Here is a 42,642-nt window from a genome sequence, read left to right on the forward strand (position 1 = left end):
CGGTTTGTCAGTCAACTTGATGGTGACTGACACACCGCTATCGCGAGCAGGCTCACTCCTACAGGGGGATGTGTACGACTAATTCCCTTCTGTGTTCATCCGTTCATCTATACAGACAACTTTTCGAGGTGCGCCCGGTGACCCAGCTGACATTGCTCTGCCTGCCCTATTCGGGCGCGAGTGCCATGGTCTACAGCCGCTGGCGGCGCAAACTGCCGGAGTGGCTCACGCTGCAACCCGTGGAACTCCCAGGACGTGGCGCCCGGTTTGGCGAACCCTTGCACACCGACATGCGACGCCTGGCGCTGCAACTCGCGCAGGAACAAAAAGCCACGCTCAAGACGCCCTACGCGCTGTTCGGGCATAGTCTTGGCGCGTTGCTCGCCTGTGAGATGGCCCATGCGTTTCGCTCGCTGGGCTGCCCGGAACCGGTGGCGCTGTTTGCGTCCGGTACGGCTGCACCGACGATGCGGGCCGATTACGACCGGGGTTTCGCCGAGCCCAAAACCGATGCCGAATTGATCGAGCAACTGCGCACCCTCAACGGCACCAGCGAAGAGGTACTGGCCAACGAAGAGCTGATGAGCCTGACGCTGCCAGTGCTGCGCGCGGACTTTCTTTTGTGCGGACGTTTCGAACCGCAACCGCGCCCGGCGCTCAAGTGCCCGATCCATGTACTCGGCGGCAAGGCTGATCGCGCCACCACCGAACAGTTGATCGGCTGGAGCGAGGAAACCCGCGGCAGTTTCTCGGTGGACATGCTGGCGGGCGGACACTTCTTTATCCATGAGCACCAGGCCAAGGTGTTGCGGTTGATCAAGGATCAGCTGGAAGTTCACCATCGGCGGCACGCCATGGCCGCCAGCGCCTGACAGAGCGAGTCTGTTCGCTCCTACAGGAACCGCGTTTAAATAACTGGAGTATCCAAAAAAATGCCCGTATCTCGCGATACGGGCATTTTTCATTTCAGCTCAGCGACTCAGAAATCATACTTCGCGGTGATCTGCATGTTACGCGGCTCGCCGTAGAACTTGGTGCCGAAGTTGCCCAGGCCCGTCAGGTACTTCTTGTCGAAGATGTTATAGGCATTGACGGTGAAGCTCAGGTGATCGTCGTACTGGTAACGGGTCATCAGGTCCACGAGGGTGTAGCCACCTTGCTTGAGCATGGTGCTGCCGCCCTCGCCACCGCCCACGTTCGGGCTGTAGCTCTGGCCGTAAAACGCGCTCTGCCAGCTGACCCCGCCACCGACGGTGAACTGGTCCAGCGCGCCGGGCAGACGGTAAGTGGTGAATGTACGAATCACGTGTTCCGGTTTACTGGTGGCCAGCGGGAAACCGAAGATGCGCTGTTCGTCCTTGTCACGGGTGCGGGCGTAGGTGTAGCCGGCAGACACGTTCCAGTCCTGCGCCAGTTCGCCGGCCAGTTCCAGTTCTACACCATTGGTGGTGGCACCGTCGGTGGCTTTGAAAATGCCATCGCCGGTATTCAAATCAGTGCCGACCGATTGAGCGACGTTGTCCTGCTCAATGCGGAAGAATGCCAGGCTGGCGTTCAGTTTGCCTTCGAAGTAGGCCGCTTTCAGGCCGGTTTCGTAGCTGTCGCCTTCGACCGGTGCCAGGGTCGAACCGTTGATGTCCTTGTTGATCTGAGGTTGGTAGATCTTGGTGTAGCTGCCGTAGACCGAGTAGGTATCGTTCAGGTCATAGACCACACCGGCGTAAGGCGTGACAACCCCGTGTTCCTTGTAGCTGGCGTGAGTGTCGGTGAGGGTGCCGCCCGGAAAGTAGGAGTAATCCTCGTTGTACTTGAAGGTGCTCAGACGGCTGCCGAGGATGAACGACAGGTCGTCGGTCGGACGCAGGCGTGTGGCCAGGTAAAGGCCGTTCTGGCTCTGGGTACGTTCGTACTTGCCGTTTTTCGGGAAGTCCTGTTTCGGCAGGCTGCCGTTCCAGTCATAGATGCTGCCCGGCACCAGTTCGAAGGCGCTGGTGTCGTACGTCGAGCCGGTCTGGCGCGAGTGCGATGCCATGAAGCCGGCTACCAGTTCATGTTCGCGACCGCCCAGGGAGAACGGACCGGAGACGCTTACGTCTGCGCTGTTCTGCACGCGATGACCTTCCCAGCGACCCCAGTAAAGGAAATTGCCTTCGCCCGTGGCGCGGTCCGCGTAACCACCGCTGGCCGAGGCCAGTTGGGTATCGTGATCGGTGGTTTTCTGGTCGAAGCTGGCCTTGAATTTCCAGTCATTGGCCAGCGCTTGCTCCAGCGACGAGAAGTAGGTGACGCTGTCGAAATCACGACGGCTCCAATCGGCACCCGGGTTGAAACTGCGAGAGAAGTCGGTACGGCCGCCGTCGGTGAAGTACGGCGAGTTACCGGTCCAGGAGCTGCCGCGCGGGGTGGCACTGGACTTGTCGACGCCCAGGGTCAGCAGGGTATCGTCGGTCAGGTCGGCTTCGAGCACACCATAAAACAGGTCTTTCTTCTGGCTGTAGTGGTCGATGTACGAATCTTTGTCCTGAAGGGCACCGACGAAGCGACCGCGCACGCTGCCGGAATCGTTCAGTGAACCAGAGATGTCGCCTTCGGTGCGGTAGTTGTCCCAGTAACCGGCGGTGGCGCTGACCGAAGCCTTGAACTCCTTGGTCGGCTTCTTGCGGATCAGGTTGACCGTGGCGGACGGGTCGCCAGCGCCAGTCATCAGGCCGGTGGCGCCTTTGATGACTTCGATGTGGTCGAGGCTGGCTGCGTCGTCGCTGTTGTTGGGGTTTTCACCGTACACGCCGTCGTAGGGGATGTTGACGCCATCGTACTGGAAGTTGGTGATGGCAAAGCCACGGGCGGAAAACTCGGTACGGTCACTGTCGTACTTCTGCGACGTGACGCCGGGGGTATTGCGCAACGCATCGCCAACGCTTTGTACGCCGCGATCATCCATCTGCTGACGGGTGATTACGGTGACTGATTGCGGGGTTTCGCGAATGGTCAGCGGCAACTTGGTCGCGGTGGTGGTGGCGCCGGTGGTGTAGGAACCGGTGTCTTCAGTGGTCAGGCCCAGGGCCTGGCCGGAAATGGTGGTCGCACCCAGTTGCAGGCTCGCGCCGCCGGTTACCAGCGTGACGGTATTGCCGCTGATCTGGAACGAAATGCCAGTGCCTTTGAGCAGGGCGGCGAGGGCGTCGGAGGGTTCAAGTGAACCGGACACTGCGCGAGACTTGATCCCTGCAACCTGGTCCGGGCTGTAGAGGATTTGCAGAGGGGTCTGCATGCCCAGTTCGGTCAGCGCGCTGGAAAGCGATTGACCTGCAATGTTCACTTTTACAGGTGCAGCATTGGCCATCGAGCTCCCCAGCAAGGTGGCGGCCAGCATTACGCTTGTGAGCAGGGTGCGATGCAATGTCGGGCGCTGTACGGCCAACGCGAGTGGTGTGCGGCGTATTTGAGGTCGCATTACTTACCTGAGCTCCTGAAAAGTGTTGTGCAGAGTTTTGTTAATAAGAATGATTATTAGACGCGGCACGACCACAAAACCGGAAAGAAACCCGTTAAATAAATGTCGAAATGATGGAATGACCGGGTGTATACGACCCTGTGGCTAGGGAGCGGTGCAGGGGCAGCTCCTACAGGTGAAGCAACGTGCAGCCGCTCGTTCTTGACTATTTTTCAGGCAATGCGAAGCAATACTTTAAATCTATATGAGAATTACTATAAATTACGCACCTCAAGCTGCCACTATCGTGCCACTGCCTATCTCGGCGGTCGCCGATCTGGCTCAAGGATAGAAACCGCACCCCTGCGGCCGGGAGTCATGTTGGAAAACTACTATCGCGAGCTGGTGTGTTTTTTGAACGCCAAGCTGGGCAACCGTCAGGTCGCCGAAGATGTGGTGCATGACGCTTATCTGCGAGTTCTGGAGCGGTCCAGCGCCACGTTGATTGAGCAGCCTCGGGCGTTTCTGTACCGCACCGCGCTCAACCTGGTGATCGACGACCATCGGCGTAATGCCCTGCGTCAGGTCGAACCCCTGGAAGTGCTCGACAACGAAGAGCGCCACTTCACCCCATCCCCTCATCACAGCCTCGATCACGACCAACGCCTGGAGATGGTCCAGCGTGCATTGGCGGAATTGCCACGGTTGTGCCGCGAGAGTTTCCTGCTGCGCAAGATCGAAGGCCTTTCGCATCCGGAGATCGCCGAACACCTGGGCATTTCCCGGGCCCTGGTGGAGAAACACATCGTCAATGCGATGAAGCATTGTCGGGTGCGGATGCTGCAATGGGATGCCCATTGATCCGGCCCCATGTTCGCCGGTTTGGCTGACAGTAATGCTCCTACAGAAAATCGTAAGTTTTGGCTTTTCGGAAAAGTCCTACAGAAACATCGACAAGTCTTCCGTAGCCTTGCGGCCTCACGAATTCGATACCCTCCTGGGGGCCCGCATTGTCGAACAAAGCCTTACGTATCCTGATCGCCGACGAGTTGCATTTTCATCGCATGAAGGTCGAGCGACTGTTCAATCAACTCGACTACTACCGGATAGCACCGGTGCACAGTCTTGAAGAGCTGTTGACCCTGGTCGAATACAGTGGCGAGCCATTTGATCTGGTGGTCATCAATGCCTCGCTGGCGAGCGGGGCATTGAACCTGTTCGATTTCTTTCTTGATAACCAACAGGTTCATCACGCCTTGATCTATGACGGTCAGCAGGCGCAACTGCCGGCCATTCCCGCTTGCGCTCATCAGAAGGTGGCGGTGAGCCACACACTACTGCCTGACCTAGCGTCCATTTCGCGGTTGATGGCAATCATCGATCCTCGGCTACCGTTCGTCGGTACTGTCATTTCTGTCAGGTAGTTGCGCCTGGTTTTCCATGCAAAAGTCTTTGCGTCGCCGGTGCGTTCAACCGGGTCGGGCGTATGGGCATTGATTATTCAATTGTCGTTTTTGTTGCTCAGGAGTTGCCATGAAGTCAGCGCTGATTGTGGACGATCATCCGGTGGTTCGCGCCGCAGTCAAAATCGTACTGATGCAGGAGGGTTTCAAGCGGATATACGAAGCGGCGTGTGGTAATGAAGTCTTGCCGAAGATCCGCGAACTCAAGCCCGATCTGGTGATCCTGGATCTGGTGATGCCCTCGCTCGACGGGCTGGATGTACTGACGCGGATCAAGGCCAGCGGGGTGCCCAGTCGAGTACTGGTCTTCACGTCCCAGGAACCCATTTTTTTTCAGGATCGTTGCATGCACGCCGGCGCCGTGGCTTATGTCGCCAAGACCAACGATTTGCAGCATTTGCACAAGGCCGTGCATGCCGTGATGGCTGGTTACACCTATTTCGCCCAGTTGCCCTTGGCGTCGGTGGCGCTGAACTCGATACAACTGAGTGAAAAACAGATGATCGATACGCTTTCCGACCGGGAACTGACGATTCTTCAGTATCTGTGCCGGGGCTTCAGCAACAAGGCGATCGCTGAATGTACGCACTTGAGCCACAAGACCGTCAGCACCTACAAGACCCGTCTGGTTGGAAAACTCAATGTGGAATCGGCGGTGCACCTGAGGGATTTTGCCAAGCGTAATCATCTGATCTGAGCGAGTCCGATCATGCGCGATTGTTTGTGGGCTCTGTTGCTGTTCTGTGGACTGGGTGCATCGGTGACGGCAGCCGATGAGCCAAAGCTTTTGCACGTGCTGGGACATTCCGCGGTAGAGGATTATCAGGTCCGGCTGGATGAAAAAGACTGGCAGTGGTTGCGCGGCAAACGAGTCTTGCGCCTTGGAGTATCGGGGCCGGACTACCCGCCGTTCGAGATCACGCGAAACGTTGATGAGCTGGAAGGCATCACCGCAGACTATGCCGCCCTGTTGGGGCAGTTGCTGCACGTCAAGATCGACGTGCTTCGTTATCGCACGCGCGAGGCAGCCATGGAGGCGCTCAAGCGCGATGACCTGGACCTGCTCGGCACGTCCAACAACTTTGAGGCGGCTGACCCCGAGCTGACCCGATCCGATGCCTATGCCGAAGATCAGCCGATGCTGGTGACCCGCCTGGACGACGGAATGCCCGTCGACCTTGCGGGCAAGCGCATTGCCATGGTCGATGACTATCTGCAAGCACAGACTGTCGAAGCCTTTTATCCCGAAGCGAGCTTGCAACGCTACCCCTCGGCACTCGACGCGATCGGGGCGGTGGCGTTCGGGCAGGACGATGTGTACCTCGGCGACTTCATCAGTGCCAATTACCTGATCAATAACAACTACCTCAGCAACGTACGCCTGGTGGGGCCCTCCGGCCTGGACGCCAATCCGTTCGGCTTCGCCTTCAGCCGCGGTAATCCACGTCTGAAGAGTATTGTCGACAAAGCTCTGGCGGCGATTCCCATGGATCAGCGCATGGCCATCGAGCAGCGCTGGAGCGCCGGCAGAGCCAACATGGCGGGTCAAGAGCGAGTCCGTTTGAGCGCCAGCGAGCAACGTTGGCTGGATCGACATCCGACCGTGCAAGTGGGGGTTATCGAGGACTTCGCACCGCTGACTTTTTACGATGCACAGGGACAACTCAGCGGGTTGACTGCGCAATTGCTGTCGCTGATCAGCCAGCGCAGCGGCTTGACCTTCGAGGTGCAGCGGGGTAACTCCCTCGATCAGCAGATCCAGCAACTCAAGGATGGCAAGATCGACGTGTTACCGGTGGTCACGCCCGGTATCGAACGCGAAGCCGAACTGCGTTTCACTCGGTCCTACCTGAACAATCCGTTTGTACTGGTCAGTGCGACCAACCCGGGAAGCCCCAGGACCCTGGACGATATGGCCGGTAAACGCCTGGCGATTTATCGCGGTCATCCGTTGCTCGAGTTCATCCGCGCTCGGGCGCCCACTGCACGTCTGGTCGAAGTGGCGAGTCCGGCGCAGGGGATGGAGTGGGTAATCAAGGGCCAGGCCGACGGGGTCGTCAGCTCATTGATCGTGGCTCGGTATCTGGTCACCCGGCAATACCGCGAGCGTCTGCGGATCAGCAGCACCTTGGGTGATGAACCGGCGCGTATCGCTCTGGCCACCAGCCGTGGTGCGCTGGAGTTGCACTCGATTCTGAACAAGGCACTGCTGAGCATTTCGCCCCGGGAGATGGATGAGTTGTTAGCCCGCTGGAGCAATGACGTGGTGGTCGATGACAGCTACTGGCTGCGCCATCGCCAACGCATTCTCCAGGCGTTTGCCGCGGCAGGCGCTTTGCTGTTGCTCGCCTTGGCCTGGATTGCCTGGCAGCGTCGGCAGATCACTCAACGCCAACAACTGCTCGGGCAATTGCAGGAGGCCAAGAACGCCGCCGACGACGCCAACCGCGCCAAAACCACTTTTCTGGCGACCATGAGTCATGAAATCCGCACACCGATGAATGCCCTGATCGGCATGCTCGAACTGGCGCTCAAGCGAGCGGAAGAGGGCTTCACCGATCGCTCCGCCATCGAAGTGGCGTCCACTGCCGCGCAGCAATTGCTGGCGCTGATCGGCGACATCCTGGACATCGCCCGCATCGAGTCCGGGCATTTGTCGCTGACCCCTGAGCGGGCCAATCTGCGCACGCTGGTGGCGTCGGTGTGCCGGGTGTTCGAAGGCCTGGCACGGCAGAAGAACTTGCAGTGGCGGGTCGAATTGGCCGAGCACAGCGATCGCGACGTGTTGGTCGACCCCACGCGCTTCAAGCAGGTGCTGTCCAATCTGCTGAGCAACGCGATCAAGTTCACCCGTGAAGGTGGGGTGAGTCTGACACTGCGAGTGGAGCCCGGGATCTCGGGGCATCTGGCCGTCAGTGTGCGTATCGAGGACAGCGGCATCGGGGTCAGTGCAGTCGATCAGCAACGACTGTTCAGCCCGTTCGTGCAGGCCGGCAACAGCCAGCAATCAGGCCACAACGGCTCCGGTCTGGGACTGGTGATCAGCCGCACGCTGTGCGAAATGATGGGCGGCCGATTGCAGCTCGACAGCGTCCTCGGAGTAGGGACGCGGGTCGACATCAGTGTTGATCTGATTGCGTTGCAACCGTTGGCCGGCGGCGCGTGTGCCGATAGTGGATTGCAGGTGGCCACTCGGCTGCTGACGATTCTGGTGGTCGACGATTACCCGGCCAATCGATTGCTGCTGTCGCGGCAGTTGAGCTACCTGGGGCATCAGGTGCTGGAGGCTGATGATGGCGAGCAGGGTCTTGTGAAGTGGCGCGAGCATGAGCTCGATTTGGTCATCACCGATTGCAACATGCCGGTGGTCAATGGCTATGAATTGGCCGGTGCGATACGCGATGAAGAGCGCGCTAATGGCTTGCCCCCCACGCTGATACTGGGGTTTAGCGCCAATGCGCAGCCGGAGGAAAAGATCCGTTGCCTTGAAGCGGGCATGGACGATTGTCTGTTCAAACCGATCCGGCTGGCAGACTTGAGTGCCTGGCTGGCGTCCCGATTTGTCAGTGAACCGCTGGCGCCGGTTGAAGAGCAAGCAACATTCCCAATCGACTTGAGCGGCCTGGAGCTCTACGTCGGCGAAGACCGCACGCTGATCGATCAACTTTTGCGCGAACTGGCCGAGACCAATCGCTACGATCGCGATGATCTGCTTGCCGCGCACGTCATTGGCAATCGACACCGGCTGCAAGACCTGGCGCACCGCATCAAAGGGGGCGCGCGGATGGTTCGTGCAAAACGTCTGATCGAGTGCTGCGAACAGCTGGAACGTGCCTGCGCCGAAGGGCGCGCGGCGTTGATCGACGAGGCCGTCGATCAATTGCAACACGCCATGGCACGCCTGGATCAGAGCCTCACGCAAGACTGACGCTTAATCCCACTGGGGCGCGAGGCCTTTGGGGCTGGTCAGCCGATGGCCACGATCCAGGCCCGCGATCAGCGCCATGTCGGCGTCGCTCAAGGTCAGTGTGCGGGCGTGCAGGTTACTTTGCAGGTTGGCGCGTTTGGTCGACGAGGGAATCACTGCGTAACCCAGTTGCATGGCCCAGGCCAGCGTGACGTGTGCCGGCGTCGCTTTCAGGCGATCGGCGATTTGCTGGATCACCGGGTCTTTCAGCACTTCGCCGTAAGCGAGGGTCATGTACGAGGTGATCGGGATGCCCTGGCTCTGCGCAAATTCGACGACTTTGCGGTTTTGCAGGTAGGGGTGCAGTTCGATCTGGTTGGTCGCGATGTGTTCGGCACCGACCGCGGCGATCGCCTGTTTCATCAAGTCCACGGTGAAGTTGGACACGCCGATCTGCCGGGTCAAGCCCAGTTGTTTGGCTTCGAGCAGGGCGCCCATGAACTCATCGACTGGCACCTGGTTTTCCGGGGACGGCCAATGGATGAGGGTCAGGTCCAGGTAGTCGGTTTGCAGCTTTTGCAGGCTTTCCTTGAGGCTGTCGATCAGGCGATCCCCGGCGAAGTTAGCCACCCAGATCTTGCTGGTGATGAACAACTCGTCACGGGCGATGCCGCTGGCGGCAATGGCTTCGCCGACCTCGGCTTCGTTCTCGTAGATTTGTGCGGTATCGATGACCCGATAGCCCAGCTCCAGGCCAGTGCTCACCGAATCGATGACCACCTGGCCTTGCAAGCGAAACGTACCAAGGCCGAATGCGGGAATAGACATCAATGACTCCAGGGGTTGCAGTGGGAATGGGCAGGAGTATCCGCGCCCGCAGCCAGGGGAAAAACCGCTGGATTGGCAAAGCAATCTTTACCGCAAGTCATGAATCGGGGGGCAGACTGGGGGATTGGTAGTGTTTGGTCGGGCGCTATCGCGAGCAGGCTCACTCCCACAGGGGATTTGTGGTGTACGCAAATCCCAATGTGGGAGTGAGCCTGCTCGCGATAGCCGCGACTCGGTTTAAGGCCTTACCCCCGTTTACGGGCTCCTAGGCAATATCACTGTGGCTGAATTCCTCACCCAGAAAGTCGATCAATGCGCGCACCGACGGCAGCAGCCCGCGGCGTGACGGGAAAATCGCGTGGACGATCCCGCACTTGGGGGCCCAGCCCGGCACCAGTTCCACCAATCGGCCCGCGGCAATGTCATCGCGCACCACCACGCTGGGCAGGTGAGCGATGCCGATCCCGGCCACCACCGCGTGACGCAGCGCCAACAGGTCATCGGTGACCATTCGTGGCGCATGCCGGATCACCGCGCTGGCGCCGTCCGCTGCAAACAATTCCCACTGATATTCACGCTGCGCCGCGCCCCAGTGCAGGCTCGGCAACCCGCTGAGGTCAGCCGGGGAGGCCGGTGACGACAGGCGCGGCACGAAGGCCGGACTGCCCACCAGGCATTGGGTGCTGTTGCCCAGTACCTTCATCACCATGTCGGTATTTTCCAGCGGCGGAAAGCGCACCCGCAGGGCGATGTCGAAACCCTCGTGGATCAGGTCGACCCGGCGGTTGGTGCTCTCGATGAACAATTCCACCAGCGGGTACTTGAGCATGTAGCGGGTCAGCATCGGCCCGACCCAGGAATTGAGCAGCGCCGTCGGACAACTGAGGCGCACCAGGCCTTGGGGTTCGGAGCGGTTGCGTTCGATCAGTTCGGCAGCGCTTTCCGCTTCGACGCGCATCGCCAGGCAACGCTGGTAATAGGCCTGGCCGATTTCCGTCAGTGAACAATGCCGGCTGGTGCGGTGCAGCAGGCGCACACCGAGGCGCTCTTCGAGCTCGGCTATGCGCCGGCTCAGCTTCGACTTGGGAATGTCCAGCGCCCGGCCGGCGGGAGCGAAACCGTGGTGCTCCACCACCTGGGTGAAGTAGTAGAGGGTGTTGAGGTCTTCCACCATCGTTCTCCATATAGAACGCTAAGGCTGATTTTTGCAGTCTAGTGCATCAAAGGCGTCGGTTTTAAGCTTTGTCCATCGCGTCACTCACCAGATTCGGAGGCGGAATGAAAAACATCATCGGTATCTACACCAGCCCACGGACCCATTGGGTCGGCGACGGTTTTCCGGTTCGTACGCTGTTTTCCTACGACTACCTGGGCAAACACATCAGCCCGTTTTTGCTGCTCGACCACGCCGGTCCCGCTGAATTCACCCCGACCACCGAGCGTCGTGGCGTTGGTCAGCATCCACACCGCGGTTTCGAAACCGTGACTATCGTTTACAAGGGCGAACTGGAACACCGCGACTCCACCGGCAGTGGCGGCAAGATCGGCCCAGGCGACGTGCAATGGATGACCGCGGCCTCCGGGATTCTCCACGAAGAATTCCATTCCGAAGGTTTCGCCAAGAGCGGCGGCACCCTGGAAATGGTGCAGCTGTGGGTCAACCTGCCGGCCAAGGACAAAATGGCCGACGCCGGTTACCAGACGATTCTCGATGGCGACATCCCGAGCATCGCGCTCAAGGATCAGGCCGGCAGCCTGCGCTTGATCGCCGGTGAGTTTGACGGCCACACCGGTCCGGCGCGCACGTTTACCCCGATTGACGTCTGGGACCTGCGCCTCAACGGCGGCAAATTGCTGACCCTGGACCTGCACGAAGGTCGTAACACAGCCCTTGTGGTGTTGCGGGGCACGGTTCAGGTCAACGGTGTGGAACTGGTGCGCGAAGGGCAGTTGGCGTTGTTCGAACGCAATGGCCAGCAGCTCAGCCTCGAAGCCAATAACGATGCCGTCGTGTTGCTGCTCAGTGGCGAGCCGATTGACGAACCCATCGTCGGTCACGGTCCGTTCGTGATGAACACCGAGCAAGAAATTCACCAGGCCTTCGCCGACTTCCAGTCCGGTCGGTTCGGTCGGATGAGCGGTTGAACTCAACGTTGTAATGCTGTGGCGTGCCGGACAAGGGCGACTACCCTTGCTTGGCCGCGTTTTAACGAACTATCAGGTTTCTCTCACGCCGGCCCGTTCGGCATCGATAAAAAGCGAGGATTACTCCCATGACTACTTCTTACAAACGTCTCGACAAGGATAACGCCGCCGTTCTGTTGGTTGATCACCAGGCGGGTCTGCTTTCTCTGGTGCGCGACATCGAGCCGGACCGTTTCAAGAACAACGTGTTGGCCCTGGCAGACCTGGCCAAGTACTTCAAGTTGCCGACCATTCTCACCACCAGTTTCGAAACCGGTCCCAACGGTCCGCTGGTGCCTGAGCTCAAAGCGCTGTTCCCGGACGCGCCGTACATTGCCCGTCCTGGCCAGATCAATGCCTGGGACAACGAAGACTTCGTCAAGGCGATCAAGGCCACCGGCAAGAAACAACTGATCATCGCTGGCGTAGTGACCGAAGTGTGCGTGGCATTCCCGGCGCTCTCGGCACTGGCTGAAGGCTTCGAGGTGTTCGTGGTGACTGATGCTTCCGGCACGTTCAACGAACTGACCCGTCAATCGGCCTGGGACCGCATGTCGGCCTCCGGCGCTCAGTTGATGACCTGGTTCGGCCTGGCCTGTGAGCTGCATCGCGACTGGCGCAACGACGTGGAAGGCCTGGCCACCTTGTTCTCCAACCACATCCCGGACTATCGCAACCTGATGACCAGCTACAACACCCTGACCAACAGCAAATAACCCTGACAACATAGAGCCCCTGTGGGAGCGAGCCTGCTCGCGATGAGGCCATGCCAGTCACCATTGAGGGTGACTGGCAGACCGCTATCGCGAGCAGGCTCGCTCCCACATTGGTTTTGCATCAAACACTCCTACAATGTGCCCAATCTGTGAGATCTTCGCGCCACTGGTCCTTGCTGGAGTTGCTTGATGCTGTCACTGCTTACCGATCACCCATTGATCTGCGCGATGACTTTGGTCCTTATCGATCTGGGGCTGTGGCGCCTGCTCAGTGCCAATGGCAGCAACTGGAAACTGTTGGTGCGGCTGGTGATTTTTTCGTTGTTCAGTGTCCTGCTGTTCAACGAAGGCCTGAACCCCATGGAGCCGGCGCCCTGGGCCGACAATGTCCCGCTGCACCTGGCGGCGACCGGATTGCAGATCGGCTGGTGGTTGTTCGGTGCGCGCACCCTGACGGTGCTGATCGGCGCGGGGATGATGCAACGGGTCGGGCATACGGGGCGCTTGCTCCAGGATTTGCTCGGCGCGGTGATTTTCCTGATCGCGATCATCGCGGCTCTGGCGTATGTCCTCGACCTGCCGGTCAAGGGCGTGCTGGCAACCTCCGGCGCGTTGGCGATCATCGTCGGCCTGGCCTTGCAAAGTACCCTCAGCGACGTGTTCTCCGGGATCGTCCTGAACACCACCAAACCCTATCAACTGGATGACTGGATCTCGATCGACGGCACCGAAGGTCGGGTCACCGATATCGACTGGCGCGCGACGCGCCTGCAAACCTCCCAAGGCAGCATGGCGGTGATCCCCAACTCCCTGGCGGCCAAGGCCAAGATCATCAATTTCAGCCGGCCCAGTGACATTTTTGGTGTCTCTATCAGCCTGCAACTGAGCCCGCACGCACGTCCGCAAACCGTCATCGAAGCACTGGAGCGGGCGATGGAGGGTTGTCGTTATCTGTTGAACAAACCGGCGCCGTGTGTCGCGTTGAAAGGCTCCAGCGCCACCGGCGTGGAATACGAAATCAGTGGTTTCGTGGTCTCCATGGACCAGAAGCGCATGGTCCGAAACCTGCTGTTCGATTTGGCATTCCGGCACTTGCAGGCCAGCGGGGTCAGCCTGTTGTCGAGCGTCGAACCCAACGCACCTGCCAACCTGTCGCGGCCACGGGCATTGCTGGACGCGTCGAACATTTTCTCGACCCTGCGTCAGGAAGAGAAAGAAACCTTCAGCCAGAACATGACACTGCAAACCTTCCGCGCCGGCGAAATGATCCTGCCGGCGGGGGAGGTCAGCGATCATTTGTTCATCATCGAATCCGGTGTGGTGTCGGTGGAGCTGAGCCGTGGCGGGGTCAAGTTCGAGTCCGGGCGCATGGGCCCGGGTGAGGTGATCGGCGAAGGCGGGATCTTGTCCGATACGGCGCTACCGGCGGACTTCAGCGCCAAGACGTTCTGCAGCTTGTACCGGATCGAAAAGGAATACCTCACACCGTGTCTGGATGCACGACACGACATCAGCGAAGCGATGAAGGCGTTACTGGATTTCCGCTTGAACAAGGCGCAGACGTTGACCCAGGAAGCACCTAGGGTTGTGCAGAAGAAGGGGTTTTTGCAGTGGCTGCGCAATCGAGCGTAAGGGCTCGGAGATCACGGGAGCGGGTGCAATCGAGTGCACCGTCAGCCGGCGTCCCATTGGCATCCTCAACTTCCCAATAATTGGCTATTTTCTGCCATTCAGTGCGCGATTAACGTAGCTCCACATCCCTTGTGACTGGAGCTCACCATGCAACCGCGTATCGATTTCTACACCGCGTCCCCCGATGCACTCAAAGCCATGATCGCGCTGGAAACCGCTGTTTCGAAGTTGCCGCTTGAAAAGACCTTGATCGAACTGGTCAAGCTGCGTACCTCGCAAATCAACGGCTGCGCCTTCTGCCTTGATATGCACAGCGCCGATGCCCGCAAGGGCGGTGAAGACGAGCGCCGCCTGTACACACTGTCGGCCTGGCGTGAAACGCCGTTTTTTTCCCCACGTGAACGTGCTGCGCTGGCCTGGACCGAGTCCTTGACGCTGCTGAGCCAGACCCACGCCCCGGATGAGGACTACGAGCTGGCGGCGTCCGAGTTCAGCCCGAAGGAACTGGTCGACTTGACTGTGGCCATTACCACGATCAACGCCTGGAACCGTCTGGCGGTTGGTTTCCGCAAAATGCCTCAAGCCTGATCAATGAGCGTCTGCTGACGGTGCGGCCGGTGGTTGCACCTTGCGCATCAAGGGCACCATCGCCGTGGCGATGATGAAGCAGACCATGATCATCAGGAACGCATCGCCGTAGGTTTGTGTCTGCGCTTCGCGATAAGTCAGCAGCCACAGCTGATGCAGGCTGGCGGTGACGCCCGCGTCACCGCTTTGGCCGAGGGTGGCGAAGTTGTTGCCGACCTGGGACAGCCACTGGTTCAGTGCTTCGTTGGTGCTGTTGAGATTTTCCGCCAACCGGGTGAAGTGCAGGTTGGTGCGGTCATTGAGAATGGTCGCGCACGCGGCGATGCCGATGGCACCTCCCAGGTTTCGCATCAGGTTGAATAACCCCGAAGCATGTTTGAGCCGCGCCGGTGCCAGACCACCCAAGGTCAACGTCACCGCTGGCGGCACCGCCAATTGTTGGGCAATCCCGCGCAGCGCTTGCGGCAGCATCAATTCCTTGGCCCCCCAGTCATGGGTGATCGGGCTGAAATCCCACATCGACAACGCGAACAACCCCAGGCCGATCATCATGACCCAGCGCAGATCGATGCGATTGGCCAGAAAGGCGTACAGCGGAATCGCCATGATCTGGAACACCCCGGTGGAGAAAACCGCCAGACCAATGTCCAGTGCGCCATAGCCACGTACCCGGCCGAGAAACAGCGGCGTCAGGTAAATGGTGGCGAACAGGCCGATGCCGGTCACGAACGAAAAGAAGCAGCCAAGGGCGAAGTTGCGGTCTTTCAGGGCGCGCAAATCGACGATCGGGTTGGCGACGTGCAAGGTTCGACCAATGAACGCCAGGCCGGCCAATGCGCTGACCCATGCCGTGGTCAGAATCGTGCTATCGCTGAACCAGTTCCAGCGCGGGCCTTCTTCGAGGGTGTATTCCAGGCAGCCGAGAAACAGCGCCATGAACACCATGCTCAAGTAGTCAGCCCCTTTAAGCAGCGACAATTCCGGCTGATCGATCTTCACCAGCATCGGCACCGCCACCGCGACGAAAATTCCCGGCACCAGGTTGATGTAGAACAGCCAGTGCCAGGAAGAAACATCGGTAATCCAGCCACCGATGACCGGCCCCAGGGTCGGTGCCAACGACGCCACCGCGCCAATGGTCGCAGCCGCGATCACCCGTTGCTTGCCGGTGAAGAAAAAGAACGCGGTGGTGAACACCAGCGGGATCATCGAACCGCCGAGAAACCCTTGCAGGGCGCGGAAGGCGATCATGCTCTGAATGTTCCAGGCCGCGCCGCAGAGCAGGCTGGCCACGGTGAAACCCACCGCAGAAGCGCAGAACAGCCAGCGTGTCGAGAACACTCGGGACAGCCAGCCGGACAGCGGGATCACGATGATTTCAGCAATCAGGTAACTGGTTTGCACCCACGCCGTTTCGTCGGTTCCCGCCGAGAGCCCGCCGCCGATGTCGCGCAGCGAGGCCGAGACGATCTGGATGTCCAGCAGCGCAATGAACATGCCGATGCACATCGTGGCGAAGGCGAAAACCTTGGTCGCCGTTGCCATGTCGGCGGCATTGAACGGTTGTGCGGGGGCGGCGAGAGTGCGGCTCATGGCGCACTGGCCACGGCTGGCGTTTCGGCTTCCTTGCGAGTGTCCACTTCAGCGGTGACCGACAGGCCCGGACGCAGATGGCCGAGCACGCCATCGGCCGGATCAAGCGCGATGCGCACCGGCACCCGCTGGACGATTTTGGTGAAGTTGCCGGTGGCGTTTTCTGGTGGCAGCACGCTGAACTGCGAACCACTGGCCGGCGCAAGGCTGTCCAGATGACCGTGGAATTCCTGCCCCGAGAGCACGTCGGCATGAATGATCACCCGTTGCCCCGGTGTCATTCGCGATAGCTGATCTTCCTTGAAATTGGCATCGACCCACAGCCCGCTGGCCGGTACCACCGACAGCAGTTGCGAACCCGCCTGGGCATACGCGCCGACCCGCGCTCGGCGATTGCCGATCACGCCGTCCACCGGGGCCTTCAGTTCGGTGTAGCCCACATTCAACTGCGCCAGATCGCGTTCGGCACGGGCCTGCATCAGCGCCGCGTGAGCTTGTTGTTTCTGGGTTGCAATCACATTCAACTGACGTTGTGCGGCGAGCAATTCAGCCTGGGCCCGGGCGCTGAGGGCTTGGGCGGTCTTGAAAGTGGCGTTGGCGCGTTGGGCGCTTTCCACCGAGACAGCGTTGCTGCCGATCAGTTTTCTATAGCGAGCATCGTCATCCCGGGAGCGGGTGGTTTCGGCGCCGGCGGCATCAATTCCGGCGCGGGCCTGGCCGATCACCGCGTGTTGCAATTGTTCAGTGGCATCGAGATTGGCGAGCAGCGCTTCTTCGGCGGCCACCGCACCTTCGGCCTTGGCCAGGTTGGCGCGGTAATCGCGGGAGTCGAGACGAATCAGCACATCGCCGGCCTTGACCTTCTGGTTGTCGGTGACCAGCACCTCTTCGATATAACCCGCCACCTTCGGCCCGATCACCGTCACGTCGCCGCCGATGTAAGCATCGTCGGTTTCTTCGATGAAACGGCCAACGGTCCACCAATGAGTCGCATACAGCCCGGCGAACACCAGGGCAGCGATAACCACAGCCAGCAAGATCAACCGTTTGAGCAGGGGAGGCTTGGGTGTGCTCACCGGGACTGCGAGGTCGGGTTCAAGGGTGGGCATGCTGGTCATAGGGATTACCTGTGGGATGCGGGTATTTATTACGAATGTAATATGACGTAGGTAATATTTTGTGGCAATTGATTTTTGTTGCCGATCGTCAGGTGGCCTCGTGGAAAGAAAGCTAACCATTTGTTTAAGAAATGTAAGCGTTGTAGGACGCGTCTTGCATTTGCGTAGGAACGATCTGACTATCACTCGCATTAATGGAGTGGCATTAAGCCATTTAATGACCGCAAGGATGTTGAGTGCCGTATTCGTTTTGCGCTGTTCCTCGTCGTAGTCCCACGCCTTGCACGCTGTTGTCGGCCTTGCTGCTGAGCCTGAGTGTTTCCTCGCTCAAGGCGGCCGAACCCTCCGCTCCAGGCCAGGAAGTGCTACGCCAGCAGCAACAACAACAGCGCGACCTGCAACAACTGCAACTGGAACAGCGCCGCCGGCAACTGGAGCGCGGCAGTTTTGGTGCGGCGCCGGTCACGCCTGTCGTTCCTGCCACGGTGCCTGCCGATGAGCGCTGCTGGCCCCTGAGCGGAACGCGCATTGGCGGCGTGACGCTGATCAGCAGCCAGACACTCAATGAGCGAATCAAACCGCAGCTGTCGTCGTGCATGGGCGTCGGTCAGATCAACCATTTGCTGGCGACCATCACTGGCCTGTATGTCGAGGCGGGTTACATCGCCAGTCGGCCGTACCTGCGCAGCGCGCCAGCGGCGGGGCAGTCGCTGGATATCGTGGTCGATGAAGGCTACGTCGAGTCCATCGAGCTGGCCGACCAGAGTCTGCCGGTGTCCCTTGGCGGTGCATTTCCCGGCATGCTCGGCAAGCCGCTGAACCTGCGGGACCTGGAGCAAGGCCTGGATCAGTTGAACCGCTTGCGCTCCGTGGATTTCACCGCCGACATCGCCCCCGGCAGCCAGCCCGGTGCTTCACGACTGATCCTGCGTTCGCGCACCCATGGGCAGTCGCGTTGGGCGTTGGGCCTGGGCGTGGACAACCTCGGCAGCGCCAGCACCGGGCGCGATCGCGACACCTTGAACCTGAGCCTGGACAGCCCGCTGGAGTTCAACGACGCGCTCAATCTGAACGTCAGCGACACCCTCAATCAGGGCGACCGCTACAGCCGCAATGCCAGTTTGTACTACGCCATTCCCTACGGTTACTGGACTTACAGCCTGTTCGCCAGCCACGCCGAATACCGTGCGCCGTTCAAACTCAGCACGCTGACATTCCACAGCACCGGCATCACCGATCAACTGAGCCTGCGCGCCGACCGAGTGCTGTGGCGAGATCAAAGCCGTCAACTGAGCGCCAACCTGCAACTGGCCCACAAGGACGTCGACAGTTACTTGGAAAACATTCGCCTGGGCATCCAGAGCCCGACCCTGACCGTGGCCGAAGCCGGACTCAATCTGTTCTGGCTCAACAGCGCGGTGTGGAACCTGGACATCCATTACGCCCAAGGGCTGCGCTGGCTCGGTGCCGACGACGATGCCCAACGCCAGGTCAACGACGTGCCCAAGGCGCAGTTTCGCAAATACCGCGCCGGCCTCAGCCAGTGGCGCAATGGCCAACTCGGTCAGCAGGCCTGGCAATGGCAGAGCCAGTTCAACGTGCAATACAGCTCCGATCCGCTGCCGGCCATCGAGCAATTGCTGGGCACCGACGATTCCGCGGTGCGCGGCTATCGGGTCAGCAGTGCGTCCGGTGCCAGTGGCGCGATCTGGCGCAATACCTTGCGCCTGCCATTGCGTAGCGCTTTGCCAGTGCAGATCACCCCACGTTTGGGCCTGGATAACGGCTGGATCAAGGCCGACCACGGCGCTCAAGGGCAACGCCTGAGCGGCGCCAGCGCCGGGGTCAACTTGAGCTGGAAAAACCTGCAAGTCGACGTTGATTACCAACGCAGCCTCAATACCCCCAACGGTTTGCAACATGAGCCAGAGACCTGGCTGATGCGCGTGGGGTTGCAGATATGAACACCAACAAACAGCCGTCGGACCTGAGCGCCACAGCCACGGCCAACAACTCAGCGCGCAACGTGATGCCGCACTTTAATTGAGAGGTTTTTATGCCTGCACAGACATTTGCGTTTCATCTTTCCCCTCGGGGCAAACTGCGCTGGGCAATTGCCAGCCTGTTCCTGATTGCTCACCTGCCCAACGCTTTGGCAGGGGGCGTAGTGGTCGCGCCAGGCCCCGGCGGCACCGCGCAATTGCAAACCCAGGGCGGCGTGCCCATCGTCAACATCGTTGCGCCTAATGGTTCCGGCCTGTCCCATAACCAGTTCCTGGACTACAACGTCGACCGTCAGGGCCTGGTGCTGAACAACGCGCTGCAAGCCGGGCAGTCGCAACTCGCCGGGCAACTGGCAGCCAACCCACAATTCAAGGGGCAGGCCGCGAGCGTGATCCTCAATGAAGTGATCAGTCGCAACCCCTCGGCCCTCAACGGCGCCCAGGAGATCTTCGGTCGCGCCGCCGATTATGTGTTGGCCAACCCCAACGGAATTTCGGTGAACGGCGGCAGTTTCATTAACACCCCGAACGCCAATCTGGTGGTCGGTCGCCCCGAACTGAACGACGGCAAGCTGCAAACCCTCAGTACCCGCGACGCCACCGGCTCGTTGCAGATTCAAGGTGCGGGCCTGCAAAACCGCGAAGGCTCGGTCAACCTGATCGCCCCACGCATCGACAGCCAGGGCAACCTGAGCGCCCGGGATCAGTTGAACCTCACCGTTGGCCGCAACCAGGTGGATTACGCCAGCAGCCAGGTGAAAACCGTGGACCCGGCCGGCAACTCTCAAGACCAACGCATCGACGCCAGCCTGTTCGGTGCGATGCAGGCTGGGCGCATCAACATCGTCAGCACCGCCGAGGGCGCGGGGGTGCGGGTCGGTCCGGTACAGGTCGACGGTCGTGATGGCGTACAGATTCGTTCCGCCGGTGACCTGAGTATCAGCGGTCAAGCTGTTCCCGACATCCTCGATGTGGTCCGCGCCGGTGTGCGCAGCAGTCAGGGCGATGTCGGTCTGCACAGCGGCAAGGACCTGCTGCTGGCTGCTGCTGATGTCAGTGGCCGTGACGTCAAGGTCGACGCCAAACGCAACCTGACCTTGACCACCGTCGAAAGCCGCAAGCTGCAAGAGAAACGCGAAAACTGGAACAACAGCACCATCGGCATCACCTGGGAAACCTATGACCGGACCCAGACCGACAGCGACTCGCGCCAGCACGGCAGCCAGATTCTCGCCAGCCGGGACGCGCATTTGTCGTCCGGTGCCAACACCGAACTCAAGGCGGCCAAGGTCGACGCTGCCAATACTCTCAGCGTCCAGAGCGGCGGCGATCTGCGCCTGACCGCCGCCACCGAAAGCCATACCCAAACCGATCAGGGCAACCATCGCAAACACCTGTGGAAAGCCAACTGGGACACCAGCAGCGAAGAGCAGCGCAGCATCACCAGCCAGTTGAAGGGCGGCAATATCGCCTTGGCCACGGCGGAGTTGTTACGTGCCGAGGGCGCGGAGTTGAGCAGCAAGGGTGATATCCAACTCGCCGGCAAACAGGTCGAGATCACCAGCGCCAGCCGTACCCAACGCAACAGCGACAACCGCTATTCCGGTGACTTGGTGGGCGGCGGTTTCTTCGGCAAGACCGGCGACGCGGATCGGGGCAAAACCCTGAATCAGGGCAGCAAGGTCAATGCCGGCGGCAAACTGATCGTCAAGGCTGACGATGTGCGCATCAGTGGCAGTCAGGTGCGCGGCGGCAGCGAAGCCAGCGTGATCAGCGACAATGGCTCGTTGGTCATCGATGGCGTGCAAGACACCTCCCATGCCAACAGCCACGACAAGAACAGCAAGTTTTTTGGCATCACCAAGGATGAAACCCGTCAGAACGCCAAGGACAGCACCACGGTACGCAGCGAGCTGACCTCCGACAGCAACCTCAAACTCAATAGCGCCAAAGACATCGAAGTGGCCGGCTCTACGGTCAAGGCTGGCGGTACCCTCAGCGCCGAGGCGGTGGGGGACGTCAATGTGCATTCCGCGCAGAACACCCATGAGGCCGGCAACACTACCGAAACCCGTGGCTTCGATGCCTATGCCAAGGAAAACACCCTGGGCGCCGGGCAGTACCGCGCCGGTGTGCATTACGAAGACAAGCAGCAAACCGCGAGTAGCCGTGATGTCAGCCAGCAAGGCTCCAGCCTCAGCGGCGCCAACGTGCAACTGGCGGCAGGCGGTGATCTGACCCTTAAAGGTGCCGAGGTCAAAGCCAAAAACGGCGACGCGACCCTGAGCGGTAAAAACGTGTCGCTGCTGGTCGAGCAGGACAGCCACAGCACTTCGACGGACACAACCAGCACCAGCGGCGGTTTCTACTACACCGGCGGCCTCGATCGTGCCGGCAGCGGAGTGGACTTCACCTACAGCACGTCCCAGGACACCACGAACAAAACCACCGCACAAACCACCAGCGTCCAAAGCAGCGGCAACCTGAATATAAACACCGGCAAACTCACCACTGAAGGCGCGCGTATTGATGCGGGCAGAGGTCTGAATGTCGCCGCCACCGAAGTCGACAATCGGGCCGCGAGCAACTCCGACAGCAGCACTCATACACAGAGCAACTGGTCGGCAGATGTCGGTGCCAACGTCGAATACAAAGACATCGCCCGGCCGATCGCCAAAGCCGTCGAAGGCGTACTGAACGGCAAGGTGCCGGACAAGGACACACTCTCCAATCTCGGCCAGCCGAATGTCGGCATCGACGTGGCGATCGGTCATCAGAACGGCAGCCATACCGAGCAAAGCAGCAACGCCGTGGTCAGCCAGTTCAAGGGTGGCACGGTGGACGTGAATGTCGCTGGCACATTGCAGGATCAGGGCACTCAGTACCAGGCGAGTGCGGGCAAAGTGAACATCAGTGCCGACACGTTGGTGGCGAACGCCGCGAGCAATACCCAGGGGAGCACTGATCAGGCGCTGGATGCCAAGGCTGACGTGCGGGTCTACACCAAAACCGGTGAGGACGTGAATGTCAGCGGCAGCGGTGCGGGCGGCAGCAGCCAGACGCGCAAAGACAGCTCCACCGCTGTGGTCGGCGGCTATGCCGGTAGCCAAGGCGTGAGCATCAACCTGCGGAATGACGGCCAGTTTGAAGGCAGCCATTTCGATGGCGGGCAGGGTGGTGTTTCGATTAAAACCGACGGTGATCTGGCGTTGAATCAGGCTGATGACCGCCAGAGTAGCGACAGCTCCAGCCTGCGTGGCAATGGTTCGCTGAGCGTCGGAACCGCGCCTGGCACCGATGGCACTAACGTCAACCTCGGTGCCGGTTTCCAGCTCGATCACAAAGGCAATCAGACTCAGGACAGCCAGGCTCGCATGGCAAGTATCGAGGGCAAAGGCCCGGTGCAATTGAGCAGCGGCGGCGACCAGATCCTGCAAGGGACGACAATCGATACCGTCGGCGCCATCCACCTGAAGGCCGACGGCAAACTCGACCTGCAAGCGGCCACCGACACCCATCACGCCACCGGCAGCAATCTCGGCGGCGGTTTGAAGGTGGGCGGCAGCAAAACCAATACCGAGAAAAGCCTCGATCAGGGCGGCAACCTGAGCGCCAACTTCAACATCGGTCGGGTCAATGAAAGCAACCAGACACTGAGTGGCGGCAAGCTCAAAAGCCAGGACAAGATTCAACTCAGCGGCGATTCGATCCACCTGCAAGGCACTCAGGTCAGCGCGTCGAACGTTGCCCTTGATGCGCAAAACGGCGGGATCTATCAGGAGTCGGCTCAGTCCACGCAAAACCACACGAACTGGAACGTCGCCCTGAATGCCGGCGGTAATCTGAGCAACAGCACTCCGACGGCCACCAACGAAAAAGACGTGGCCAAGAGTGATCATGGCTTCAATGCCGGGGCCAAGGTGGGCGTGGATTACTTGCAAGGCACGACTCAGCAGAACAGCCAGATCAAGGCTGACAGCGTGGTATTGAACAGCGCGGGCGATGCGCAGTTTGCCGGTGCGCGGATCGATGCGACGAAGGTCAGCGGCAAGGTCGCTGGCGACCTGACCGTGGAAAGCCGTCAAGACAGCCAGACCAGCGCGAAGGTCGATGTTGACCTCGGTTTGACCGGCAAAAAAACAGCGTCCGCTGACAAGGACAAAGTGGCCGACAACACTAAACCGGGCGGGACGAACTACAAGCCGACCCTGAAACTGGATGCCGGTTACGCCCATAAGGACAGCGTCAACCAGGCGTCCGGCATCAACGGCATACAAGGCGTGAATCTCAAGGTTGGCGGTGCAACGCAATTGACCGGTGCACGGGTTGCGTCATCTGAAGGTCGTGTGGATTTAGGGGGCTCCAAGGTCAGCACCACCGACCTGAGCAACCGCGATTACGGGGTCAAGGCTGGACTCGATCTGCCAGAAAAACCGCAAACCGAGGGCAGCAAACCCGACGTTTCCGCCGCTGGGGAACACAGCGTCAAACTAGGCCCCGTGACCCTTGGCGGTCATTACGACAGCCAGATACTGCAAGCCGGGATCGACGAGAAAAACATCTAAGCCCCACATGCATCCCCCAGTGGGAGCGGGCTTGCTCGCGAAAGTAGTGGGTCAATCGACATCAATGTTGCTGACACACTTTCGCGAGCAAGCCCGCTCCCACAGGGACCGCGTTACTGCCGTTTGAAGCGGGTCATCAGTGATGACTGGTTGAAACATCCCTCGGGAATCCCGCATGGAAATGACACAAACGGAAATCGGAGACGGTCATTTCGGAAACTTCCCACATCCAGCATTTGAGCTTCCCGGTAGGGTCAATGGCCCCGGCAATGTGCCGAGCCTCCCAAGGAAGAACGCACCATGACCAGAAAGGCCGTTATCGTTTTCAGCGGCGGACAGGATTCAACCACCTGCTTGATCCACGCATTGCCGCTGTACGATGAAATTCATTGCATTACGTTTGATTATGGCCAGCGCCATCGTGCAGAAATCGAAGTGGCGCAACAGCTTTCAAAGCAGCTTGGCGTGAAGGTGCACAAGGTATTGGACACTTCATTGCTAAACGAACTGGCTATCAGCAGCTTGACGCGCGATCACATTCCCATTGCAAGGAGTACGGGAGAGGGCGTGCCTGATACGTTCGTGCCGGGCAGGAATATTCTGTTTTTAACGTTGGCTTCTATTTATGCCTATCAAGTAGGTGCGGAAGCTGTCATCACGGGTGTTTGTGAAACGGATTTCTCTGGCTATCCGGATTGTCGAGATGAGTTTGTGAAGGCTATGAATAAAGCTATTGAGTTGGGGATGGATTATAAATTGCGAGTTGAGACGCCGCTTATGTGGCTGAATAAAGCTGAGACCTGGGCTTTGGCTGATTATCATGAGAAGTTGGATTTGGTTCGTTGCCATACATTGACTTGCTATAACGGAATAATGGGGAGTGGGTGCGGCGACTGTGATGCGTGCGCTCTTCGTGCGAAAGGGTTGAGTGAGTTTTTGGAGAGTAGAGCTGAGCATGTTCAAAGTATAAAAACTAAATTAGAGGTATAGAAGGTAATGTGCAGTAGGGGAGTAGAGATTAGCAGCTAATTAATACTCCCCTAAACCTTGTGCGGTTTTAGTTTCAGAAATGTATTTTTTAAATAATGACCTTGCTCCGTAGGCCGGCAGAATATTAAAAACAGCAAAACACATTTTTATAGCAATCTGTACATAGACCAGATGTAGTATTTCGCTGTTTTGCATGGTTCCATAAAATGCAATAAAGCAAAAAATGAAACTGTCGATTATCACTGCGAAGAATGTGCTGAAAAATACTCGTAGAAAAAGAAGTCTGGAGTTTGTAAGTTCTTTTATTTTACATAGCAAATAAGAATTTACGTGCTCGGAAAAAAGAAAAGAAATGGAAGACGCCACTGATACGGATGAAACATGGCTGATGAGCTCACCATAGGAGCTATCAAATTTCCAGCTAGGTAGCCCTGGAAGATAGCTAGTGGCATTTAATAGAACAAAAACAAACGCATTGCTTAAGAAGGCAAACAAAATAGCTTTTCTTGCCAGTCTGAATCCATAAAACTCGTTCAATAAGTCGACTATTAGAAATGTCAATGGATACAGGAATACGCCAGGGGTGACAATAACGTTAAATTGCTCTAGGTAAAACAGTTTTGCGGTTGCGAAATTTGTAAAGATGTACAGCGTAAAAAGTATTAGATTTAGAGCAACAAAAATAATCCACGCTCCTTCATGACGATCATTTATTTCGTATGCGGTCAGTGCTGTCCCGCGAGAATAGTATTTCCGATACACATTTTTAATTTCTCCTTTGTTTAAATTGTCCAGTATCTCGCTTTTTAACAGTGCGCTTAGCGTTATTTTGATAACTTTTCCAGTGGAGAGGATCATAATTATTGCTAGGTTTTTATCGTTTTCAAATCCTAATAGTTTGTATTTACTATTCTCGATCTCATCCTTGTTAACCATTAAACCTTTCCTCAACGATTTCCCCTACTACACAGAAAACATCAGAGGCAAGAGCGAAATCATTGGCTATAAATAACTTTCTTGTAGTCTTGTTGTATGTTAATTTTTCACTGTCGCCATTCAAAAGTCCTTTGTTTATTATCAGCAGATCTCCAGGTTCATTGGCTCCACTGATTTCGCTCTCAAGAAGAACTCCGATTAAATTACACGCTGCGCCGAAATAGTAAGTCAAAGGGTGAAGTGTCGCGAGCTCACCGATTCTTTTGTCCAGGTTCTGAATAAGCAAGCTTTCTTTTATTATGGGGACTGCTGCTGGGTTCATGTTTCCGTGAAGGGAAATACTACTTTCTATTATCTCTTTCTTCTCAAAATCTATGCTTTCTATTTCTTTGTAGGATACTCCGAAAAAATCAGAGATCTTGCGAATTGTGGTCTGTTGAACGTTTACAACCTTGCCCTCCAATATGTTATATATCGTGGTTCTGGTTAAGCCTATGGAGTTGCACAGTGATAGTTGTGTTTCTCCGCGGCTTTTTATCAAATACTTGATATTATTTTTCAAGTTTTCTGTTTTTTCTTTTCTGTGCATTGGAAAATCACCGTTTGTTTATTGCTAGAGAAAACCTCCCAGGTACAGCTGGGTAACGATGGTGGTGTTGTTTTCAGATAGCCCTTCATCCTGAGTGTCTGAATTATGTGCAAAATAATGTCGCAAGCACGTGGGCAAACGTTAAATAATGTTTCATGACGGGGGGCGGGCAAATCAAGGAGTTTTCTTACAGAAATCAGGAAGTAATAATGATTTTATGTGTGGCACGGTTTTAAACGGCAGAACCGTCTATTTTTTTGCAGTCATCGACTTCAATAGGGATGTATGAATATTAACCACTTATAATCATTTTTTTGCACAGATGTTCACTTGTTTGATTAACAAAGTTAAATTTATTACTTATATATTTACCTCTCCGATAACACGCGTACAGTAAGCATCCTTGTCCCGGCTGGCAGTGTGGGACTTGCATTTTTAACTTTGCAAGGAGCTCTGTTATGAAAAAATTCGCCACCAAATCCGCAGAATCACCAAACGATTCTTCCAACGACACCGTCGATTCATCCCGTCCCGCCAAAGTCGCCGAACAACTCGTCAGCGTGCCTCTGCGCACTCACACACGTCCCGCCTCTGCGAGCTATTTCTTCGCCGTCGTTCCGGATGTCGACACGGAAGCTCTGCTCTGTCACGCCTCTGAAACCCTTGCCTCACTCAGTGTCATGGCCACCGATCTTGCCCGTGAGCTGGAAGGCCCTCGTCGCCATGTCATTGTGGGTATTCAGCAACTGTCCGCGCTGGGGGAATTGCTGGTCAATCGCGCGTTGGACAACCTGGAGCCGCCCCGGGGATCGTCTGAAGGTCGTCCAACGGCCAGTGCTGAATAATCGTGTGCCTTTTCCCAATGGAGGTTTTTTGTCATGGATCGATACATGCCCGTTACCGGCGTCGACTGCAACGTCCCATCATTGCTGATCGACACTGAAGCACCCCTGGATGTGTTGCATGAAACGGCGGCCTACCGCATTCGTACCGCAACGCAACTGCTGGAGAGCTTTGCGTTTGGCGAGGGTGTCCACAGTGAGCTGGCGCGGGTGTTGGTGACTTCATTGCGCGATGGCTGTGATTTGCTGGATGTCGTTGGACGACGGTTGCAGGGGCAGGTTTCCGTGCAGGAGAACAGGTAGTGCCGATCAATTAAGCCGTAATCCGATCCGTAGCAGCAGGCTTTGCCAGCTGCTACGGTCGGTGCCGTTCCTTGACTGAGCGGCTCCGACGGCCGGTTCCTGCGGCGGGTTAATCCCATTGCTTCCAGTTAATAGGAAGCATTACTATTCACGCCCCGTCTTCACAGCACATCGCAATGACCCCCAAGCTGCCCCGCAGACACGGCTTTTTCGAGCATTACGAAGAGTTGGTCGGGACCTGGACCCGTCGCCTGAGAAATCGTCAGCAGGCCGAGGACCTGGCCCACGACACCTTCGTGAGGGTGCTTGAGTCCGATTCGGCGGCGGTCGCACAACCTCGGGCGTATTTGCACCAGACCGCGCGCAACATCGCCGTGGATGGTTATCGGCGGGAGGATCGGCGGAGCGCCATGGAGTCGGAGGCGATCGATCACAGTGTGTCGTCGTCCGGCGACCCGGAGCATTTCATGCAGGCGATCCAGTTGGCTGACTCCATTGAACGGGCGCTCACCGAGTTGCCGGTCAACTGCCGCAAAGTGTTTGTCTGGCAGAAGATCGAAGGCATGACCCAGGCCGAAATCGCCGAACGCCTGGGGCTGTCCAAGAACATGGTGGAAAAGTATATGATCCGCACGCTGCGGCATCTGCGCGACCGCCTTGACGGATTGCAGCCATGATCGGCGGTGCCTTTTCATCCCCAGCCAAACAGGAACTTCCATGATGGATACTCGTGATTGTGCGTGCGGGCAAACAGCGGTTCGCGACGATGCGGCGCGGTGGTTTGTGCGTTTGCAGGAACCTGCGATCAGTGTCGAAGAGTCTCGGCATTTCGAAGCCTGGCTGGACGAACACCCTCAGCATCGCGACGAATTCCAGTTGCTCCAGGGCTTGTGGTCGGCAGCGGATTTGCTGCCGGCGGCGCGTCTGCAAGCCTTGTGTGAAACCCCGCCGGTGCGCAGCAAGCGTCGTCCGCTGGTGCGTTATGCGGTGGCGGCCAGCGTGTTGGCCGTCGCGCTCGGCCTGGGGTTGTTCAGCGGTTTGAATCACCCGGCGATCTACACCGCCGAATTTTCCACGGCCCTGGGCGAGCGACGTCATGTGGCGTTGCCGGACGGTTCGGTGATCGACTTGAACAGCCGCAGCCGCGTTGAGGTGCGCTATGAGAACGACCGCCGCAGTATCGAGCTGACGCAGGGCGAAGCGATGTTCAGCGTCGAGCACGACGCCCGCCGGCCCTTTGTGGTCGAGGCGGGCAGCGGCAAGGTCACGGTCACCGGCACCCGTTTTGATGTGCGCCGCGACACCGCCCAAACCCGGGTCGTGGTGGAGCAGGGCACCGTCAAGGTTCAGGGGCACGCTGCGGCGGACAGCGATTTCATCAGCCTCACGGCCGGTCTTGGCACGCACATCGATGCCCAAGGAAAAGTGGCCGCTGCCTACGCGGTCAATCCTGCCGAGCTGACCGCCTGGCGCAGCGGCAAACTGGTGTTCAGCAACGCCAGGCTCAGCGACGTCGCCGAGGAAGTTTCGCGCTATCGAGAGAAGCCGCTCACCGTCGGCAACGACAAAGTGGGCAATCTGCGCCTGACCAGCGTGTTCAAATCCGACAACACCGACGCACTGCTCAAGGCCTTGCCGAGCATTCTGCCGGTGGCCGTGCGTACCCTTGATGACGGCAGTCAGGAAATAATTTCAAAATAAATTCAGGTTTTTTTCGAGTTGATCGTCTTCCTGTCCAACTGCAACTGGTTTGCATTAACAGGCGCACACTCTTGCGATCCACAGGACTACGTTCGACGTGAAAAAATCCACCGCTAAAAACAATAAATCACCTTGGTTGCGCCTCGCTCTCGCCCTGGCTGTCACTGCGGCACTGCCCCAGGCTTTTGCCGCCGAGGCGATCCGCATCCCGGCGCAACCCCTGGGTCAGGCCCTGAGTGAACTGGGCCAGCAAACCTCGCTGCAGGTGTTTTTCAGCCCTGAGCTGGTCGCCGGCAAACAGGCCCCTGCAGTGGACGGCAACCTTTCGCCGGAAGACGCGTTGCGCCAACTGCTGCAAGGCAGCGGCTTGCAATACCAGATCGACGAAGGTTCGGTCACGTTGATGCCGGCTCCGACTTCGGCTGCCAACGGCCCTTTGGAACTGGGCGTGACCGACATCAAGGTGGTCGGCAACTGGCTCGGTGACGCCGATGCCGCCGTGGTGCAGAACCATCCCGGCGCCCGCACGGTGATTCGCCGTGAGGCGATGGTCGAGCAAGGCGCAATGAACGTCGGCGACGTGCTGAAGCGCGTGCCCGGTGTGCAAGTGCAGGACGCCAACGGCACCGGCGGCAGCGACATCTCCCTGAACGTCGGCGTGCGTGGCCTGACTTCACGCCTGTCGCCACGTTCCACCGTGTTGATTGACGGCGTGCCGGCAGCGTTCGCCCCGTACGGCCAGCCGCAGTTGTCCATGGCGCCGATTTCCTCCGGCAACCTCGACAGCATCGACGTGGTTCGCGGCGCTGGCTCTGTGCGTTACGGGCCGCAGAACGTCGGTGGCGTGATCAACTTTGTCACTCGCGCGATTCCGGAGAAAGCCACCGGTGAAATCGGCTCGACCCTGGAAACCTCCCAGCACGGTGGCTGGAAGCACATCGACACGGCGTTTCTCGGCGGCACCGCGGACAACGGCATCGGCATGGCGCTGCTGTACTCGGGCGTGAACGGCAACGGTTACCGTGAACGCAACAACGGCAACGACATCGACGACGTGATCCTCAAGACCCACTGGGCACCCACCGATGTCGACGATTTCAGCCTCAACTTTCACTACTACGACGCCAGCGCCGACATGCCCGGCGGCCTGACCCAGGCGCAGTACGACGCCGATCCGTACCAGTCCGACCGCAACAACGACAACTTCAGCGGCCGCCGCAAGGACGTCTCGTTCAAGTGGGTACGGCAGATCGACGACCGCACCCAGGCCGAAGTGCTGACTTACTATTCCGACAGCTTCCGTGGCAGCAACATCGCCGCTCGCGATCAGAAAACCCTCGGCTCGTTCCCGCGTACTTACTACACCTTCGGGATTGAACCGCGGGTGTCCCGTGTGTTCGATGTCGGCCCGACCACCCAGGAAGTGAGTGTCGGTTATCGCTACCTCAAGGAAGGCATGCACGAAGAGGCGAGCCGCCTGGCGCTGGTCAACAACGAGCCGGTCGCGACCAGGAGCTCGGACGGCCATGTGTATCAGGACCGCACCGGCGGCACTGAAGCCAACTCGGTGTACGTCGATAACAAAATCGACGTCGGCAACTGGACCATCACCCCCGGCATCCGCTTTGAACACATCAGCACCGACTGGCACGACCGCCCGGTGCTCGACACCGCCGGCAGACCGGTGCCGGAAAAGAACCGCAGCATCGAAAGCAACGAGCCACTGCCGGCCCTGAGCGTGATGTATCACGTGTCGGAGGAGTGGAAGCTGTTCGCCAACTACGAAACCTCGTTCGGCAGCCTGCAGTATTTCCAGCTCGGCCAGGGTGGCTCGGGTGACGAACCCGCCAATGGCCTGGAACCGGAAAAGGCCAAGACCTACGAGGTCGGCACGCGCTACAACAATGATGTGTGGGGCGGGGAAGTGACGCTGTTCTACATCGACTTCGATAAAGAGCTGCAATACATCAGCAACGATGCGGGCTGGACCAACCTCGGCGCGACCACGCACCAGGGTCTTGAAGCCTCGGTGCATTACGACATGGCGGCGCTGGACCCACGGCTCGATGGCCTGACCGCCAATGCCGGCTTCACCTACACGCGCGCCGTTTATGAAGGCGAGATCCCGGGCTTCAAGGGCCGTGACCTGCCGTTCTACTCGCGTCAGGTGGCGACCGCCGGTCTGCGTTACGACATCGACCGCTGGACCTATAACCTCGATGCCTTTGCCCAGTCCAAGCAGCGTTCGCCGGGCGTGGCGGTGAACGCTGATGGCAGTTTCAGCGGCAACTACATCACCGAAGGCACTGCGGACGGCCAGTACGGCGACATTCCGGGTTACGTCACCTGGAACGTACGCGGCGGTTATGACTTCGGCGCGACGCTTTCGAACCTGAAAGTCGGTGCCGGGGTGAAGAACATTTTCGACAAGCAGTACTTCACCCGTTCCAGCGACAACAACTCGGGGATGTACGTTGGCGCTCCGCGCACGTTCTTTGTGCAGGCTAGCGTCGGGTTCTGAGACCGAGGTGACTTCATCGCGAGCAGGCTCGCTCCCACACTTGATCGGCGTCGAACACAGACAGTGTGTGCACCGACGATTCCTGTGGGAGTGAGCCTGCTCGCGATGCTTTTAGACTTTCAACACCTTTCCGCCAATAGCCACCGCCACCAGCAACACCGCCATCAACCCGAAGGCAAAACTCAAACTGCTGCCATGGGCGATAAACCCGATCAACGCAGGCCCCGCAAGAATCCCCGCATAACCCAGTGTGGTAATGGCCGGTACGGCGACGCTTTCGGGCATCACCGTCTGTTTGCCCACGGCGGTGTACAGCACCGGCACAATGTTCGAACAACCCGCTCCCAACATTGCATAACCCACCAGCGCCGCTTCCCAGCTCGGGGCGAAGGTCGCTACAAACAGACCCGCTGCGGCCGTCAACCCACCGAACACAATCACCCGCGTGGCGCCGAGACGACGCACGATCGAGTCACCGGTCAACCGTCCGACGGTCATGGTCAGCGCAAACGCCGCGTAACCCAGTCCCGCATAAGCGGTGTCGATCCCGCGTTCCTGTGCCAGGAACACCGCGCTCCAGTCGAGCGCCGCGCCTTCGGCGAGGAACACGATGAAACACATCCCGCCGATGAACAGCACGATGCCATGGGGAACGGCAAACGCCGGCCCCGAACTTTCGCTGCCGTAAGGCAAGAGGTGCGGCGCGGCCTTGGCCAGGGCGATCAGCAGCATCACGATCACTACCAGCGTTGCTCCCAGCGGTGAAACCCCGAAGCCGAGCAGGGCGCTGACGCCCGCCGCACCGACTATCCCGCCGAGGCTGAACAGCCCATGGAAGCCCGACATCATGGTCTTGCCGCTGGCCCGTTCGACGATCACCGCTTGCAGGTTCACCGTCGAATCCACCGTACCCAGCCCCGCGCCGAACATGAACAACGCAGCAATCAACGCCGGAATCGACGTCACCGTCGCCAGCAGCGGCAGGGCCGCGCAGATCAGCAATACCCCGGCGCTCACCACCCGGCGACAACCGAAACGCGTGGCCAGAAGCCCCGCCAACGGCATCGCCAGAATCGACCCCACCCCCAGGCACAACAGCAGCAAACCGAGCGTCCCTTCATCCAGCCCGGCCCGAGCCTTGGCATAAGGCACCAGCGGCGCCCACGCAGCGATGCCGAAACCGGCGATGAAAAAGGCGATGCGCGTGGACATCTGCTCCAGGCGTCCGGGAACAAATGCGGTTTGGGTGTTGAGGTTGGTCATATCAATCCTTGGCAAAAGCGTCGCGTACCCAAGGGACAGTGATCGACCTGTAAGGGTTCGATATCCAGTCCGCGGGATTGGCAGTCAGGCAGGGCGCCATCGTTGCACAGCGTGACCCTCTGCCGCGAGCGCAAGTGCCGTCAATGTCCGGTTGGAGGCGATATGGACCATCCCCCTCAGGCTTTATTCGATGAAGGGAAAGATTGACGGTTGAAATAGCGTTGATGCATTTTTCAGGCACTTTCTGGCTGACTTCAGGACCGAACCATGACGCCGTTCTACGATGCTCGAGGCAATATCTATGCGGTTGTGGCGCCTGACGCCGTGCGCCGGGCAGGTATGGATTTACCCGCGCAGGCCAGTCGCGCTGCGCAAACCCGCGCGGCATGGGCGGTTTCGGCTATCGAGGCTTTTTGTGGCTGGGCACCCGGTACACAACCGCCGGGTAGCAAGGATCATCGTTGCGATGGCTTGCTGATCGGGCCGTTTCAAGACTCGCCACCGTTTGACCTGCTGATCGTCAACACCGACGGCACTCTGGCCGAGCGCAGTGGCAACGGGCTGACGATTTTCTCTCAGGCCCTGAGTGAGCAAGGGCGGCTGCCTGGGGATGAGGTTTGTTTGCTCAGGGTTCATCACGACAAGGCTGATGCGGTTTCGCCAGTGGGTACTTCGGTGAAACCGGCCGAGGTCGAGGGTGTGAAAGGGTTCTGGCTGGATTTGGGCAAACCCTCATTCGGGCCTGACGCGGTGGGGGCAAAAGGGGTTGATGACGTGCTGTTGAACGATCGCGATGTCAGCCATGTGCAGGCGTTGTCGGCGCTTGATTTCTCCTGGTCGCGCAGCCAGTTCGTGCGTATCGGCAATCCGCATTGCGTGACGCTTTTGGAGAGCGCTGATGCATTACCGAGCAATGAGCAAATGCGCGAACCGGAGTTGTCCGAAGGGCTGACGCGTATCGCTTACGCCATGCCGGCCGGGACAGGAGAGCCGTGTGCTGCTGGCGTGAATCTGCAATGGGCGATGCTTGAGTCTGAAGGGCGAGTCCTCGCGCGGGTATTCGAGCGCGGAGAGGGGCCGACGGCGTCGTCGGGTACCAGCGCCAGCGCGGTGGCTTGCGCGGCGTGGCGGGTGGGTTGGGTCAGTGCCGGGGAGGTGAAGGTGGTCATGCCTGGCGGTACGGCGCCGATTCTTCTGGAGGAAGAGCAGGGTGAGTTGAGTCGGGTCAGGTTGTTCGGCACGGCGCGGTTGATGGATTGAATTCAAGATTGCCTTCGCGAGCAGGCTCGCTCCCACAGGGGATTTGTGAACGACACAGATCCAATGTGGGAGCGAGCCTGCTCGCGAAGGCGTCAGCCCAGCCAATGCAAATCTCAGCTCTGATCGCCGAAGAACTCGACCACCGGCATCTGCCGCTTCATCAACACCTTGCCATCGCGCACCGAATAAAGCGGCAGGCCCTGGCTGCGGATCACTTCGTAATCGCTGTCCGCCGATAGAATCAGCAAATTCGCTGGCCGCCCGCGTTCCAGTCCATAACGATCACCCAGGTTCATGGCCTTGGCACTGTTGTCGGTGACCAGGTCCAGCGCGCTTTGCAGGTTGCGGTAACCGAGCATGTGGCAGATGTGCAGGCCGGCTTCGAGTACCCGCAAGATATTGCCGTTGCCCAGCGGATACCACGGATCGACGATCGAATCCTGGCCGAAACACACGTTCATGCCCGCTTCCAGCAACTCATTCACTCGGGTCACGCCACGGCGTTTCGGGAAGTTGTCGAAGCGCCCTTGCAGGTGAATGCTTTCGGTGGGGCAGGAGACAAAACTGATCCCTGAATGCCCGAGCAGGCGAAACAGTTTGGCGCAGTAAGCGTTGTCGTAAGAGCCCATGGCCGTGGTGTGGCTGGCGGTGACCCGCGAGCCCATGTCGCGGCTGCGGGCTTCTTCAGCCAGCACCTCAAGAAAGCGCGAGTGTGGGTCGTCGGTTTCATCGCAATGCACGTCCACCAGGCAACCGGTGCGCTCAGCCAGGTCCATCAGGAATTTCACTGAGCTCACGCCTTGATCGCGGGTGTACTCGAAATGCGGAATGCCGCCGACCACATCGGCGCCCATGCGGATCGCTTCTTCCATCAGGTCCCGACCGTTGCGGTATGACTCGATGCCTTCCTGCGGGAACGCAACGATTTGCATGTCGATCAGGTGACGGCTTTCCTCACGCACTTCGAGCATCGCCTTGAGCGCGGTGAGCTGCGGGTCGGTGACGTCGACGTGGGTGCGCACGTGCTGGATGCCGTGGGCAGCGAGGGTCTGGATGGTTTTCTTCGCGCGGGTTTTGGTGTCCTCTTCGGTGATGGTCACCTTGCGCTCGCCCCAGCACTCGATGCCTTCGAACAGCGTGCCGCTCATGTTCCAGCGCGGTTCGCCGGCGGTGAGTGTGGCGTCGAGGTGGATGTGTGGCTCGACGAAGGGTGGCACCACCAGGTTGCCGCCGGCGTCCAGATCATCGGGCCCCAGGGTCGGGGCTTCGGTCTGTCGGGCGATGTTGCTGATCAGGCCGTTTTCCAGGTGCAACTCATGCAGGCCATCTTGGTTGCGCAGGCGGGCGTTGATGATGTGCATCAGGTGAATCCTTTTATAGATCTTGTAATGGTGCGTCGGCAGTACGGGCACCCAGCACGCCGGTCAGTACTACATACGTTAACGCGGCTGCGGCAATCCCTACCAGCGGCGCGACCCACGGTGAACTGAACGCAGCCACGGTGCCGACTGCGTAAGCGGCCAAGCCAGACCAGTTGAACGCCGGCAACCGGGCGTCGGCCAGACGTGGATATTGACCACGATAGCGGTAGAAGAAGTCCGCCATGATCACGCCGCCAATCGGCGGAATCACGGTGCCCAGCAAAATCAGGTAGGGCACCAGCAGATCGTACATGCCCAGCAATGCCAGCAATGTGCCGATCACCGCGCCCGCCAGGGTCACGGTTTTGCGACGGCCGGTGCGCAGCAGGTTGCAACCGGCGACGGCGAAGTTGTAGATGGTGTTGTCCTGGGTGCTCCAGATATTGAGCAGCAACATCGCCATCGCCGCCATGGCGAAGCCTTGCAACAGCAACACTTCGACCACGTCCGGTTGCTGGTAGACGATGGCGCCATAGGCACCGATCAACACCATCAGGCCGTTGCCGATGAAAAAGCCGATCAGGCTCGCCAGCACCGCGACGCGTGCCGAACGGGAGAAGCGCGTCCAGTTAGTCGCCTGGGTTGCACCGCTGACGAAGGTGCCGAACACCAGGGTAATCGCGGTCGACCAATCCAGTGTTCCCGTCGGGACTACTGCGAGCAAACCGTCGAGCCCGCCGACCTTCATCGTGGCGACCCACATCGACAGCATCAGCAGCAACATCATCGCCGGTACGGCGATGTACGACAGAATCTCCAGCCCGCGATAACCGACATACGCGGTCGCGCAAAACAGCAGGCCGAACAGCACCATCAGCCCCAGAACGGTGCCCTCGCTCAATTCGAAATACTTGCCCAGCACCACGGCGGCAGTGGCGGTGCCCCAGGCGTACCAGCCGATCTGGGTAAAGCCGAGGATCAGGTCGCTGAGCTTGCTGCCCACTTCACCGAAGCAAAAGCGTCCCATCAACACCGAATTCAGGCCGCTCTTGAAGGCGATGTAACCCAGGCCGGCGGCGTAAATCCCCAGCAGCAGGTTGCCGACGACGATCACCGCCATCATCTCGCCGAAGCTGAACGCCACACCCAGCTTGCCGCCGGCAAACATGGTCGCGGTAAAAAAGGTGAAACCCAGCAGGACCATGGCCGTTGATGCCAGGCCTTTGCGGGCATGCATCGGGACTTCGCTGAGGGGGTAATCGTTGCCGGGATCGTTCTGCGTCATGGGGCGTTCCTTGCTGAATGAGTGACGCGGGGGTGTGTTGCAGTGGTCGTGCCAAGCGTGCGGTGGTGTAGTTATTTATAGCCGAGCGGGGGGATTTGGCTTGAGGAAGGCTCGATAGCGGTGCGGCAGTGATGCAAGTTGGAACACTGCCATTGATCGTTCCCACGCTCTGCGTGGGAATGCCTCAATGGACGCTCCGCGTCCGCTTCGGCAGGGACGCAGAGCGTCCCGGGCTGCATTCCCACGCAGAGCGTGGGAACGATCATCATCAATCAGCCGAAGGGAGGAACCGCAGGAGCGCTGCGACGATCGCTTCCGGCGCATCTTCCTGAACCAGATGCCCGGCATTCGCAATCACCTGAAATCGCGCCCCGGGGATCATCTGATGCAACGCCTGCCCACGCTCGATGGGAATCCACTGATCGTCTTCCCCCCACAGAATCTGCACCGGACAACGAATCGTCGGGTACAGCCCTTCGACCTCACGGGTATAGCGCTCGTCCATCTGCGCGATCTGCCGATAGAACGCCGCTTGTCCCGGATCGCCGAGCCACGGCTGCACGTAAGGCGCGAGTTCATGATCAGGAATCTCGCGCTTGATTGCCCCGCGTATATAGGCCGGCACGATCACCCGCTGAATGTAATCGGGCAGGCCGCTGAACGCCGCCTCATGCTGGCGCACATGCTGCACAAACGGCGAACCCCAGGGCGTCAGCGCCACGGGATCAATCAGCGTCAGGCTGCGGTAATCCTTGCCGTTCAGCAGGTGAGCACGCAATGCGGTGGCGCCGCCGAAGTCGTGAGCGACCACGTCTGGCCGTTCCAGGCCCCAGTGATCGAGCAAATGAGCCAGCAGGTCGTTCTGCACGCCCAGCGACACATCGCCCTCGATTTTCTCCGATAGCCCATAACCCAGCAGGTCAAAGTAATGCACCCGATGGGTGGTGATGAAGTGCGGCGCAATCCGGTGCCACACGTAAGAAGAAAAAGGCGTGCCATGCACGAACACCAACGGCGGACCGTCGCCCCTTACGGCGTAACGAACGGAGCGCCCGTTGAAGCGATAGGTCTGAGGCAGCGGCCAGTCAGTCATTGGGGGTGTCCTCTTGGCGTGGGGAAGCCAAAAAGCATAGGCATAAAAAAACAGCCGATGAAGGCTGTTTTTATATTCACTGACGAAACGTATTACCCTGTGGGATTTTTATCGGCGTTTAGATCGGTTTACTCGCCGTGATAGATGCAACCACTGGTGCACGTCTCGTGAATGCGGATCGCGCTGAGTTCCGGCAGCAGTGGCTTCAATTCCTTCCAGATGAACTTGGCCAGCACTTCACTGGTCGGGTTTTCCAGGCCAGGAATGTCATTCAGGTAGTTGTGGTCCAGGCGCTCATAGAGCGGCTTGAAAATCGCCTTGATTTCCGAGAAATCACGGATCCAGCCCGTGTGCGGATCGAGGTCGCCGCTCAGGTGGATCGCCACTTTGAACGAGTGACCGTGCAGGCGGCCGCACTTGTGGCCTTCCGGCACGTGGGGCAGGCGGTGGGCGGATTCGAAGGTAAATTCCTTGAAGATTTCCAAAGTGATTTCAGCTCTGTCAGGTGGCGATCGCCGTGGCGATGTGGGCAGGCGGCGAGTTTAACAGTTTGCGTTTGGCGTTGCGGGAAAACACTGACTAAAGGGTCAGCAAGCGTTCCCCAAGGCGACCGCTGGCAGCCAGTTCGAGGAACTCATCGCCCATGCGACGGCTTTCATCCATCGTCGTGCGCCAGTATTTCTGCCGGCTCGGGGCATCGCCCATGAAGCGTTTGAAGTCGTTGCGGTCCGGGAGTTTGCCGTAGGGCAGGCGCGCCAGGTAATCCTTCGACGGCGCCAGCAACAAGACATCCTGCAAGCGCGCAGGACACGCGCGGCGCCACGGCAGGGTCTTGTCGAACCAGCCGGGAATCACCCGGTCGGTGAAATGCGGATAGAGCACGATGTCGTTGCCGCTGTAGGGCAGGTCGAGGTGATAGTCCAGCAGACCGCCATCGCGAAACGTCCCGGCACCGGCACCCGGTAAATCACGTACGCCTTCCATTACCATCGGGATCGAGCCCGACGCGAGCAAGGCCTGGCGCAGGTTGCCGGCCTCCAGCGCAACGAAGCGCGAGGGGAAGTCGTTGAGCGCATTGACCGGCGGTGCCAGGCGCGGATCGTGAATGATCAGCCGCTCGAAATGCCGCGACAGGCGCGCCCGGCCGCGCAGGTTGTCGGCGATCACCGATGACAGGCCCAACCCCAGTCGGCCGCGATGATCGTCGGCCAGCAGGCCGTGGCTTTTGACCACCATGATGTTCAGGCGGTAATGGGCGTTGTCCAGAATCGACGCATCGCGGCCGTCGAGTAGCTCATCGAGCATGCGCCGGGAGCTCTGGCTGATCTGCGCCATGGTCACGCCCTTGGCGAAGTTCTGCTCGGTGTAGAGATGACCGAGGCGGCGGATACCTTCGGCGGCATCCGGCAGACACGCGCTGGCGAAGCGCCAGGAACCCACCGACGCACCGATCAACGAGCGCTCTCGCGGTGCCGACGGCAGCCATTCGCCGAACAACGCCAGGTCCAGGCCTTGAATCCCCAACGCCTTGGGACCACCAGCGGCACCCGGCAGTGTGCCGACATCGGCGGCGCTCAAACCGTTTTCACGGATGCGCGCCAAGGCGCGAGGACCGGCCTTGAGGGTCAGGGAGGGGAACTTGATGTGGATGGCGGTCATACCGGTCTCGAATGCAGGCAAGCGGGGGATTATAAACAGGTCAGGCAACGCCACCAGCCCACTGTGGGAGCGAGCCTGCTCGCGATAGCGGTGTATCAGTCGGTATTAGTATTGGCTGACCCACCGCTATCGCGAGCAGGCTCGCTCCTACAGGGTTTTGTGTATGCCGGTGATGTCGCGTTGTCATCACTAATGATGGCAATTCAGTTTCAGTTAAGTTCGCCCCGTTAAGGTGCACTCCGTAGGCAACACATAAAAAACACGGAGACACCCCATGAAAACCCTGACTGCCCTGTTCACCGCGTCGATCATCGGCATGACCGCCAGCATCGCCCACGCTCGCGACCTCGGACCCGACGAAGCCCTGAGACTGCGCGACGCTGGTACCATTGTGTCTTTCGAGAAACTCAACGCTACCGCCCTGACCAAACACCCGGGTGCCACCATCACCGAAACCGAGCTGGAAGAAGAGTACGGCAAGTACATCTATCAGGTGGAAATGCGTGACCCTCAGGGTATCGAGTGGGATCTGGAATTGGACGCCGTCAGCGGGCAGGTTCTCAAGGATCATCAGGATACGTAATGAACGTAAATCTATGCGCCAGAGGTCGAATGGCCCTGGTGCTTCTGGCTTTTTGCTCGGTGGTCATGGCTCGCGACCTGGATCAGGACGAGGCCCTGCGCCTGCGCCAACAGGGCGTGATCCTGCCGCTGGAGCAGCTGTTGCAGCAAGCGCTGGACCGCTATCCCGGGGCCAAATTGCTGGAAGCCGAGCTTGAAGAGAAACACGACGTCTACATTTATGAAGTCGAATTGCTGACCAGCGAAGGTGTGGTCCGCGAACTGGACCTCGACGCCATTACCGGCCAGTTACTGAAAGACAAGGAAGATTGATCGATGCGTTTGCTCCTGGTGGAAGACCATGTGCCGCTGGCCGATGAACTGATGGCCGGCCTCAACCGTCAGGGTTACGCCGTGGACTGGCTGGCCGACGGTCGCGACGCTGTGTATCAGGGCAGCAGCGAGCCCTATGACCTGATCATCCTCGACCTCGGCCTGCCGGGTTTGCCAGGGCTCGAGGTGCTGACGCAATGGCGGGCCGCTGGCCTGTCGACGCCCGTGCTGATCCTCACCGCCCGTGATTCCTGGGCCGAACGGATCGAAGGCCTCAAGGCCGGCGCCGACGATTACCTGACCAAACCCTTCCACCCCGAAGAACTGCACTTACGCGTCCAGGCGCTGTTGCGCCGTTCCCATGGCCATGCCAACCAGCCGACGCTCAAGGCCGCCGGGCTGCACCTGGACGAAGGCCGCCAATGCGTGACCCGCGACGGCGCCGACATCCAGCTGACCGCCGCTGAATTTCGCCTGCTGCGTTATTTCATGCTGCACCCCGAGCAGATTCTTTCCAAAAGCCACCTCGCCGAACACCTCTACGACGGTGAAACCGAGCGCGACTCCAACGTGCTCGAAGTCCACGTCAACCACCTGCGGCGCAAACTCGGGCGCAGCGTCATCGAAACCCGTCGCGGCCAGGGTTACCTGTTCGGCGGGCAAGCCCAGTGAGGTCGATCCAGCGCCGCTTGAGTCTGGGGTTGATCAGCGTGATGGTGATCGTCGGCCTGGTGCTGGCGCAGACCAGCCTGTGGCTGTTCGAAATGGGTTTGCATCGCTACCTCGAAGCCGGGCTGCGCAACGACAGCGAAAACCTGCTGGTGGCGCTGGTGCGTGGGCCGCAGGGTTTACAGCTGGATGAGCGACACCTGTCGCCGGCCTATCAGCGACCGTTTTCCGGGCATTATTTCCGCATCGATTTTGCCGACAAGCATTGGCGTTCCCGTTCGCTGTGGGATCAGGAACTGCCGCGCCTCGACCATGCCGGCCTGCACAGCAACCTGCAATTGGGGCCGGAAGGCCAGCAATTGCTGGTGCTGCGTTCAGACTATCGACGGCTCGGCCAATCGATTTCGATCAGCGTGGCCCAGGATTACACGCCAGTGCGCGAGAGTTTCCGGCGCATGCAGCAAGTCGGTCTGGGGCTTGGTTTGGCGGGGCTGCTGCTGATTCTGCTGCTGCAACGCATCACCGTGCGCCGCGCCTTGCGCCCGCTGGAAAAGGCCCGTGAGCAGATCGCCCAGTTGCAGCAAGGCCAGCGCTCGCAACTCGATGATCAGGTGCCGGTAGAGCTTGAGCCGCTGGTGGCGCAGATCAACCATTTGCTGGCGCACACCGAAGACAGCCTCAAGCGTTCGCGCAATGCGCTGGGCAACCTCGGCCACGCCTTGAAAACCCCGCTGGCGGTGTTGTTGAGCCTGGCCTCAAGCGAGAAGCTCGATGCGCAGCCAGAACTGCGCAAGGTTATTAAGGCGCAGCTGGAACAAGTCCAGCAGCGACTCAATCGCGAACTCAATCGTGCACGGTTATCCGGCGATGCGTTGCCGGGGGCGCTGTTTGATTGCGATGCCGAATTGCCTGGGTTACTGGCGACCTTGAACATGATTCATGGCGAGCATCTGGACCTCAGCTATAGGGCGCCGAAGGGGTTGCAACTGCCTTGGGATCGCGAAGATTTGCTCGAACTGCTTGGTAACCTGCTGGACAACGCCTGCAAATGGGCAGATGCCGAGGTTCGGTTGAGCGTGGTCGAGACGGCCGAAGGGTTTGAGTTAAGCGTGGAAGACGATGGGCCGGGGATTCCCGAAAACCAGCGCGATCAGGTGTTCGGCCGGGGTACTCGGCTTGATGAACAAACGGATGGGCATGGGTTGGGATTGGGGATTGTGCGGGACATCGTCGATACGTGGGGCGG

Annotated in this window: 35 protein-coding genes; 22 read left to right on the forward strand and 13 right to left on the reverse strand. The window is 59.1% G+C overall.

The genetic code is table 11. The features are described from left to right. The first annotated feature begins 137 nt into the window (after positions 1–137). Entirely contained in the window at positions 138–872 is a 735-nt protein-coding gene (locus tag AC3WP4_RS25925; RefSeq protein WP_074878646.1) for a thioesterase II family protein, read from the forward strand. Positions 873–979: 107 nt separating this feature from the next. Here the strand turns inward: AC3WP4_RS25925 and AC3WP4_RS25930 are convergent, their stop codons facing one another. After that, a complete protein-coding gene (locus AC3WP4_RS25930) occupies positions 980–3,454 on the reverse strand; it encodes a TonB-dependent siderophore receptor (RefSeq protein WP_102616597.1) in 2,475 nt (824 codons plus the stop codon). Positions 3,455–3,811: 357 nt separating this feature from the next. Between AC3WP4_RS25930 and AC3WP4_RS25935 the strand changes: the two genes are divergently transcribed. From AC3WP4_RS25935 to AC3WP4_RS25950, 4 genes are all read left to right on the forward strand, one after another. Next, positions 3,812–4,294, forward strand: coding sequence for a sigma-70 family RNA polymerase sigma factor (locus AC3WP4_RS25935; protein ID WP_074878641.1), 483 nt, complete (start codon positions 3,812–3,814; stop codon positions 4,292–4,294). Positions 4,295–4,443: 149 nt separating this feature from the next. Next, positions 4,444–4,857, forward strand: a complete 414-nt coding sequence (locus tag AC3WP4_RS25940) for a chemotaxis protein CheY (protein WP_102616598.1) — start codon at positions 4,444–4,446, stop codon at positions 4,855–4,857. Between the two features lie 109 nt (positions 4,858–4,966). Continuing rightward, a complete protein-coding gene (locus tag AC3WP4_RS25945; protein ID WP_074878636.1) occupies positions 4,967–5,593 on the forward strand; it encodes a response regulator transcription factor in 627 nt (208 codons plus the stop codon). Positions 5,594–5,605: 12 nt separating this feature from the next. Then, positions 5,606–8,824: a transporter substrate-binding domain-containing protein gene (locus AC3WP4_RS25950; protein WP_102616599.1), complete on the forward strand. Its 3,219-nt coding sequence runs from the start codon at positions 5,606–5,608 to the stop codon at positions 8,822–8,824. A gap of 3 nt (positions 8,825–8,827) precedes the next feature. On the opposite strand, the gene dkgB is transcribed toward AC3WP4_RS25950, so the two are convergent. Both dkgB and AC3WP4_RS25960 read right to left on the reverse strand, forming a co-directional pair. Continuing rightward, complete coding sequence (gene dkgB, locus AC3WP4_RS25955; protein WP_074878631.1) at positions 8,828–9,631, reverse strand: 2,5-didehydrogluconate reductase DkgB; 804 nt, start codon at positions 9,629–9,631, stop codon at positions 8,828–8,830. 265 nt (positions 9,632–9,896) lie between these two features. Next, positions 9,897–10,805 (reverse strand): LysR substrate-binding domain-containing protein, encoded by a 909-nt coding sequence (locus AC3WP4_RS25960; protein ID WP_102616600.1) that lies wholly within the window; start codon positions 10,803–10,805, stop codon positions 9,897–9,899. A gap of 104 nt (positions 10,806–10,909) precedes the next feature. Here AC3WP4_RS25960 and AC3WP4_RS25965 point away from each other — a divergent pair, with 104 nt between their 5' ends. The 4 genes from AC3WP4_RS25965 (at position 10,910) to AC3WP4_RS25980 (ending at position 14,751) form a co-directional block, all read left to right on the forward strand. After that, positions 10,910–11,776 carry a pirin family protein gene (locus tag AC3WP4_RS25965; RefSeq protein WP_102616601.1) on the forward strand — a complete coding sequence of 289 codons (867 nt, stop codon included), beginning with the start codon at positions 10,910–10,912 and terminating at the stop codon, positions 11,774–11,776. Positions 11,777–11,904: 128 nt separating this feature from the next. Beyond that, positions 11,905–12,531 carry an isochorismate family cysteine hydrolase YcaC gene (gene ycaC / locus AC3WP4_RS25970; RefSeq protein ID WP_074878621.1) on the forward strand — a complete coding sequence of 209 codons (627 nt, stop codon included), beginning with the start codon at positions 11,905–11,907 and terminating at the stop codon, positions 12,529–12,531. Between the two features lie 189 nt (positions 12,532–12,720). Next, on the forward strand, positions 12,721–14,163 hold the full coding sequence (locus tag AC3WP4_RS25975; RefSeq protein WP_102616602.1) for a mechanosensitive ion channel family protein: 1,443 nt from the start codon (positions 12,721–12,723) through the stop codon (positions 14,161–14,163). Between the two features lie 147 nt (positions 14,164–14,310). Next, positions 14,311–14,751 carry a carboxymuconolactone decarboxylase family protein gene (locus tag AC3WP4_RS25980; RefSeq protein ID WP_074878617.1) on the forward strand — a complete coding sequence of 147 codons (441 nt, stop codon included), beginning with the start codon at positions 14,311–14,313 and terminating at the stop codon, positions 14,749–14,751. Here AC3WP4_RS25980 and AC3WP4_RS25985 read toward each other — a convergent pair whose 3' ends face one another. Further along, complete coding sequence (locus AC3WP4_RS25985) at positions 14,752–16,344, reverse strand: DHA2 family efflux MFS transporter permease subunit (RefSeq protein ID WP_074878614.1); 1,593 nt, start codon at positions 16,342–16,344, stop codon at positions 14,752–14,754. Further along, entirely contained in the window at positions 16,341–17,462 is a 1,122-nt protein-coding gene (locus AC3WP4_RS25990; RefSeq protein WP_102616603.1) for an HlyD family secretion protein, read from the reverse strand. Before AC3WP4_RS25990 ends, AC3WP4_RS25985 begins: the two co-directional genes overlap by 4 nt. A gap of 236 nt (positions 17,463–17,698) precedes the next feature. Between AC3WP4_RS25990 and AC3WP4_RS25995 the strand changes: the two genes are divergently transcribed. From AC3WP4_RS25995 to queC, 3 genes are all read left to right on the forward strand, one after another. Further along, entirely contained in the window at positions 17,699–19,426 is a 1,728-nt protein-coding gene (locus AC3WP4_RS25995; RefSeq protein WP_074878610.1) for a ShlB/FhaC/HecB family hemolysin secretion/activation protein, read from the forward strand. 92 nt (positions 19,427–19,518) lie between these two features. Then, the gene (locus tag AC3WP4_RS26000) at positions 19,519–24,030 is read left to right on the forward strand and encodes a hemagglutinin repeat-containing protein (protein WP_102616604.1); all 4,512 of its coding nucleotides are present in this window, start codon (positions 19,519–19,521) and stop codon (positions 24,028–24,030) included. Between the two features lie 300 nt (positions 24,031–24,330). Next, positions 24,331–25,020 carry a 7-cyano-7-deazaguanine synthase QueC gene (gene queC, locus AC3WP4_RS26005; protein WP_102616605.1) on the forward strand — a complete coding sequence of 230 codons (690 nt, stop codon included), beginning with the start codon at positions 24,331–24,333 and terminating at the stop codon, positions 25,018–25,020. Between the two features lie 39 nt (positions 25,021–25,059). Here the strand turns inward: queC and AC3WP4_RS26010 are convergent, their stop codons facing one another. Both AC3WP4_RS26010 and AC3WP4_RS26015 read right to left on the reverse strand, forming a co-directional pair. Next, positions 25,060–25,956, reverse strand: a complete 897-nt coding sequence (locus AC3WP4_RS26010; RefSeq protein WP_102616606.1) for a queuosine precursor transporter — start codon at positions 25,954–25,956, stop codon at positions 25,060–25,062. Beyond that, the gene (locus tag AC3WP4_RS26015; protein ID WP_102642475.1) at positions 25,949–26,545 is read right to left on the reverse strand and encodes a helix-turn-helix transcriptional regulator; all 597 of its coding nucleotides are present in this window, start codon (positions 26,543–26,545) and stop codon (positions 25,949–25,951) included. The genes AC3WP4_RS26010 and AC3WP4_RS26015 overlap by 8 nt, the downstream gene beginning before the upstream one ends. Positions 26,546–27,003: 458 nt before the next feature. Between AC3WP4_RS26015 and AC3WP4_RS26020 the strand changes: the two genes are divergently transcribed. The 5 genes from AC3WP4_RS26020 (at position 27,004) to AC3WP4_RS26040 (ending at position 31,912) form a co-directional block, all read left to right on the forward strand. Then, positions 27,004–27,390, forward strand: coding sequence for a DUF6124 family protein (locus AC3WP4_RS26020; protein ID WP_102616741.1), 387 nt, complete (start codon positions 27,004–27,006; stop codon positions 27,388–27,390). A 33-nt stretch (positions 27,391–27,423) separates the two neighbouring features. Further along, the gene (locus AC3WP4_RS26025) at positions 27,424–27,690 is read left to right on the forward strand and encodes a hypothetical protein (RefSeq protein WP_074878600.1); all 267 of its coding nucleotides are present in this window, start codon (positions 27,424–27,426) and stop codon (positions 27,688–27,690) included. A gap of 176 nt (positions 27,691–27,866) precedes the next feature. Continuing rightward, entirely contained in the window at positions 27,867–28,367 is a 501-nt protein-coding gene (locus tag AC3WP4_RS26030; RefSeq protein ID WP_102616740.1) for a sigma-70 family RNA polymerase sigma factor, read from the forward strand. A 40-nt stretch (positions 28,368–28,407) separates the two neighbouring features. Then, the gene (locus tag AC3WP4_RS26035) at positions 28,408–29,391 is read left to right on the forward strand and encodes a FecR family protein (protein WP_074878588.1); all 984 of its coding nucleotides are present in this window, start codon (positions 28,408–28,410) and stop codon (positions 29,389–29,391) included. Between the two features lie 97 nt (positions 29,392–29,488). Continuing rightward, entirely contained in the window at positions 29,489–31,912 is a 2,424-nt protein-coding gene (locus AC3WP4_RS26040; protein WP_102616739.1) for a TonB-dependent siderophore receptor, read from the forward strand. 111 nt (positions 31,913–32,023) lie between these two features. Here the strand turns inward: AC3WP4_RS26040 and AC3WP4_RS26045 are convergent, their stop codons facing one another. Then, positions 32,024–33,175 carry an MFS transporter gene (locus tag AC3WP4_RS26045; RefSeq protein ID WP_102616738.1) on the reverse strand — a complete coding sequence of 384 codons (1,152 nt, stop codon included), beginning with the start codon at positions 33,173–33,175 and terminating at the stop codon, positions 32,024–32,026. Positions 33,176–33,442: 267 nt separating this feature from the next. Between AC3WP4_RS26045 and AC3WP4_RS26050 the strand changes: the two genes are divergently transcribed. Next, on the forward strand, positions 33,443–34,435 hold the full coding sequence (locus tag AC3WP4_RS26050) for a diaminopimelate epimerase (RefSeq protein ID WP_102616737.1): 993 nt from the start codon (positions 33,443–33,445) through the stop codon (positions 34,433–34,435). Between the two features lie 113 nt (positions 34,436–34,548). Here the strand turns inward: AC3WP4_RS26050 and codA are convergent, their stop codons facing one another. From codA to AC3WP4_RS26075, 5 genes are all read right to left on the reverse strand, one after another. Beyond that, positions 34,549–35,796: a cytosine deaminase gene (gene codA, locus AC3WP4_RS26055; protein ID WP_074878579.1), complete on the reverse strand. Its 1,248-nt coding sequence runs from the start codon at positions 35,794–35,796 to the stop codon at positions 34,549–34,551. A 13-nt stretch (positions 35,797–35,809) separates the two neighbouring features. Further along, the gene (codB, locus tag AC3WP4_RS26060) at positions 35,810–37,081 is read right to left on the reverse strand and encodes a cytosine permease (RefSeq protein WP_102616736.1); all 1,272 of its coding nucleotides are present in this window, start codon (positions 37,079–37,081) and stop codon (positions 35,810–35,812) included. Positions 37,082–37,349: 268 nt separating this feature from the next. After that, on the reverse strand, positions 37,350–38,174 hold the full coding sequence (locus AC3WP4_RS26065) for an alpha/beta fold hydrolase (RefSeq protein WP_074878574.1): 825 nt from the start codon (positions 38,172–38,174) through the stop codon (positions 37,350–37,352). 128 nt (positions 38,175–38,302) lie between these two features. Continuing rightward, positions 38,303–38,659: a 6-carboxytetrahydropterin synthase QueD gene (gene queD / locus AC3WP4_RS26070; protein WP_008152165.1), complete on the reverse strand. Its 357-nt coding sequence runs from the start codon at positions 38,657–38,659 to the stop codon at positions 38,303–38,305. 94 nt (positions 38,660–38,753) lie between these two features. Further along, on the reverse strand, positions 38,754–39,833 hold the full coding sequence (locus tag AC3WP4_RS26075) for a hypothetical protein (protein WP_074878572.1): 1,080 nt from the start codon (positions 39,831–39,833) through the stop codon (positions 38,754–38,756). 274 nt (positions 39,834–40,107) lie between these two features. Between AC3WP4_RS26075 and AC3WP4_RS26080 the strand changes: the two genes are divergently transcribed. The 4 genes from AC3WP4_RS26080 to AC3WP4_RS26095 all read left to right on the forward strand — a co-directional run. Next, a complete protein-coding gene (locus AC3WP4_RS26080) occupies positions 40,108–40,416 on the forward strand; it encodes a PepSY domain-containing protein (RefSeq protein WP_074878570.1) in 309 nt (102 codons plus the stop codon). Beyond that, positions 40,416–40,727, forward strand: a complete 312-nt coding sequence (locus AC3WP4_RS26085; RefSeq protein WP_074878568.1) for a PepSY domain-containing protein — start codon at positions 40,416–40,418, stop codon at positions 40,725–40,727. Before AC3WP4_RS26080 ends, AC3WP4_RS26085 begins: the two co-directional genes overlap by 1 nt. A 3-nt stretch (positions 40,728–40,730) precedes the next feature. Continuing rightward, positions 40,731–41,399 carry a response regulator transcription factor gene (locus AC3WP4_RS26090; protein WP_102616735.1) on the forward strand — a complete coding sequence of 223 codons (669 nt, stop codon included), beginning with the start codon at positions 40,731–40,733 and terminating at the stop codon, positions 41,397–41,399. After that, positions 41,396–42,642, forward strand: a 1,247-nt coding sequence (locus AC3WP4_RS26095; RefSeq protein WP_102650653.1) for an ATP-binding protein, incomplete at its 3' end; no start/stop codon positions are given. The genes AC3WP4_RS26090 and AC3WP4_RS26095, both read left to right, overlap by 4 nt.

It is taken from the genome of Pseudomonas sp. FW305-20, assembly GCF_058788075.1.

What these genes read in the sequence shown, in the direction of transcription:
- AC3WP4_RS26015 (WP_102642475.1), bottom strand. Translation starts at nt 26,545, where the DNA reads ATGCACAGAAAAGAAAAAACAGAAAACTTGAAAAATAATATCAAGTAT.
- dkgB (WP_074878631.1), bottom strand. Translation starts at nt 9,631, where the DNA reads ATGTCTATTCCCGCATTCGGCCTTGGTACGTTTCGCTTGCAAGGCCAG.
- AC3WP4_RS25935 (WP_074878641.1), top strand. Translation starts at nt 3,812, where the DNA reads ATGTTGGAAAACTACTATCGCGAGCTGGTGTGTTTTTTGAACGCCAAG.
- AC3WP4_RS26025 (WP_074878600.1), top strand. Translation starts at nt 27,424, where the DNA reads ATGGATCGATACATGCCCGTTACCGGCGTCGACTGCAACGTCCCATCA.
- AC3WP4_RS26050 (WP_102616737.1), top strand. Translation starts at nt 33,443, where the DNA reads ATGACGCCGTTCTACGATGCTCGAGGCAATATCTATGCGGTTGTGGCG.
- AC3WP4_RS26045 (WP_102616738.1), bottom strand. Translation starts at nt 33,175, where the DNA reads ATGACCAACCTCAACACCCAAACCGCATTTGTTCCCGGACGCCTGGAG.
- queC (WP_102616605.1), top strand. Translation starts at nt 24,331, where the DNA reads ATGACCAGAAAGGCCGTTATCGTTTTCAGCGGCGGACAGGATTCAACC.
- AC3WP4_RS25960 (WP_102616600.1), bottom strand. Translation starts at nt 10,805, where the DNA reads ATGGTGGAAGACCTCAACACCCTCTACTACTTCACCCAGGTGGTGGAG.
- AC3WP4_RS26090 (WP_102616735.1), top strand. Translation starts at nt 40,731, where the DNA reads ATGCGTTTGCTCCTGGTGGAAGACCATGTGCCGCTGGCCGATGAACTG.
- AC3WP4_RS26080 (WP_074878570.1), top strand. Translation starts at nt 40,108, where the DNA reads ATGAAAACCCTGACTGCCCTGTTCACCGCGTCGATCATCGGCATGACC.
- AC3WP4_RS25965 (WP_102616601.1), top strand. Translation starts at nt 10,910, where the DNA reads ATGAAAAACATCATCGGTATCTACACCAGCCCACGGACCCATTGGGTC.
- AC3WP4_RS25980 (WP_074878617.1), top strand. Translation starts at nt 14,311, where the DNA reads ATGCAACCGCGTATCGATTTCTACACCGCGTCCCCCGATGCACTCAAA.
- AC3WP4_RS26075 (WP_074878572.1), bottom strand. Translation starts at nt 39,833, where the DNA reads ATGACCGCCATCCACATCAAGTTCCCCTCCCTGACCCTCAAGGCCGGT.
- AC3WP4_RS26065 (WP_074878574.1), bottom strand. Translation starts at nt 38,174, where the DNA reads ATGACTGACTGGCCGCTGCCTCAGACCTATCGCTTCAACGGGCGCTCC.
- AC3WP4_RS25945 (WP_074878636.1), top strand. Translation starts at nt 4,967, where the DNA reads ATGAAGTCAGCGCTGATTGTGGACGATCATCCGGTGGTTCGCGCCGCA.
- AC3WP4_RS26000 (WP_102616604.1), top strand. Translation starts at nt 19,519, where the DNA reads ATGCCTGCACAGACATTTGCGTTTCATCTTTCCCCTCGGGGCAAACTG.
- AC3WP4_RS25985 (WP_074878614.1), bottom strand. Translation starts at nt 16,344, where the DNA reads ATGAGCCGCACTCTCGCCGCCCCCGCACAACCGTTCAATGCCGCCGAC.
- AC3WP4_RS26010 (WP_102616606.1), bottom strand. Translation starts at nt 25,956, where the DNA reads ATGGTTAACAAGGATGAGATCGAGAATAGTAAATACAAACTATTAGGA.
- AC3WP4_RS26035 (WP_074878588.1), top strand. Translation starts at nt 28,408, where the DNA reads ATGATGGATACTCGTGATTGTGCGTGCGGGCAAACAGCGGTTCGCGAC.
- AC3WP4_RS26030 (WP_102616740.1), top strand. Translation starts at nt 27,867, where the DNA reads ATGACCCCCAAGCTGCCCCGCAGACACGGCTTTTTCGAGCATTACGAA.
- codA (WP_074878579.1), bottom strand. Translation starts at nt 35,796, where the DNA reads ATGCACATCATCAACGCCCGCCTGCGCAACCAAGATGGCCTGCATGAG.
- ycaC (WP_074878621.1), top strand. Translation starts at nt 11,905, where the DNA reads ATGACTACTTCTTACAAACGTCTCGACAAGGATAACGCCGCCGTTCTG.
- AC3WP4_RS25950 (WP_102616599.1), top strand. Translation starts at nt 5,606, where the DNA reads ATGCGCGATTGTTTGTGGGCTCTGTTGCTGTTCTGTGGACTGGGTGCA.
- codB (WP_102616736.1), bottom strand. Translation starts at nt 37,081, where the DNA reads ATGACGCAGAACGATCCCGGCAACGATTACCCCCTCAGCGAAGTCCCG.
- AC3WP4_RS25990 (WP_102616603.1), bottom strand. Translation starts at nt 17,462, where the DNA reads ATGACCAGCATGCCCACCCTTGAACCCGACCTCGCAGTCCCGGTGAGC.
- AC3WP4_RS26020 (WP_102616741.1), top strand. Translation starts at nt 27,004, where the DNA reads ATGAAAAAATTCGCCACCAAATCCGCAGAATCACCAAACGATTCTTCC.
- AC3WP4_RS25930 (WP_102616597.1), bottom strand. Translation starts at nt 3,454, where the DNA reads ATGCGACCTCAAATACGCCGCACACCACTCGCGTTGGCCGTACAGCGC.
- AC3WP4_RS26085 (WP_074878568.1), top strand. Translation starts at nt 40,416, where the DNA reads ATGAACGTAAATCTATGCGCCAGAGGTCGAATGGCCCTGGTGCTTCTG.
- AC3WP4_RS25975 (WP_102616602.1), top strand. Translation starts at nt 12,721, where the DNA reads ATGCTGTCACTGCTTACCGATCACCCATTGATCTGCGCGATGACTTTG.